Below are 44,728 nucleotides of genomic sequence, written 5' to 3' on the forward strand. Positions count from 1 at the left end.
CTCGACCAGCGCCGGAAGCCTTGGTCCGAACCGCGCCAGAACCCGCGCCGTCTTGACCAGATCCCGCAGCATGGCCTTTGGCCCAATGGTTTCCTTGATGTAACGCTCTACGATCGGCTGCGCGACTTCCCAGATGTTGATATGCGGATCAAGTGATCGCGCCACGCCTTCGACCACGACCATGGTGCGTTGCAGCAAGATCAGCTCGGTCCGCGTTTCCATCCCGAAACGTTCGGTCACCTCGAACAGATAGGACAAAAGCCGCGCCATGCTGATCCGGCTGGCGTCCATCCCGAAGATCGGCTCGCCAACGGCGCGAAGGGCGCGGGCAAACTCGTCGATATCCCGGTCTGCCGGCACATACCCCGCCTCGAAATGCACCTCGGCCACCCGGCGATAATCCTTGCGGATGAAGCCCATAAGGATCTCGGCGTAGACGCGGCGGGTATATTCGTCGATCCGACCCATGATCCCGAAATCATAGGCGATGATGTCGCCATTCGCCGCGATCTTCAGGTTGCCCTGATGCATGTCGGCGTGGAAGAATCCGTCGCGCAGCGCGTGGTTTAAAAACAGTTGCAGAACCCGCGCACCCAGCACCCGGCGGTCATGGCCCTGCGCGTCGATCAGCCCGTTTTCGTTCAGGCCAATCCCTTCGGCCCAACCCAGTGTCATCACGTTGCGTGACGACAGGAACCAGTGCGTCTTTGGCACCTGAAAACCTTCGTCCTTCGCCGTGTTCGCTGCAAATTCGGCAGCGGCCGAGGATTCCAGCCGCAGGTCCAACTCCCCCATGACCACGCCCTCGAAATGGGTGATCACGTCGACCGGGCGCAGACGGCGAGAGAACGGCGCCAGCAATTCGATCCCGCGGGCGGCAAGATAGAAGGCGTCGATATCCTTCCTGAAGGCGCGTTCAATGCCGGGGCGCAGAACCTTGACCGCCACTTCCTCGCCTGTATCAGCCAGTCGCGCGCGATGGACCTGCGCGATGGAGGCGGCGGCGACGGGCTCGGAGAACTCGGAAAAGATTGAGGAAACCGGCATCTCAAGCTCGGCCTCGATCATCTTTTTCGCGGTGGCGGTCGGGAAGGGGGGCAACTTGTCCTGAAGATATTTCAGTTGCTGCGCCAGTTCTTCACCAACGATGTCGGGCCGGGTGGACAGGATCTGGCCGAACTTGATGTAGGCCGGGCCAAGGGCCGTCAGCGCACGGGTGGCTGGCGGCAGCTCCGGATCACCCTTCAGGCCCAGCCATTTGAACGGCCAGCCCAGCATCCGGGCGGCAAAGCGCAGGCGGGCGGGGGCGCGGAACGCCTCCAGCACCACATCCATTGCCCCGGTGCGCTCCAGCGTGGCCCCGGTGCGGATCAGCCGGATGATGTTATGCGGGCCTCTCACAGTTTCCAGCCAGAATGGAGGGCCGCAATGCCCATGCTCAGGTTGCGATACTTGACCTGACCAAAGCCCGCGTCGCGGATCATGGTGGCAAAACTTTCCTGATCGGGGAACTTGCGGATCGATTCGACCAGATACTGATAGCTTTCCCGGTCACCTGCCACGATCTGCCCCATCACCGGGATCACGTTGAAGGAATAGAGGTCATAGGCCTTTTGCATCATGTCATTGGGGATGTGGGAAAATTCCAGCACCATCAGCCGCCCGCCGGGGCGCAGCACCCGGTAAGCTTCACGCAAGGCGTCGGGAATCCTGGTCACGTTCCTGATCCCGAAGGAAATCGTATAGGTGTCGAAGCTGGCGTTCGGGAACGGCAGCGCCATCGCGTCGCCCACCACCCAATCAAGGCTTGCGGCCATCTTTTCGGCTTCGGCGCGCTTGCGGCCCTCGATCAGCATCGGTTCGGTCATGTCGCAGACCACCGCCGATGCCCCCGGCGCGCGTTTCAGGAAGCGAAAAGCCACATCACCCGTGCCGCCCGCCACATCCAGAAGGCGCTGGCCGGGCCGGGGCGCAAGCCAATCCATCATCGCGTCCTTCCAGACGCGATGGATGCCCATCGACATCAGGTCGTTCATCACATCGTATTTCGAGGCGACCCGGGAAAAGACGCCATGCACCATTCCGGCCTTTTCAGCCTCTGGCACGTCCTGAAAGCCGAAGTGGGTCGTGCGGTCGTCAATCATCGGGGATGCGGTCCTTGGGGGCTTGCGATCCGTGTCTCTTGCCCCTCCTTATAGTCCGCCAACCCGCGCCCGCAATGCGCCGAACTGTCCATGAGGGGGTTATGCCCGAACTGCCCGAAGTTGAAACCGTCCGCAGGGGCCTGCTGCCGGTGCTGGAAGGCGCGGTGATTCTGCGGGCCGAGGTCAACCGGCCTGATCTGCGCTGGCCTCTGCCGGACCGGATGGCGGACCGCCTGACCGGGCGGCGCATCACGGCCCTGCGCAGGCGGTCGAAATACATCCTCGCCGACCTCGACAGTGGCGAGACGCTTCTGGTGCATCTGGGCATGTCGGGCAGGATGCTGATTTCCGGGGTGATGCTGGGCCAGTTTCACCACGACCACCCCGCGCCGCAAAAGCATGATCATGTGGTTCTGCACATGGACAATGGTGCGCGCATCACCTTCAACGACGCCCGCCGTTTTGGCGCGATGGATCTGATGCCGACGGGTGGCTCGCATCCGCTTCTTGCCGCGCTTGGTCCTGAACCTTTCGGCAATGATTTCAACGAGCCCTACCTTGCCGCCCGGCTGGCAGGCCGCCGAACGCCGATAAAATCCGCGCTGCTGGATCAGCGGATCGTGGCCGGCCTTGGCAATATCTATGTCTGCGAAACCCTGTATCGCGCCCGGATCAGCCCGCTTCGACTGGCGGGTGACCTTGGGGAAGGTGCCGTCCGCGCCCTTGTCCCCCTGATCCGCGAGGTTCTGGCCGAGGCAATCGAAGCGGGGGGGTCTTCCTTGCGCGATTTCCGGCAGGCCAATGGCGAACTTGGCTATTTTGCCAAGCATTTCCAAGTCTATGACCGCGAGGGTGAGCCTTGTGAGACCCCCGGCTGCACCGGGACGATCACCCGCACCGTTCAGTCAGGCCGGTCGTCCTTCTGGTGTCCTGATTGCCAGAGGTGACTTGCCATCCTGCTGTTTGGTGCTAGGAGTCTGCGCCACTGCAACAGCGGGAGCCTGCCATGGCCTATGAAACGCTGATCGTCGAGATCGAGGACTATGTCACCCTGATCCGGCTCAATCGCCCTGACGCCATGAACGCGCTGAATTCCACGCTGATGCGGGAACTGGCCGCTGCCGTTACTGCGGCAGAAGCCAATGACAAGGTGCGCTGCATCGTTGTCACGGGGTCGGAAAAGGCCTTTGCTGCCGGTGCCGATGTGCGCGAGATGGCGGAAAAATCCTTCATCGATGTGTACTTCGATGATCTTTTCGCCCCCGAGGTGACCGCTATTGCCAAGGCCCGCAAGCCGATCATCGCTGCGGTTTCAGGCTATTGCCTTGGCGGCGGGTGCGAGCTTGCGATGCTGTGCGATTTCATCATCGCCGCCGATACCGCCAAGTTCGGCCAGCCAGAGATCAACCTTGGCATCGTGGCCGGAATGGGCGGCACCCAGCGTCTGACGCGTGCGGTGGGCAAGTCGAAATCGATGGACATGCACCTGACTGGCCGGTTCATGGACGCCGCCGAGGCCGAACGTTGCGGCCTTGTTTCCCGAGTCGTACCTGCGAAGTCGCTGATCGAAGAGGCGCTGAAGGCCGCGCAGAAGGTGGTCGAAAAATCGACCGTCACCGCGATGGTGGTCAAGGAATGTGTGAGCCGCGCGCAGGAAACCAGCCTTGCAGAGGGGCTTTTGTTCGAGCGCCGGATGTTTCACGCCCTGTTTGCGACCGAGGATCAGAAAGAAGGCATGGCCGCCTTCCTTGAAAAGCGCCAACCGCAGTTTCGAGACAAGTAGCCCTTTCCTTTTCATCCGCCTTGGCCTATAGGCCGCCCCACATGCGCGTGGGCCCGCTTAGGCAAGAATCAATCCTGACCATCGGTCGGGGCCTTTGGTCTTTCGTGCAAACTGTTTGAAACACTGAAAGACCCATAGGAAGCCCATGGCCAATACAGCCCAGTCCAAGAAGCGCGCTCGTCAGTCCGAAGCGCGTTATGCCATCAACAAGGCCCGCCGTTCGCGGATCCGCACCTTCCTGCGCAAGGTTGAAGAGGCAATCGCTTCGGGCGACGCCGATTCCGCCGCTGCCGCTCTGAAGGCCGCTCAGCCGGAGCTTGCGCGTGGCGTGTCGAAAGGCGTGCTGCACAAGAACACCGTGTCGCGCAAGATCTCGCGCCTCGCGTCCCGCGTGAAGGCCGTTGTCAAGGCCTGACGCTTTACCGATTCTCCGATGATGCACAGGGCGTGGCCGCAAGGGCTGCGCCCTGTCGCATTTCCGGGCTGTCTGACACAAGGTTTCGCGCACTCCGTTGCCGATTTGCACGACCCTCGGATTCGATTTCAGGGAATCCCTGTCAAGCGAGATGTTCGGTTGCAGACCCCGCGAACGGCTTGTTAGCGTGACCCTGCGATTCACTTCGTCTTGGGGGACAAGACTTGGTCGCAGGTAGAAAACTGCTGCACGGATCAGACGCAACCATTCTGCGCGTTATCTGAGTTTTCTGTTTGCGAACAATGATTTGGAGGCGGCATTCAAGCTGCCCCTGTCACAAATGGTCTGGCTGCCGCAAATTTGGCAACAGGCCCTCTGTGTTCTGTCCCCTGCAAGAACCGCGTTGCCCGATTGCCTGTTGCTCAGGCAGCGGCGGCTCTTGGTCGGGGTGGTTCGTCCGGTGGATAGGCAGTGGACGGTCCGCGGCGTTTCCGCAGGCTCAGGGATATTGGCAGGTCAGGAAGAATGACGAACGAAACTTGGGGTCAGGTCCGGGAAGAGCTGATCAAACGCGTTGGCAAGAACAATTATGTCACCTGGATCGAGCCTCTGAAGCTGTCGCTGTTCAAGAATGGCGTCGCCCAGTTCGAGGTTCCGACGATATTTTTCGGCGATTGGGTCCAGCGCAACTATGCCGACCACATCCGCGCCCAACTGGCGAGCGCCGGTGCGCAGGTTGATCGTGTCGAGTTTGCCGTGGGCGCACCTTCGCAAATGGCTGCTCCGGCAGTGAAGAAGGCCACTTCCAGACCGGTGCGGACCCGCGCGACTACGGACGAAGATCTGCCGGGCGCACCCTTGGACACCCGTTTCACCTTTGACAGCTTCATCGTCGGCAAGCCGAATGAACTGGCCCACGCCGCCGCCCGGCGGGTGGCTGAAGGCGGGCCGGTCACGTTCAACCCGCTTTTCCTTTATGGCGGGGTTGGGCTTGGCAAGACCCACCTGATGCACGCCATCGCGCATGAATTGCACATGCGCCGCCCCGAGCTGCGGGTGCTCTATCTGTCTGCCGAGCAATTCATGTATCGTTTCGTGCAGGCGCTGCGCGAACGACAGGTCATGGATTTCAAGGAGCTTTTCCGGTCGGTCGATGTGCTGATGGTAGATGACGTGCAGTTCATCGCGGGAAAGGACTCCACGCAAGAGGAATTCTTCCATACTTTCAATGCCCTGGTAGACCAGAACAAGCAGATTGTCATTTCCGCCGACCGCGCCCCCGGCGAGATCAAGGATCTTGAGGAACGCATCAAGTCGCGTCTGCAATGTGGCCTTGTCGTCGATCTGCATCCGACGGATTACGAACTTCGGCTGGGAATCCTTCAGCAGAAGGTGGAGTATTACCGCTCGCAATATCGGGGGCTGGTGCTGGCCGATGGCGTGCTGGAGTTTCTGGCACATCGCATCACTTCCAACGTTCGTATTCTGGAAGGTGCGCTGACCCGGCTTTTTGCCTTTGCGTCGCTGGTCGGGCGGGAAATCACCCTGGATTTGGCCCAGGACTGCCTAGCAGACATTCTTCGGTCTTCTGACCGCAAGCTGTCAATCGAGGAAATCCAGCGGAAAGTGGCAGAACACTACAACATCCGCCTGTCTGACATGATCGGCCCGAAGCGCCTGCGCAACATCGCGCGGCCGCGCCAAGTTGCGATGTATCTTGCCAAGCAACTGACCCCGCGCAGCCTGCCAGAGATCGGTCGGCGCTTTGGTGGTCGCGATCACACAACCATCATGCATGGCGTGCGCAAGATCGAGGAACTGATGTCCACCGACAGCCAGCTTTCCGACGATCTGCAACTTCTGCGCCGTCTCTTGCAGGGCTAAGGGCCGGGGTGGCCTTGACGGCCCCCGGAAACCTCCGCACAGTCGCTTGAAATGCTTGTGATCCGGCGGAAACCGGGTAAATTCGGCGTCCCTTCAGGGGGTCTGCAGAGGGAAGTCAGATGAAGCTCAGCATCGAACGCGCGGTCTTGCTCAAGGCACTGGCGCAGGCACAATCGGTGGTGGAACGCCGCAATACCATTCCGATCCTCGCCAATGTGCTGATCGAGGCGGAAGGATCGATGGTGTCCTTCCGGGCGACCGACCTGGATATCGAGGTTGTGGACCGCGCTCATGCGATGGTCGAGCGCCCCGGGGCAACCACGGTGTCAGCCGTGATGCTGCATGAAATCATTCGCAAACTGCCGGATGGCGCGCTGGTAAACCTGACGGAAGACGCCGCCGCTGGCCGCCTGACCATCGCGGCCGGCCGGTCGACCTTCAGCCTTGCCACATTGCCGAAGGAAGATTTTCCGGTCATGGCGACCAGTGAGTATTCGTCAAACTTTTCGGCCAAGGCGGCAGAGTTGCGGCGGCTGTTCGACAAGGCCAAATTCGCGATCTCGACTGAGGAAACCCGCTATTACCTGAACGGCGTCTATATGCACGTCTCTCAGGGTGAAAGCGGCAAGGTCTTGCGCTGCGTTGCCACCGATGGCCACCGCCTAGCCCGCATTGACGCGCCTCTGCCCGAAGGGGCCGACGGCATGCCCGGAGTGATCGTGCCGCGCAAGACCGTAGGGGAGCTGCGTAAACTGCTGGATGACGATGACGCCACGATTGCAGTTTCGGTTTCCGAAACGAAAGTTCGCTTTGCGACACCGGCGATCACACTGACTTCAAAGGTCATCGACGGGACATTCCCGGATTACACCCGCGTTATCCCCACCGGCAACACAAAGCGGCTGGAAGTGGACGCGTCAGAATTTGCCAAAGCCGTGGACCGTGTGGCAACCGTGTCTTCGGAACGGTCCCGCGCGGTGAAACTGTCGCTGGACGAGGATCGGCTGATCCTGTCGGTCAACTCCCCGGATTCCGGCGCAGCCGAGGAAGAACTTGCCGTCGCCTATGCCGACGAACGGCTGGAAATTGGCTTCAACGCGAAATACCTGCTGGAAATCGCCAGCCAGGTGGACCGGGAGAATGCCGTTTTCCTGTTCAACTCCTCGGCTGATCCCACATTGATGCGCGAAGGAAATGATACCTCTGCGGTCTATGTGGTCATGCCGATGCGGGTCTGACCGGCCACAAGCACCCGAACCGAAAGGGAAATCTTGTGGGCGGTCTGGTGATCGAAACCCTCGCCCTGTCGCATTTCCGCAGCCACCGGGCCGCGCGGCTTGTGCTTGATGGCCGGCCTGTTGCCTTGGTTGGCCCGAATGGTGCGGGAAAGACCAATGTGCTTGAGGCGGTGTCGCTGCTGTCTCCCGGCCGTGGTTTGCGCCGGGCCGCTGCGGATGATCTTGCCCGGCGGCCTGAAGCGCTGGGCTGGAAGATTTCCGCTGCGGTTCAGGGCTTGTCGGCAGCGCATGAGATCGAGACATGGGCGGAACCGGGCGAGTCCCGGCAGGTTCGCATTGACGGCAAGGCCGCTACGCAGGCAAGCCTTGGCCGGGTGCTGCGCATTCTCTGGCTGGTTCCCGCCATGGACCGGCTGTGGATCGAGGCCGCCGAGGGCCGGCGCCGGTTCCTTGATCGCATGACGCTGTCCTTCGCGCCGGATCAAGCTGAACTATCGCTCACATACGAAAAGGCGATGCGCGACCGCAACCGGTTGATCCGGGATCAGGTGACCGATCCGCACTGGTATGCCGCGCTGGAAACGCAGATGGCCGAGGCCGGGCAACAGATTACCGCCAACCGCCGCGCAGCACTTGCCCGCATTGCCGAGGCCGTTAATCCCGATAGCGCCTTTCCTTCGACCGATCTTGCGCTTATCGGCCCCGACGGCGCGGACGAGCCCGAGAACCTTGCCGCAGCGCTGGCCGAGGGCAGGCGCCGTGACATTGCCGCCGGGCGCACGCTGGTTGGCCCACACCGCGCCGATCTGGCCGCCCGTTACGCTGCCAAGGGTGTGGCGGCGGACCAGTGTTCGACCGGTGAACAGAAGGCGCTGCTCATCAGCCTGATCCTTGCAAACGCTCGCGCCCTTGCACAGGATCTTGGTCGCGCGCCCATTCTGCTGCTGGATGAAGTGGCTGCCCACCTTGACGCTGCCCGCCGCGCCGCCCTCTATGACGAAATCTGCGCGCTTGGGGCGCAAGCCTTGATGACCGGAACCGATCTGGACCTGTTTGACGCACTCGGCCAACGTGGCCAGCGGCTTGCCGTGCGGGACGATGGAGCCGGGACAGCCATCCGTGCAGTCGAATGAATATCCGCTGGAATATATGAATGACCGTTTCTTTATATCAGCTCGCACTTTACGCTTGGGGCATGGCCGCACTCTGGGCGGTTCCGGGGCCGGTCTGGGTGGCGCTGACTGCGCGTTCCCTTGCCTTTGGTTTCCGGGGCGCATGGCCGCTGGCCATCGGCGTCGCGCTTGGGGATCTGATCTGGCCGCTAACGGCCATTTTCGGACTGACCTGGATCCTGTCGCTTTATGGCGACTTCCTGTCTTTGCTGCGCTGGGTTGCGGCTGCGGTGTTCCTGCTTATGGGCATGCTGCTGATCCGCAAGCCGACCGAAAAGCTTGACAGCGACAGCCGGATGACCCGGCCAGGGGCCTTGGCTGGATTCGGCGTAGGTGTGGCCGCCGTGATCGGCAACCCGAAGGCGATCCTGTTCTACATGGGCGTCTTGCCCGGTTTCTTCGACCTGTCGCGCGTAACCGTGCCGGATATTTCTGTCATCCTGCTGATCTCGGCGCTTGTTCCAATGCTTGGGAACCTCGGTCTTGCATGGTTCCTTGACCGCGCCCGCAGGCTGCTTTCCAGTCCCGAGGCGATGCGGCGGCTGAACATAGTCTCGGGTATCCTGCTCATCGGCGTTGCCTTGGCCATTCCCTTCGTCTGACCACCAAATCTTGTGGCCAAGGGGTGACATTCCCGGCCCAAACCGCTATAAATCGCGGGCAACGATTAGGGTTCCCCGCGCATGGCTGACCAGCCCAAGAACATGGCCGAATACGGCGCTGATTCCATCAAGGTTCTCAAAGGGTTGGAGGCGGTTCGCAAGCGCCCCGGCATGTATATCGGCGATACCGATGACGGCTCTGGCCTGCATCACATGGTCTATGAGGTCGTGGATAACGGGATCGACGAAGCGCTGGCTGGTCACGCCACCGCCGTGACAGTGAAGATTCACGCCGATGACTCGGTTTCGGTGCGCGACAATGGTCGTGGTATCCCGGTCGACATTCATCAGGAAGAAGGCGTGTCGGCGGCCGAGGTCATCATGACCCAGCTGCACGCGGGCGGGAAATTCAACAACACGGATGAGGGTGGCAACGCCTACAAGGTCTCAGGCGGTCTGCACGGTGTTGGCGTTTCCGTGGTGAACGCCCTGTCGGAATGGCTGGAGCTGACCGTCTGGCGCAACGATACCGAATATCGCGCCCGGTTCGAACATGGCGAATGCGTAGAACATGTCCACCCCGTTGGCCCTGCGCCAGGGATGCGCGGGACTGAAGTGCGCTTCCTTGCCTCGGCCAAGACGAACATTCCCGAAGGAACGTTCAGCAATCTCGATTACAGCTTCAAGACGCTGGAACACCGGCTGCGGGAACTGGCTTTCCTGAACTCGGGCGTCCGCATCATCATCGAAGACGAACGCCATGCGGAACCGGAGCGGGTGGAGCTGTTCTACGAAGGCGGTGTGCGCGAATTCGTGAAATATATCGACCGGTCAAAGTCCGGCGTGATGCCAGAGCCGATCTACATGATCGGTGAGCGGAACGGGATTGGCGTTGAAGTGGCGATGTGGTGGAACGACAGCTACCACGAAACCGTACTTCCGTTCACAAACAACATTCCGCAGCGGGATGGCGGCACCCATATGGCCGGTTTCCGGGGCGCTTTGACCCGGACGATCACCAACTACGCCCAGACGTCGGGCATCGCAAAGCGCGAAAAGATTGATTTCACCGGCGATGACGCGCGCGAAGGTCTGACCTGCGTTCTGTCTGTGAAGGTGCCGGATCCAAAATTTTCCAGCCAGACCAAGGACAAGCTGGTATCGTCCGAAGTCCGCCCTGCGGTTGAGAACCTTGTGGCCGAAAAGCTGGCGGAATGGTTTGAGGAAAACCCCGCCCACGCCCGGTCCATCGTCGGCAAGATCATCGAAGCTGCGATGGCCCGCGAGGCCGCTCGCAAGGCGCGTGAACTGACCCGCCGCAAGACTGCGCTGGACGTGGCAAGCCTTCCCGGCAAGCTGGCTGATTGTCAGGAGCGCGACCCGGCAAAGTCGGAAATCTTCCTTGTCGAGGGTGACAGCGCGGGCGGGTCCGCCAAACAGGGCCGCAGCCGGTCCAATCAGGCGGTGCTGCCCCTGCGCGGCAAGATTCTGAACGTGGAACGCGCCCGTTTCGACCGGATGCTGGGCAGCCAGGAGATCGGCACGCTGATTACCGCGCTTGGCACCGGGATCGGTCGGGATGAATTCGACATCAAGAAACTGCGCTACCACAAGGTTGTCATCATGACGGATGCCGACGTGGACGGCGCGCATATCCGCACGCTTTTGCTGACCTTCTTCTTCCGCCAGATGCCGCAACTGATTGAAGGCGGCTATCTCTACATCGCCCAGCCGCCACTCTACAAAGTCGCGCGAGGCAAGTCCGAGGTCTACCTGAAGGATCAGGCGGCGCTGGAAGATTACCTTGTCGAGATGGGCCTGGAAGGCGCGGTCTTGCGCCTTGCCGACGGCACCGAGATTGCCGGGAACGACCTTGCCCGCGTGATCGAAGGTGCACGGCAGTTCCGCCGGGTGCTGGATGCGTTCCCGACCCATTACCCCCGCGCAATCCTTGAACAGGCCGCGCTTGCCGGGGCTTTTGATCCGGGCAACGCCGATGCCGACCTGCAACTGGTTGCCGATACGGTGGCCAAGCGGCTGAACCTTGTGGCCGCCGAATACGAACGCGGCTGGACCGGGCGTATCACGCAAGATCACGGCATCCGCCTGTCGCGTGTTCTGCGCGGCGTGGAAGAACTGCGCACCCTTGATGGTGCCGTCCTGCGGTCCGGCGAGGCGCGCAAGCTGTCACAAACCGCAGCCCAGACCCGCGACATCTACCGCGACACCGCCCGCCTTGTCCGCAAGGAACGTGAACAGCTGATCCATGGCCCTATCGACCTGCTCAAATCCATTCTGGCCGAGGGCGAGAAGGGGCTTTCCCTGCAACGCTACAAGGGCTTGGGCGAAATGAACCCCAGCCAGCTTTGGGAAACCACGCTCGACCCCGAGGCGCGCACGTTGTTGCAGGTCAAGGTCGATGATCTGGCCGAAGCTGACGACATCTTCTCGAAACTGATGGGTGATGTTGTGGAGCCGCGGCGGGAATTCATTCAGGCCAACGCATTGAGCGTGGAGAACCTCGACTTCTAAAGCGGCAGAAACCACAGCGCCAGAAATGGCCCCACGCCGGACCTCATGGCGTGGGCAATGCCCGGCGGGTTGTAGATGGCGCCCGTGGGGCCGGGGTCGGACCAGTCCATTTCGGCATTCCACCATTCGCCCGGGGTCAGGGACAGGTAAACCTCTTCTGGCGCGTGGTGGTGGTCCACATACTGCACGCCGGGCGCCATCACGGTGACGCCGACCCACAGGTCATCGCGCGCCTCAAGCCCGCCCGGCCCAAGGATCACGGCATTGGCGTGTCCGTTCCAGAACGTTTGTTCATTAATGTCTGCCGACCCACGCCGGGTCCAGCGCAGATGCCTTTCAATCCGCCCAAAGGTAGCCGCCAGACCCGACCTCGGTCCATCGGCCGCAAGCTTCAGTGCAGGGGCAATCCAGTCGCACACCGGCAAACGCGCGGCCTCTACGCCCGAACCGCCTGCCACAGCCCAGCGGTCGATAACTGTCTCTGCCGCTTGTGCTGCCGCACCAGTGGTTGACGCCCGCAGCGCAAGGCCCGAGGCATCCAGAAACGCTTGAACTTCAGGCTTTCGGATCATGTCGCACCAGATCAGGCTGGTGACCCCGGATGGATTCGAACCATCGACCTGCCGCTTAGGAGGCGGCCGCTCTATCCCCTGAGCTACGGAGCCCCAAAAAGAACCTTGGCCCCTTCAATGCGTCGAAATGCGTCGCATGGCAACAGCCGGAAACTCAAGGAACAAAAGAAAAGGGGGAGCAAGTTTTGGCCCACTACTCCCCCTCCGGTCCGTCGCGTCCGGGTTGAGAGCTTGGAGGACACGCAGGATATGGCCAGCTTCGGGCAAGCGCCCAGCGGCTGTTAGCGGTAACAGTAGCAGATGAATGCACCTTGGACAAGCACGACCTTTGGCGCTAACAAAGGGTATTCCCAGACCGCGCCGGAACTGTCCATTGACCAAACCGATCCCTGACCCGCGCCACACCCTGACTCTTCGCGATGTCTCCGAAGCCTCGGGCGTCTCGGAAATGACGGTCTCTCGCGTCCTGCGCAATCGGGGCGATGTTGCCGCCCCGACCCGTGAAAAGGTGTTGGAGGCGGCCCGGACGCTGGGCTACGTCCCAAACAAGATCGCTGGAGCCCTCGCGTCACAACGCGTCAACCTTGTGGGCGTCGTGATCCCGTCACTCTCGAACATGGTTTTCCCCGAAGTCATGACCGGTATCTCGTCGGTTCTTGACGGCACCGGCCTGCAACCGGTTGTCGGTGTCACGAATTACCTGCCCGACCGCGAAGAATCGGTCATCTATGAAATGCTGTCTTGGCGGCCCTCGGGGATGATCATCGCCGGGCTGGAACACACCGAAGCTGCGCGCGCAATGTTGGGCCGCGCCGGGATCCCGATTGTCGAGATCATGGATATCGACGGTGATCCGATCGACCACGCGGTCGGCATCTCTCATCGCCGCGCAGGCCGCCAGATGGCCGAGGCGATAATCACAGCCGGCTACCGCCGCATTGCGTTTCTTGGCACGCAAATGCCCAATGACCACCGGGCGCGAAAGCGGCTCCAGGGGTTTGAAGAGGCGTTGGGCAAAGCCGGGCTGACGCTGGTTGACCGGGAATTCTATTCTGGCGGGTCAGCACTTCTTAAGGGGCGCGAGATGACCGCCGCCGTCCTCGCCCGGTCCCCTGATGTCGATTTTCTGTATTATTCCAATGATATGATCGGTGCCGGTGGCCTGCTTTGGTGCCTTGCCCAAGGTCTTGACGTCCCCGGTCGGATTGGCCTTGCAGGGTTCAACGGGGTAGAGTTGTTGGACGGCCTGCCCCGGAAGCTTGCTACGATGGATGCCTGCCGGTTGGAAATCGGGAAGAAGGCCGCTGAAATCATCGCCGGCAAGGCGATGCCGGGCGAGAAAGTGGAACTGTTTCCGACACTTCAGGCTGGTGATACAATCCGGGGCAGGTGACGCCCGCAAGATTGCGGTCCTGCGGGCGCTTTGATCATTGCTGGATCGATTGAATATAGGTTGCAAGAGAAAGCAGCCGGCCGCGCACTTCCAGTACGCCGCCATAGGGGCCGGCGGAATCACCGATCTGGTCCGAAAACACCCGGCCCCAGACTGGCATGGCCCCACCATGCGCCCGCACCCCGGTTCGCCCATCAATGATCTGCAACACCTCCAGCATCGGGAACACGCCGTCATTGTTGCGGGCCAGCAGCGTCAGATTGGGTGACGGAATGTTCACCACATCGGCCATGTCGCCATCCCCAAGACCTGCCGCCCCGTGGCAGGCCGAACAATAGTCAGTGTAAAGCTGTGCGCCAATATCGGCTTGCTGCGCCGCAGCCGAAACGGCTGATAATGAGCTTGCAAGCAGGACGGACGTCAGAACCTTGCTCAACTGCATCATGAATGCTCCCTGATTTGCGGATCCGTCGAATCAGGCTAGGGCATTGGAAGGCGGCGATCATTGATTGTCGTCATCAGGAAGGGCGCGCGGTCAGACCAACAGCTGCGCGCCGCCCTGACCAAGGATGGTGACCTCCAGAATGGTCCCTTCGGGCTGATCGGTGCCAAAGGCAACCTCGACGAATCCTTCGGTCCGACCGACCCTGGGGCCTTCGGTCAAGACGCGATGCACCCGCCCGACCTGGGACGCCAGATGTGCCTGCAGGGCGGCATCACCAACGGCGCGCAATCGTGCCGCGCGATCCTTGATCTCTGGTCCGCGAACCTGAGGCATCCGGGCGGCGGGGGTTCCCTTGCGCGGCGAATAGGGGAAGACATGCAGGAAGGTCAGGCCGCAATCCTGCACCAGTTGCAGCGACTGCTGGAACATCGCCTCGGTTTCGGTCGGAAAGCCAGCTATGATGTCGGCCCCGAACACCATGTCGGGCCGCAAACGGCGGGCGTCCTCGCAAAAACGGATGGCATCATCGCGCAGATGGCGGCGTTTCATCCGTTTCAGAATGAGGTCATCCCCGGCCTGCAAGGACAGGTGCAGGTGCGGCATCAGGCGTGGCTCGTTCGCTATCGCCTCCATCAAGGCCGGGTCCGCTTCGATGCTGTCGATGGAACTGATCCGCAGGCGCGGGATCGACGTCAGCTTCAGGATGCGGCGCACAAGGTCGCCAAGGCGCGGGGTGGCAGGCAGGTCGGCCCCCCATGAGGTAAGGTCCACCCCGGTCAGCACCACCTCGTTGAAGCCACGGTCGGCAAGGCGCTGGATCTGTTCGATCACGACCCCGGCGGGGACAGACCGCGAATTGCCCCGCCCGTAGGGGATGATGCAGAAGGTGCAGCGATGGTCGCAGCCATTCTGGATCTGCACATAGGCCCGGTGCCGCCCGAATCCGTCGATCAGGTGGCCCGCGGTTTCCCGGACCGACATGATGTCATCCACCTGCACCCGTTCGGTCACGCCGATCAGGTCTGGTGTGGCAATGCCAGCCCAGGTTTCGGCCTGCATCTTTTCGTGGTTACCCACGACGCGGGCCACTTCGGGCATGGCGGCAAAGGTTTCGGGCTCGGTCTGCGCGGCGCAGCCTGTCACGATGATCGCCGACCCGGGGTTTTCGCGCGACAGGCGGCGGATTTCCTGCTTGGCCTTCCTGACCGCCTCGGCGGTCACGGCGCAGGTGTTCACGATCACCGCATCCGAAAGGCCAGCGGCGGCGGCCAGTTCTTTCATCGCCTCCGTCTCATAAGCATTCAGACGGCAGCCAAGCGTGGCAAAAACCGGGGCGTTCATCTGTGCGCCGCGACATAGTCGGGCGACAGAACCCCGTCGAAGACCCGCGCAACGGGGCCGGTCAGCCAGACGCCATCATCGCGCCAGTCCACCTCCAGGAGCCCGCCATCAACCTCGATCGCGACGCGGGTGCCGATCATCCCGCGCAGGTGGGCAGCGACAGCGGTAGCGCAGGCACCCGACCCGCAGGCAAGCGTGATGCCGGTGCCACGTTCCCAGACCCGCATGCGCAGGCGGCAGGGCGATATCAGCGAGGCAAATTCAACATTGGTGCGCTGCGGAAACAGCGGGTCATTCTCGATTCGGGGGCCGAGGGTCGCAAGGTCCATGGCCTCGGCGTCCGGCACGAAATGCACGCAATGGGGGTTGCCCATGCCCACGGCCACCGGATCGCCCGGCAGCGGCAGATGCAGGGTATCCACCGCCTCCGCCAGCGGGATCGACTGCCAGTCAAGCTGCGGCTGCCCCATGTTCACCGCCACCCGGCCATCGGCAAGCCGCTCGGCCCGCAGACCCCCGCGCGCGGTGGTCAGGCTGACCCGATCCGCCGCCAGACCCTGCATCACATAATCCGCCACGCAGCGGGTGGCATTGCCGCAAGCGCCTGCCTGCGTGCCGTCGCTGTTCCAGAACACCAGCCCGAAATCGGCCCCTTCGGCGTCGGTAATTTCGGCCAGCTGGTCAAAGCCCACGCCGCGGTTCCGGTCACCAAGGGCGCGCGCCAGCCCAGCCGTCATAACCGCCCCGCCCCCGCGCGAGTCGATTACCACGAAGTCATTGCCTGCGCCGTGCATTTTCATGAACGGCAGGCCGATTGGCGCTGCGCTGTCCTTCATGAAGCGGCATATACGCCCAGCCGACCGGTTTTGCCAGAGCTGCACGTTTTTGCCCTTGACCCCCGGGGCGGGCTTGCCTAATCACGCGCCTCGTGGGGCCGGTAGCTCAGTTGGTAGAGCAGCTGACTTTTAATCAGCGGGTCACAGGTTCGAATCCTGTCCGGCTCACCACCACAACAGAATGCCCGGGCCGCAAGGTCCGGGCATTCTGCGTTTCATATCATCCGGATCGTGTCTTTGCCCACGGCCAGCACATAGCCGCGCCGGGCAATGGTCTTGACCAGAAGTTCCGACACCAGCTGGTTGCCCAATGTGTCGCGCAGGCGCTTGACGCGGGTGGCACCGGCGGCCTCGTCGCAATCGGCCTCGTTGCGGCCAGAGATCACGGCTTCGATCTGCGCGCCGGTCAACACTTCATCGTCCATTCGCGCTTCGGCAAGGACGGAAAGCGTTTCCAGCGCCGCTTCGGTCAGGGCGAACTCCAGATCGTTGATATAGACCGCCCGCGCCTCGCGGCTGATCATCAGGCTGGCCACCTGAATACCTGACCGCTGGATGGCCGAGATGCGACGGTTCAAGGCGATGATGGTCACCAGAAACACCAGCGTCGCGATCAGGAGGGCGGTGGAAAAGATGAGAAGCACGAAGATCACGGAACGATAGCTTGTCAGCACCTCAGAGAATGAAGTGCCTGACTGGGCAAGAATTTCCAGCAGCTTGATCTCGGCCCCGGTGTTCAGATTGTCGTTCTCTACGAAAATCCGTTCGACCTTGGCGTTGAAAGCGTTGGCGTCAGGCAGGTTCAGGAACAGGAACAAGGCCGCGCCCAAGAGGATCAGGACGATAGCGGCGATACCGAAGGCAACCACGCGGTTGCCGGCCTTGAGGCTTTCAGTAACGGAGGAAATAGGCTCCGGCACTCGCTTTCCTTTCTTCAAGGCCTTCGGGGCCGAATGTGGACAGAACGTTCAGCAACGTCCAGCCATCGGCCGCCAGCCTTGGCGACAATTCGCTTTCGGCAGCACCTGCGGAACAGTTCGCGTCCGACACCTGCGCCACACCGTAATGCAGCTTGAGTGGTTCGTCACGCTTGGCCTTGTAGTCCGCATAGCATTCCGCAGCGGCCGGCCCGGCCAGCATCAGGGAAAGCGCGGTGGTGGCAAGAATTCTTTTCATTGTCCGTCTCCGGATGGGAGGCTGCTCGATTACCACAGAAGAATGCGCGCGGGCAGTATGATATTCAATATCAAGGCGGTTTTCCCGGGGATGTTATCCGATAGCAAGGCATCGGCGGGGCGCGGTTATGGCCTAACGGGGTGGCGTTATTGCTTACGTCCAGAACCGGGGAGCAAGGTTGGCTATCGGCACCGCAGGCAACAATGCAGCGGGTAGTCAGGACCAACCTTGCAGGAGGCAGCCATGTCCACCGGATACAAGAGCACATCAGTCCGTATCGCATCCCGCGGAATCGCCGAAAGCGGCACTTCGGGACGCAGCTTTGCAGCGGCCCTCACCGGCGGAGCGCTGGTGCTGGCGCTGGTCCTTGGGGCGGCTATGCCCGCCAAGGCCGACAAAAAGGACGATCTGGCCAAGGCCGTGATCGCAGCGCTGGTCGTCGGCACGATTATCCACGAACTCAAGGACAAGCCGAAAGCGGTTCCGCTGAAGCCTGAACCGGTCAAGCAAAAGCGTGTGCCAGCGGTTTGCGCCATCTCGATCGATGGGGCGCAGCGCTCGGTCAGCCTGTATTCGGAAAGTTGTCTGCGCCGCGAAGGCTTCAATCATCGCCTGCCGCGCGGCTGCGCCAGCAATGCGCGCATCTTTGGCCGCGATGACCGGGTTTATTCGGCGCAATGTCTGCGAGACGCGGGCTTCCGTCTTTACGGGCGCTAGGATTCTTGAGCCGCCGAGGTGGCCCAGGCTTGGGCGGGGAAGCCCTTGAGCCCCGCTCATTCCGGGGGACGGAAGGGTGAGCAGCTTCCGTCCCCCTTTTTCAACTCTTCATTCCGGGTTAACCCGGTCTCATGGTCAGGATCATCCCCGATTTCAGCTTCGAGACCTCTGCCCTCGCCGCAGGCGCCAGCTTTGTCGTTGGCGTCGATGAGGTGGGCCGCGGGCCACTTGCCGGGCCGGTAACCGCCTGCGCCGTTCGTCTGGACCCCCACCGTATTCCCGAAGGCCTGCGCGATTCAAAGGCCCTGACTGCCGCACGGCGGGAAATACTGTGCGCCGAGATCACCGCCATGGCCAAGGTGAGCATCGCCCACGCCAGTGTCGAGGAAATCGATACTCTGAATATCCTGCGCGCCAGCCATCTGGCGATGGAACGGGCGGTGGCCGGGCTTCGGGCAGATCACGCACTGATCGACGGCAACCTGATCCCACGCGGCCTTGCCTGCGCGGCGACCGCCATCGTCAAGGGCGACGCGAGATGCCTGTCCATTGCGGCGGCCTCGATCGTGGCGAAGGTGACACGCGACCGGATCATGGTGGATTTGGCGCAACAGCACCCCGGCTATGGCTGGGAGGTCAATGCCGGATACCCGACAAAGGCGCATCTGGCGGCGCTGCAAAATCTAGGCGTAACCCCTTGGCATAGGCGTTCGTTCAAGCCCGTCCACAACATATTGTATCAAGAGAATTCTATAACCTACTGATTCAAAAAAGAATTTGACGGCGAATCGCCAGTGACTCATGCTTTGGCACAAGATCGGCACACAAACGATGCCGACGCAGAGGCAGAATATGGCGACGAAAACGGCTCCGGTGGCGGCAACGCTGCCGCTCAATCAGATCATGGCAGGCGACTGCGTCGAGGTGATGAACAGCCTTCCGGCGGGCAGCGTTGACCTGATTTTCGCTGACCCTCCCTACAACCTTCAGCTTCGGGGTGATCTGCATCGTCCCGACAATTCCAAGGTTGACGCGGTGGATGACCACTGGGACCAGTTTTCCAGCTTCGCGGCCTATGACAGCTTTACCCGCGACTGGCTGGCAGCGGCGAAGCGCCTGCTGAAGCCGAATGGGGCGATCTGGGTGATCGGCAGCTATCACAACATCTTCCGGCTTGGGTCGGTGTTGCAGGATCAGGGCTTCTGGCTTTTGAACGACGTCGTCTGGCGCAAATCGAACCCGATGCCGAACTTCAAGGGCAAGCGGCTGACCAACGCGCATGAAACGCTGATCTGGGCCAGCCGGGATGAATCGTCGAAATACACCTTCAACTACGAGGCGCTGAAGGCCTTGAACGACGGTATCCAGATGCGTTCGGACTGGGTGCTGCCGATCTGCACCGGGCATGAGCGTCTGAAGGACGAAAACGGCGACAAGGCGCACCCGACGCAAAAGCCGGAAAGCCTGCTGCACCGGATCATGGTGGCGACGACAAATGCCGGCGATGTGGTGCTGGACCCGTTCTTCGGCACCGGCACCACGGGGGCCGTGGCCAAGATGCTGGGCCGTGATTTCATCGGGATCGAACGCGAAGAGGCTTACCGCCGCGCCGCCACCGCCCGGATCGACCGTGTGCGCCGCTTTGATGCCAGCGCGCTGGAAATCACCGGGTCGAAACGTGCCGAACCCCGCGTTCCCTTCGGTCAGGTCGTCGAACGCGGCATGCTGCGCCCGGGTGAGGAACTGTTCAGCCTTGGCAACCGCTACAAGGCCAAGGTCCGCGCCGATGGCACGCTGATTGGCAATGATGTGAAGGGCTCGATCCATCAGGTCGGCGCCGCTCTGGAAGGTGCGCCAAGCTGCAACGGGTGGACCTACTGGCACTTCAAGCGTGACGGCAAGATGGTGCCGATCGACATTCTGCGCCAGCAGATCCGCGCCGAGATGGAGGCTGACAACAGCCGCGCCCACTGACCCCACGGAATTGATCACGCCTGTCCCCGGGACCGCCCCGGGGACAACTGCCCCGCCGTGACATCACGGCGGGGTTTTTTCGATCTGCCTACCCGGATCAGGGGTTTCGCAGAAAGTAGATGTATCGCTTGCTTGAGCCGAATTCCTGATAGTCTTCGAAAACCCCAGCCCAAGCAGGATCTTCCGACATGAATCCAAGCCAGTCGAACCTTGGTTCATCAAAGTACTCAGAGTCGCGATCAATGATCAGAAGCTCAGGTTCGAAGGCGATCATGTCGGCAATGTTTTCCGACCGGTTACGGTCGGCGATCGCACGGAGTGTTGCGCAGGTCGCAGCTTCTTTCGTGCAGTCAGTGCGCGCAAGGCGGTTGAGAGCGCCGGGGACAAGCCAGTTTGCCGGATAGCGGCTGATCCATTTGGCACCGGTTTCAAGCGCGACCGGGGGGCCAGCAAAAATGTGTGGCGTCAATACCATGAGGCTTTTGAATCCGCCCAGACTCTCGCCCACTCGTGAGATTTGATCGACCGAGTAGTTGCGATGAAAGCCTTGGCTGATCGACAGACCCATGACCCCGGCGGCCGCCACAGCGGCGGCAGCAGCAAGCGGTCCCAGTTGTTTGCTGTTCAACAAGATCCAGAAACAGCCCATGAGGCCGAAGGACAGGAACGGGATCATGTGATAGTCGAAACCCTTGGTTTGCAGCACATACGTCAGCAGACCGGCCAGCGAGAGGGTCGCGAACGGGGTTGGTTCGATGCGGCCCTTGCGATTCATCAGTGCGATCAGCACGGGCAACAGCAGGAAGATGGTCTCATGAAGAGCGATGCCCAGTACTGTGGGCAGGTCAGCGTCATAGGCACCATAGACCATCCGTGCGATCGGGACGATTTCCGACAGATAGGCAGGATGCGCAATCGCGACAAAGCCGACATATGCCAATCCGATTACCAGAAACGTCAGGTTCGCAGTGGACAGGATCGGTCGGAGCGACCGGCTCTTGATCGATCGGGCTACCGTCAGGGCAAGTGGAAACAGCACAAAATGGGGCTTGAGGCAAACCCCCAGCGCGGCAATCGCGGCCGCTGCAATTTCCTGCCGTGGCGCTGCGACCCGCTCCGGGATCTGCCTTAGCAGCCATGGCATCATCAACACCACGAGAAGATATTCACGCTGACCGATGCTGTCCAACGAAGGCACGATGATGGCGGTGGCGATCGCAACAAGCAGAAGCGACTGGCGCAAAGGTGACAGTCCGAACTCTGCCCGGATGATACAGGCGCACCAGATCAGGCAAAGAAATAGCACTACCCAGATAACAGCATATTGCCCATTCGGGTCACTGAGACCGAAAAGATCGGCGACCACTATGGCAGGTGCCGTGAAGTAAAAGTTCAAGGGTGGATTGATCTCCATGATGACCTCATAGAGCGCCGCGCCACCCAGCCAATCGCGGGTGGCAACCAGATACCAGGCGACGTCGTTGGTAAGCGGGCGCTCCCAGAACAGGACACCCATCGCCAATACCACTGCTGCCGAGATCGCAATCCCCCGCCAGTGCAAGTGGACGTCGGCGAAAGCGCTCGGGTAAACCCGAAGCCGCATCGCACGGTAGATGGCGACCGGCAGCAATAGCGCCACCGCAAGGATCGCGACCCAGAAGCCAGGGCCAAGAGTTGAGGTTGCGAACCAGCCGGTCATGCGCGGGGCGCCAGAGCCATCGGGGTCAGTCGCCGCACTGGCAACTGGCCGAGGATATTCTGAAAGTCGATCTCAAGCCGAGCAATTCCCGCCTCAAGGGTCATGAACCATACTCCGACGCTGCCGCATGTCTAAGCTGGCATGAGAGCGTTTCCAGAAAGGCAAGAATATGACCTTTCGACGAAGATTGGGAGGAATTCGAAGCCACGCGGTCAAGCCCGCAATCGTGGTACAGCGGGATGGCTGGCCCGATCTGCGTTGTTCTGGCTGACACGTCCCGTTCTGATCCGGCTGCCGCCCTTTTCCTGCCGATCATCTGCTGGCCTGCTGCGGCAGGGCGCGGGTCATGTGCCGGAACTGCATCACCAAGGCTTTCACCCCCAATACGCCCCGCCTCTTGTTGATCCGGGGCAGGATGTTTCCTATCCATGACGTTCCTTGAACCGGAGAAGAGATGGTCTTTCGGCGTCGCAAGAAGTTGGGCCTGTCGCAAAGGCTGCGGGCGGCGCTGCTTCCGCAGGGTGGCTGGCGGCGCGCCTTTTCCTACATGCGTCACCGGGTGACCCGAATTCCCGATGCGCCGCACCGGATTGCCCGAGGTGTGGCCTGCGGCATCCTTGCGTCTTTCACGCCGCTGTTCGGGCTGCATTTCTTTCTTGCGGTCTTTCTGGCATGGATGGTGCGCGGCAATGTGATTGCTGCCCTGATCGGCACGGCGGCGGGCAATCCGCTGACCTTTCCCTTCATTGCGCTTCTGTCGCTGGACCTTGGCCACAGCCTCCTTGGCACAAGGGCCGATGCGGTGCCTATCACCCAGATCATGACCACCTTCGGGCAGGCCGGGGATGAGATCTTCCGCAATGTCCGCGCCATCTTCAACACTGACGAATTCCGCTGGGAGCGGCTGGAGAGGTTCTTTCAGAGGGTCTTTCTGCCCTATCTCGTGGGCGGGCTCGGCCCCGGTCTGGTGGCAGCTTTCGTCGGATACTGGCTTAGCCTGCCTGCCTTGCATGGCTATCAAAAGCTGCGTGCTGCCCGACGCGAGGCGCGCACGCGCCGCAAGACGGAAGGCAAGGCGGACCGCAAGGCCAAGTCTCAGGCGCTGGTCGCAGAAAAGGAAGAACACGAATGAATGGTGCGGAAACTCTGGTCAAAACCCTGCTTGCAAGCGGCGTGCGGGTCTGTTTCGCCAATCCCGGCACGTCCGAGATGCATTTCGTGGCAGCACTGGACCGCCACCCTGACATGCGCTGCATCCTCAGCCTGTTCGAAGGTGGCGTGTCGGGCGCGGCGGACGGCTACTTCCGCATGAGCGGTGAGCTCGCGGCCACGCTTCTGCATCTGGCCCCCGGCTTCGGCAACGCCTTCGCCAACCTGCACAACGCCCGCAAGGCGCAAAGCGGGGTGGTCAATATCATGGGCGACCACGCCGATTATCACCTGCGCTTCGAGGCGCCCTTGAAGGGGGATACGGTCGGGATCAGCCAGTCGGTTTCGCACTGGACCCGGGTCTGTTCCGAACCGGGGCGGGTGGCAAGCGACGGGGCCGATGCGGTGCAGGCGGCTAGGGCGAAGAATGGCCAGATTGCCACGCTGATCCTGCCGGCCAACATGGCCTGGGACGCGGCTGAAGGCCATGCGACCGCCCCGCCCCCGCCACCCTTGCAGCGCCCCTCGGACGCCGAGATTGCGGCAGCCGCCCGCGCGCTGCGCTTGCCCGGTGCCGTTTTTCTGGTCGATGGGCCGGTGCTGTGGTCCGACCTTGGGCTTCTGGCCAGACGGATGACCAAGGCGGCTGGGGCGCGGCTGATGCAGCCCTTCTTTGCCGCGCGCTTTCGGCGTGGCGCGGGGGCGGTGAAGATCGAACGCATGGCTTACCGGATCGAGGACAACCTGACGCTTCTGCAAGGCGCCCCGGCGCTTGTCCTGTGCGGCACGACGCGGCCTGCGGGGTTCTTTGCCTATCCCGGCAAGCCCTCGACCCCCGATGATCCTGACACGCGGCTGATTGATCTTTGCACCCGCGAGATGGACATCGAGTGGACCCTGCGCGCCCTTGCGGCGGAACTGGGAGAGTCGGAACTGGACGAAGGCGATTTCGTTCCCCTCGATCTGCCCGCCTTGCCCGAAGGCGCATTGACCGTGGCCAAGGTGGGCGAGGCGGTCGCGACCCTGATGCCGGAGAATGCGGTGGTCGTGGATGAGGGGATCTCGGCCAGCTATCACCTTGCCCCCGGCCTGAAACGGGCGCGCGGGCATGATGTGCTGACGATAACCGGGGGCTCCATCGGCTTTGGCCTGCCGAACGCGGTGGGCGCTGCGGTGGCCTGCCCGGACCGCAAGGTCGTGGTGCTGGAAGGTGACGGGTCGGGGATGTACACGCTGCAATCGCTGTGGACCATGGCGCGCGAAGGGCTGGACGTGACCGTCGTGATCTTCGCCAACCGGGGCTATCAGATCCTGCGCGATGAACTCGCGGCCGTAGGGGTCCGCGATGTTGGCCGCAACATTGCCCGCATGTTCGATGTCGAACAGCCGACGCTGGACTGGGTGGCGCTGGCGCGTGGGCATGGGGTTGATGCGGTGCGGGTGGCCGATATGGCCGGCTTCATCGCGGCCTTTGCCGAGGCAATGGCGCAGAAAGGACCAAGATTGATCGAGGTGGTGTGCTGACGCCTCAACTGCCCCGCGGGGGCAGGTTCAGCCCCTTGTTATAGGGGTGCCAGTCGGTGATGTCGGGATAATGGAACTTGCGCCAGGCCCGTACGCGCGGGTTCATCACCCGCCGCCAGACCGGCGGGTTCATGGCAATGAAGACCATCAGCGGATAGCCCAGCGGCAGTTGCGGCGCTTCGTCCGGCGCATAGGTCTGAAGCAGGGGAAAGCGCCGGTCGGGCTTGTAGTGATGGTCGGAATGGCGCTGAAGGTTGATCAAAAGCCAGTTTGATGCCGTTTGCGACCCGTTCCAGCTGTGATGCGGGTGGACATGTTCATATTTCCCGTCCCCCAGGTGCCGGCGCGTCAGGCCATAGTGTTCAACGTAATTGACCGCCTCAAGCTGCCAGATCGCAACGGCGGCCTGATAAAGGAACAGCCCCAGTCCCAGCCACCCCCCCAACGCAAGGGCCAGCGCAAGCATCCCGGATTGCAGGATGGCATAGCGCCAGAACGGATTGGACCGGTGCCACCACGGCAGGCCGCGCCGGGCGAGCATGGCAACCTCGGCTTTCCAAGCCGATTGCGGGCAAGACCAGAGGACACGCGGGAAAAAGCGGTGAAAGCCCTCATTATATCGTGCGGTCACCGGATCACGGCTGGTGCCGACATGAAGGTGATGCACCCGCAGATGTTCCGACCGGAAATGCGAATAGAGGACCGAAGCCAGCAATAGGTCAGCCAGCCACCTTTCCACCCGGTTTTTCTGGTGCATCAGCTCATGGCTGTAATTGATGCCGACCGTGCCGGTGATGATGCCGGTCCCGAAAAACAACACCGCCAGTTCAAGCCCGGAAAGGTGGTCAGCGCGGGTGGCATACCAGATCGTGCCGAACAGGATCGCCATCTGGATCGGGAACCAGACAAGGGTCAGCAGGCGGTACCAAAACAGCATGCCGTCCGGGGTCTCGGTATCGGCGTTGCGGTCGTTCCGCCCGGTCAGCGCATCCAGCGAGGAATAAACCAGAACCGACCAGGCCGGGACAATGGCCGTATACCAGCCGCCCTTCGTGGCCCCAAGGACGGCCAAAGGCACCATGGCGAGTGTCAGCCAGAACGGCAGCGACTGCGCGAAACCGATTTTCTGAAAGGGGGTGGCGGGCATGGGAACCTGTAAGACTTTACCCCGGCAATATGCGCAACTTCGCTTGCGCGCTCAACCATCCACGCTGTCGCGGGCAAGGTCAAAGGCCTTGCGCATGACGGTCGGCAGGTCTGCCGGACGAAAGACTGTGCGCGACGCCCATTCCCCGCGCAAGGGTTCGGTGCAGATCCTGGCCAGCCTGATGCTTAGAATGAGGTGGAAGTGGGTAAAGGTGTGGCGCACCTCGCCCACATCCTGCCAGTCGGCCTCGGCCGGGGCTGGCCCTCCGGCCCCGTCCCAGCCGTCTCCGGGAAAGCCCAGCATCCCACCCAGAAGGCCACGCTCGGGCCGCCGTTCAACCAGCCAGCCGCCATCCTGATGGCCCAGCCAAAGGACGCCCCGCCGCACCGGCTTTGCCACTTTCGGGGATTTGCGCGGCAGATCCGCCTGCATGCCTTCGGCGCGGGCAAGGCAGGCGTCGTTCCACGGGCAGATGCCGCAGGCCGGGTTGCGGGGGGTGCAGATCGTGGCACCAAGGTCCATCACGGCCTGAGCATAGTCTCCGGGGCGCTGGGCGGGGGTCAACTGACCGGCCAACGCGGTCAGCTCCGGTTTGGCGGCGGGCAGGGCCGTTTCCACCCGGTAAAGCCGCGACATCACCCGCTCGACATTGCCATCGACCACGGTTGCCGCTTCGTCAAAGGCAATCGCAGCAATGGCGCTTGCGGTATAGGGTCCGATGCCGGGCAAGGTCAGCAGCCCGGCGCGGGTCTTGGGAAACTGGCCGCCATGATCCGCCGCCACCGCGCGGGCGCATTTCAACAGGTTGCGGGCGCGGGCGTAATAGCCAAGACCCGCCCATTCCCCCATCACCTCGGCGTCTGCTGCGCTTGCAAGCGCCGCCACATCCGGCCAGCGCGCGGTGAAGCGGTGGAAGTAATCCTTCACGGCGGCCACAGTGGTTTGCTGCAACATCACCTCGGACAGCCAGACCCGGTAAGGATCCGGCTGTACGCCCGCCGCCCGGTCCGCAGGCGAGGTGCGCCACGGCATCGTGCGCGCGTGCCGGTCATACCAGCGCAGCAAGGTATCGCTCAGGCTATCGGTCACCAGTGGCCTCGCAGGGTTATGCCTGCAACATAGCGGCACCTTTCGCCGGGGCCAGAGGTTGCAGTGTCAGGCGGGACGTTCACCCCTGCGTAACGCAATCTTTATGCCTGATCCGTGTCGCCAGCACTGGCGGGGCGGCGCGGGTGCTATAAACTGCGCTCAAGACAAGAAGGACGCCATGGCCCGCAAGCCCCTGCCAAACCCAAGTGCAGACCGCCGCCAGCGGGGGTTTGAGCCTGCCTTCGGGCTGGTCAAGGCCCCGATCCGCGCGGCCGGCGAGGCGCGCGGTTTTGCCGTCGCCCGGCTGCTGACCCACTGGGCCGAGGTTGCAGGCGAAGATCTGGCCCGCAAGACCCGGCCTGTGAAGATCGGCTACGGCAAGGGCGGCATGGGGGCGACGCTGACGCTTCTGGTCAAGGCGGCCGAAGCACCGATGGTGCAGATGGCGTTGCCGCACCTCAAGGATCGGGTGAACGCGGTCTATGGCTACGCCGCCGTGTCCCATATCCACCTGACCCAGACCGCAGCCACCGGATTTGCCGAAGGTCAGGCCGACTTTGCACCCGCCGCGCCAAAGCCAGCGCCGCAACCCGACCCGCTTACAGTGGCTCAGGCCGCCAAGGTGGCGGAAGGGGTTGGCGACCCTACCTTGCGCGCTGCGCTTGAAGTGCTGGCGCAAAACATCTTAACTCGCCCCCGATCCTGACTATCCGCATGACAAAGGACGCCAATAGATGCTGAAACTGAACCGCCGTGCGATGATCGCCCTTGCCGCCGCGATGGCCGCTTCGCCCGCCTTCGCGCAGGAAGCTGGCACCGCCGTGACCGAGCCGGGTGATTTCTCGCTTGGGTCGCCCGATGCGCCGGTGAAGATCGTCGAGTACGCAAGCTACACCTGCCCGCATTGTGCGACCTTCCATGCCAATGTCTTCAAGGACTTGAAGCGTGACTACATCGACACCGGCAAGGTTCACTTCACCCTGCGCGAAGTGTATTTCGACCGTTACGGACTTTGGGCAGCGATGGTGGCGCGGTGTGGCGGTGACCTGCGCTATTTCGGGATCAGCGACATGCTGTTTGCCAAGCAGGCCGAATGGGCCGGGTCGCAAGATCCGATGCAGGTGGTGCAAAGCCTCAAGACCATCGGCATCACGGCAGGGTTGGACGGCGCGGCGATTGATGCCTGCCTGAACGATCAGGCGCAGGCGGAGGCGTTGATTGCCCGGTTCCAGGTCAACATGGAGGCCGACGGGGTGCAGGGAACGCCGACGATCTTCGTCAACGGGTCCAAACATTCCAACATGACCTATGCCGATCTGAAGGCGATCATTGACGCCGAACTGGCCGGGTAAGATGACAGCGCCGCTTGAGGGTATCCGCGTCATCGAACTGGCGCGGATTCTTGCAGGCCCGTGGGCCGGACAAACCTTGGCAGACCTTGGTGCGGATGTGATCAAGGTCGAGGCGCCAGAGGGAGATGACACCCGCCGCTGGGGTCCGCCCTTCATTGAAGCGGGGGGCGAAAGGACGGCCGCCTATTTCCACGCGACGAACCGCGGAAAGCGGTCGATCACCTGTGACTTCCGCACGCCGGAGGGGCAGGAAACTGTCCGCCGTCTGGTGGCGGACGCCGATGTGGTGATCGAGAACTTCAAGGTCGGTGGGCTGGCGAAATACGGGCTGGACTGGCCCGCATTGCGCAAGGTGAACCCCCGGTTGATCTATTGTTCGATCACCGGCTTTGGGCAGGACGGCCCCTATGCCCACCGCGCGGGCTATGATTTCATCATTCAGGGCATGTCCGGGATGATGAGCGTGACCGGCCCCGCAGACGGCCAGCCACAGAAGGTGGGCGTTGCCGTTACCGACGTCTTCACCGGGGTCTATGCGGCGACGGCGATCCTTGCGGCGCTGGTGCAGCGCGGCCGGACGGGTGAAGGCCAGCAGATCGACATGGCGCTTCTGGATGTGGCGACATCGGTCATGGCCAATCAGGCGATGAATTATCTGGCCTCGGGCAAGGCGCCTGGCTTGATGGGCAACGCCCACCCGAACCTTGCGCCCTATGCGGTGTTTGATTGCGCCGATGGCTGGCTGATTCTGGCGACCGGCAATGATGGGCAGTATCAGCGGCTGTGCCGGATCCTCGGGCTTGAGGATATGGCCAACGATCCGGCCTATCTGACCAACGCCGACCGCGTGGCAAACCGCGCCGCGATGACCGACCGGATCACCGCGGCGACAAGGCGCTGGGCCAAGGCCGACCTTCTGGCCGCCTGCGAGGCGGAAGGCGTTCCCGCCGGGCCGATCAACGACATGGCCGAGGTATTTGCCGATCCGCAGGTGATTGCGCGCGGAATGCAGATTGCCCCCGAAGGCCTGCCGGGGGTGCGCAGCCCGATGCGGTTTTCAGCTGCCGATCTGGCGCTGGACCGCCCGGCCCCCCGGCTTGGCCAGCATCAGGATGAGGTGCTGGGGAAGTGAACTTTGCCTAAAGCCCCAGCCTTGCAAGGGCGGCGTCCAGCGGCTTCCAGTCCTTGACCTGAAGCCGCACCACCAGCGTCAGCACCCGCATCCGCCACTGCATCGGCAAGCGGGCAGCGTCCTTTTCTGTGGTTACCAGTTGCGCGGCTGAAGCTGCCGCCTCTGCCTCCAGCCGTTTCAGCAGGGTCTCGGACAGCGGGGCGTGATCGGCCAGCGCCTCACCCCGAAGGACCGTAGCGCCAAGCCCGCGCAGGGCGGTGAAGAAGCGTTCGGGGTCGGCAATTCCGGCAAAGGCCAGAACGCGCTGGCCTTGCCAGTCCATCCCGGTTTGCAGGGGATGCAGTTCCCCCGTCACCAGTGGCACGGTGACGGCCGGTCCCCAGACCGCCACAAACCGCGCCTGTGCATCCGCCCCGCCGATGGCAAGCACCAGATCGGCCCGAGCCAAACCCACCGCCACCGGTTCGCGCAAGGGGCCGGCGGGGATACAGCGCCCATTGCCAAAGCCGCGCGCGGCATCGACGACGACCAGCGCCAGTGATGGCTTGACCGCCGGGTTCTGGAACCCATCGTCCAGCAGGATCACCTGCGCGCCCGCGGCCTCGGCTGCCTGAACGCCTGCCGCCCGGTCCTTGGCCACCCACACCGGACTGAAGGCCGACAGCAGCAGCGGTTCATCCCCGACCTCCGCTGCCGTGTGGAGGGTGGCATCCACCCGCAGCGGGCCGGAAAGGCTGCCGCCAAAGCCCCGACTGACGATATGCACCGCATGGCCACGCGCCAATAGCCGCTCGGTCAGGGCCAGGGTCGTGGGGGTCTTGCCCGCGCCGCCTGCCACCAGATTGCCGACGCAGATCACCGGCACGCGCGCGGTATAACCGGGTTGGCGCAAGCGCCGCGCCGTGGCTGCGGCGTAAACCCAGCCAAGCGGGGCCAGCAGACGTGCAGCAAGGCTCGGCCTGTCTGGTGGTGTGAACCAGAAGCGCGGCGCCCGCGTCATGATCCACCATCCATCAGGGTGCGGACCTCTGCCAGCAACCGCTCCGTAACCTCGGCACCTTCACTTGCTACAGCCCAGGCCGACTGCGCGAGCCGGGCCGCACGGTCCGGGGCCAGCAGATCCCCAAGCGCTTCGCCCAGTTCACGGCCCGAGGCAACAGCCCGCGTCGCCCGCGCTGCCCCAAGTCGATCGAAGATCGGCCCATGGCGACCGGTGCGCGGGCCGTGCAGGATCGCGGACCCCAGCGCGGCCGCCTCCATCGGGTTGCGGGTTGGTCCGTTGCCGGAAAGGCTGCCGCCAAGGTAGGTCACCGGCGCAAGCCGATACCAAAGCCCATATTCCGCCGGACTGTCGACGACGAAGATCTCCACTTCGGCATCCGGCTCTTCTTCGCGCATGCGCTGGGCGACCACCCAGTCGCCGTCGCTTTCAAGCCGTCGGGCAAGTGGCCCGGCCTGCGCCGGGTCTTCGGGCATCAGGATCAGCAGCAGCCTATGCGAATGCTGCATCGCGGTCCGGTGCGCTTGCAGGATGGCCGCTTCTTCGTTCACGGGCAGACCTGCGGCAAACCACACCGGCCGCGCTGCCAGCAGCCGGGCAAGAGCGGCGCGTTCAGCCTCGAGGCAGGCAAGAGCGGCGCTTTCGTCTTCCATTCGTCCGGTCACGGCGACTGCCGACAAAGCCGCCCCCGCCTTGCGGAATTGACGAGCCGCCGCTTCATCCACCGTGAAGATCCTTGCCAGACGTGACAAGGCTGACCGCATCAGGCCGGGATACCAACCATCGCGTTCGCGCAGGAAGTTTGGCGTCCGGCCATTGACAAGCAGCATCGGGATTCGCCGTTCCGCTGCCTCGTGCAGAAGGGCGGGTCGCAATTCGCCCCCGGAGAAGATCACGATCTCGGGCCGCCAATGGTCAAGAAACGCCCGCGTCTCGGTCGGGGTATCCGTTGGCGGCGGCTGGTGGATCATCCCGTCTCGTCCCGGCAGTTCCAGCGGGCAGGTCATCACAACCGCGATGCCGTCTTCCTCGATCAGGCGACGCGCCAGCGCAAGCATCGGGCTTACCTGATCTTCTGATGGCGCATGCAGCCAGGCCAGCCCGCCCGAAGGACGCTGCGGACGAAGCGAGCCCTTTCCCGCTTCGCGCCGGTTCCCAAGGTTGTAGAGCTTCAGGCCAAGCGAAGCGGCCATGGATCAGACGCCAAGTTCCTCGGTCGGGGAGCCGGACTTGCCTTCGTCCCTCAGCCGGTGAATGTGGGCGATGAAGTACCGCATGTGGGCATTGTCGACCGTGCGCTGCGCTTCGGCCTTCCACGACTGAAACGCGGTCTCATAGTTCGGAAACATCCCGACGATGTGGATCTTCGAGACATCGCGGAAAACGTTGGTCTGTGGGTCCACCAATTCGCCGCCAAAGACGAGATGCAGGCGCTGGGTCATCATGAACTCCGTGTCTTGTAAGTCGGCCTGACCCTAGCCGTTTCCGGCGACGGGGGAAAGAAGCCAAGCGCAGGGCGGGTTTTCCGGGACTTGCGCAAGGCGAAAGTTGCAGCGAGACTGCGCGCGGGGCCGGAATTGGCCCGGATTTCAGGGGGTATTGAAAACCATGAACGAAATTCTGGGCGGCAACGCAGTATTCCTTGCGATTGCGGCATTTGTCATCATCTGCATCTTTCTTGGGGTTCGCATCGTTCCCCAAAGCGAAAAGCATGTGGTCGAACGCTTTGGCCGCCTGCGTGTGGTGCTTGGACCGGGGATCAATTTTCTTGTGCCATTCCTTGACCGTATCGCCCACAAGGTTTCGGTCCTTGAACGCCAGCTTCCCACCGCCAGCCAGGATGCCATCACCGCCGACAACGTGCTGGTGAAGGTTGAAACCAGCGTTTTCTACCGGGTTACGGAACCGGAAAAGACTGTCTACCGCATCCGCGATGTTGATGGCGCGATTGCCACCACGGTTGCCGGGATCGTGCGCAGCGAGATTGGCAAGCTGGAGCTGGATCAGGTGCAGTCCAACCGCGCCCAACTGATTGAACGGGTGCGCGAACAGGTGACGGCCATGGTCGACGATTGGGGGGTCGAGGTCACCCGGGCGGAAATCCTTGACGTCAACCTTGACGAACAGACCCGCGCCGCGATGCTGCAACAGCTGAATGCCGAACGCGCCCGCCGCGCCCAGGTGATGGAAGCCGAGGGCAAGAAGCGGTCGGTCGAACTTGGTGCCGACGCCGATCTTTACGCCGCCGAACAGGCCGCCAAGGCCCGCCGCGTGACAGCGGACGCCGAAGCCTATGCAACCGGCGTCATCGCCGTGGCGATCAAGGAGAACGGGCTGGAGGCGGCGCAGTTTCAGGTGGCGCTGAAGCAGGTGGAGGCGTTGCAGGCCGTGGCCATGGGGCAGGGCAAGCAGACGATCCTGATCCCCGCCAATGCGCTGGAAGCCTTTGGGGATGCGTTCAAGATGCTGAAGGGACGGGCCTGAGATGTGGCATTCAATCGCTGCAACGTGGTGGGCCTGGGTAGTTCTTGGCTTTGCGCTGGGGGTGCTGGAAGTTCTTGCCCCCGGATACATTTTCCTTGGCTTCGCCATCGGGGCGGTGCTGACCGGGGTGCTGGTGGGTTTCGGCATTGCGCCGGTCGGGCTTCCGGCGCTGATCCTGATCTTCGCCGTGGCCTCGCTGGTGGCATGGCTTGCCTTGCGCCGCACTGTCGGAGTGCGCAAGGGGCAGGTAAAGCTTTGGGATCGTGATATCAACGACCAGTAGGGCGCGTCCGGCCTGCGCTTAGCGCGGCAGTTCGGCCGCGACTGCACGGGCGGCGGCGGCAGGGTCTTTTGCTTGCCAGATCGGGCGGCCAACGACGATGTGGTCGGCCCCGTCACTGATCGCCCGGTGCGGGGTGGCGATGCGCTTCTGATCGCCGCTTGCCGCGCCCGCCGGACGGACACCGGGGGTCACGATCAGCCGCCCCTGCGCCTGCGGCAGCGCACGGATCATCGCCGCCTCTTGCGGGCTGGCGATAACGCCATCGGCCCCCGCCTCCAGCGCGCGGGCGGCGCGTTCAAGGGTGATTTCGTGGATGTCACCCGGCTTGATCAGGTTGGCGTCAAGGTCGGCCCGGTCAAGCGAGGTCAGAACCGTCACGGCCATGATCTTCAGCCCCGTGCCACGCTTGCCTTCGGCCGCAGCGCGCACGACCTGCGGGTCGCCGTGGACGGTCAGAAAATCAAGGTCATACTGCGCCAACCCGCGCACCGCTGCCTCGATCGTGGCGCCGATGTCAAAAAGCTTGAGGTCCAGAAACACGCGCTTGCCCTGTTCGTGCTTCAGCTCATTGGCCAAGGCCAGACCGCCACCGGTCAGCATGCCAAGGCCGATCTTGTAAAAGCTGGCCGCGTCACCGATGCGGGCAACAAGCTCCAGCCCCTGCACCACGTTCGGCACGTCAAGCGCCACGATCAGGCGGTCATCTGCGGGCATGGGGGCCTCCTGTCGGTGGGGTTGGCTTGCGTCGGGCGGTTTGACGGGGCGGGGAAGGGCTGTCAAGACTGCCGGATTGGCAAATGGGGCGGCGATGATCCTGGCGTTTGACATTGGCGGCAGCCGGATCCGGGCGGCTGCATGGGACGGCATCCGGCTGGGGCCGCTGGGCGAGGTGGCAACGCCCGTGGGTGACAGGGCAGGATTTGCCGCGGCGATCCGCAACTTTGCCGAAGGGCGAGGGGTGAAAGGGATTGCCATTTCCATCGCCGGGGTGGTGGACCCGGCAACCGGTGTCGGCAAGGTCGCCAATATCCCCGCCATCGACGGGCTGGCGCTGGGGCCGGAACTGGAGGCCGCGACCGGTTTGCCGGTGCTTGTGCTGAACGACGCCGATTGTTTTGCCCTGGCCGAGGCGACCCACGGCGCGGGCCGGGGGCATGGCACGGTGTTCGGCGTTATCCTTGGGACCGGCGTTGGCGGTGGTCTGGTCATTGGTGGCCTCGCGGTGACCGGGGCAGGCGGCTATGCCGGGGAGTGGGGCCACGGGCCAGTGATCCGGGGTGAGTTCGCCTTTCCCTGCGGCTGCGGGCAAACCGGCTGTATCGACACGATTGGCGGCGCGCGGGGGCTGGAACGGTTGCACCATGCGCTGACCGGCATTGCGCTGGGGTCCGAGGCGATCATTTCCGGCTGGCAGGCCGGGGACCGGTTGGCCCTTGCGACGCTGGATCTGTGGCGCGATCTGGTGGCGGGGCCGCTTGCAATGGTGGTCAACGTGGTCGGGGCCGACGTGCTGCCGGTCGGTGGCGGGCTGAGCCGAGCGCCGGGCCTGGTCGGATGGCTGGACGAGGCGGTGCGCGCGCGGATCTTGCGGGCCACGGCAGGGCCGCTGCTGGTTCCTGCGGCCTGCGGGCCGGATGCTGGCCTTCTTGGCGCGGCGATGGCGGGTCAGGCCGCATGGGGACAGGCCGCATGGGGACAGGCCGCATGGGAATAGATGCCGCGCGCGTCACGATCGAGGTCTGCGTCGATTGCTCGGCCGGGCTTGCGGCGGCAATCTCCGGTGGGGCGGACCGGATCGAGCTTTGTTCGGCCCTTGCGCTGGGCGGTCTGACGCCCTCACCCGGGCTGATGGCCGAGGCGGCAGGCTGTGGCGTTCCGGTTCTGGCGATGATCCGGCCCCGGGCCGGGGGTTTCGTCTGGTCCGAAGCAGAGGTGCGCGGAATGCTGGCTGACATCACAGCCGCCCGCGCCACAGGTCTTGCGGGGGTGGTCCTTGGGGCCAGCCTGCCTGACGGGCAGCTTGATCAGGCGGTCTTGCGGCGTCTGGTTACGGCGGCAGCCGGACTGGACCTGACGTTGCACCGCTGCTTTGATCTGACGCCTGACATGGGAGCGGCGCTGGAAGTGGCGGTTTCCCTTGGCTTCCGCCGCATCCTGACCTCGGGCGGGGAAGCGACGGCGGCTGCCGGAGCGTCCCGCATTGCTGCACTGGTGGCGCAAGCGCAGGGGAGGATTTCGGTCATGCCGGGGGCCGGAGTTTCGCCAGCCAATGCGGCGATGCTGATGGCGCTTGGCGTGTCAGAGCTGCACGGGTCATGTTCGGTTGCGGTGCAGACGCAGGGCCGGGCGGTTGACCTTGGCTTCGGGCCGGCCGAGCAGCGTCGCACCGATGCGGATCGGGTGCGCGCGTTGCGGCACGCGTTGGAATGAACTGGCGGAAAGGAATGCAGGATGGATGTCACCTTTACCTATGACCGCCCTGAAGAAGGGCCGGGTTCCGGCCCGCTAAGCGTGGGCTGGTTTCTGGCGCAGGACAAGGGTGCGGTGCTTTACGACGCGCCCGAACGGGTGTCGATCCGGCCGCCAAACCGGGGGCATGCGAAAAGCGCCGCGCGCTGCCCTGCGGTGGTGCAGCTGGAAAGCCGGTATTTCATGGTGAAATGCCCCTACGATCTGCATATCGGTTTTGCCCGCGATGCCAAAGGCAAGGCGGTGCTGGTCAACCGCGCGGGGGCGGCAAGCCCGGTCCGGTCGAACAAGCTGGGGGAGCTTCTGACTCTGGTCAACGAGGCGGAATGGCGGTTCCCCGATCGGCCAACGGTGCAATTGCACTTGCCTTACTGCTTTATCGCCGATGAGCCGGTCTACATGGCACAGATTTCTGCCTTTGCGCATTACCGGGCCGACCCCCTGCCCGGCACGATCTTTGGCGGGCGGTTCCCGATCTCGATCTGGCCGCGCCCGCTGATGTGGGCCTTTGAGTGGCATGAACCGCAGAAGGATCTGATCCTGAAACGTGGGGAGCCGTTGTTCTATGTGCAGTTCGAGGGGATGGATCCGTCCCGTCCGGTGCAGCTTGTAGAAGCGGAGCGGACGGCAGAGCTGGCGGCCTATCTGGAAAAGCTGTCCGGGGTGGTGAACTACGTCAACCAGACCTTTGCGCTATTCAAGGCGGCTGAAGCGGTGCGGCCGAAGCGGTTGCTGGTTCCCAAGACCCGGGAGTAGGCGCCCCCGGCCGGCCGCCGGGGGTTTCACCCCCCCGGACCCCCGTGGAGTATTTGTCAAAAGAGCAAGCGCAATTTGAATTGAATTGGAGAAGTCCCTGCGCAGCATCATCGAGACCTATGAGCTGTCGACCGGCCGGGTGCGCGAGGTTCTGGCAGTTGACGGCCGGATCGAAGCCCCGAACTGGGCGCCTTCGGGGGATTGGCTTTTGATCAATGGCGAGGGCCGGTTGTTCCGGGTTCCGCTGGACAGGCCGGAGCTGTTGCCCGTCGATTCCGGGCCGGCGATCCGCTGCAACAATGACCATGGGCTGAGCCCCGATGGCGCGACGATCGCCCTGTCGTCCCATCACGATGGCGAAGGTTCCGAGATCTACCTGATGCCGGCCTCAGGGGGTGGGCCTAGGAAGGTCTCGCCCAAGGCACCAAGCTGGTGGCATGGCTGGTCGCCGGATGGCAGGCGGCTGGCCTATGTCGCGGCGCGGGGCGGCAGCCGGGTGATCGATGTCTATACCATCGGGGCTGAGGGCGGTGATGAGCTGCGACTGACGCAAGGCGAGGGGCATTGCGACGGGCCGGATTACAGCGCGGATGGCAGCCGGATCTATTACAATTGTGATCGGGGCGGCCATGCGCAGATCTGGGTGATGGCGGCGGACGGGGCTGACCAGCGGCTGCTCTTCGCGGATGACTGCGTGAACTGGTTCCCGCACCCGTCGCCCGATGGGCGGCATCTGGTCTACCTTGCCTATCCGCCGGGGACATTGGGGCATCCGGCTGACCTGCCGGTGGCACTGGTCCTGTGCGACCCTGATGGCGGCCACCGTCGCCGGATCCGGGAATTTACCGGCGGTCAGGGGACGATCAACGTCCCAAGCTGGGCGCCGGATGCCAGCGCCTTCGCCTATGTGCGTTACGAGCCGTGAAGCGGTTTGAGACCATCGAAGGGCCGCGGAGGCGCGGCCTTCGGCGCCTTTTCCGGCTGCGGCGCCGGGTCTGATAGCAGGCCGGTTGCCTCCAGCACCGGATGCAAATGCCGCGGATCGCCCCAGACCGAGATATAGACCTCGGGCGGGAAGCCGTTTGCCAGATGTTCAGGCACAAGGTCGATGATGCGGACACGAAGCGCATCGCCGTTGGCCAGCGATGGGGTGACGATCTCCTCGGCGATCGGGCCAAGATGGCCAAGTAGCCCCGGCCTTTGTCTGGGAATCAGCCCGAAGATCGGCTGGCGCAGGCGCGCAAAGACGCCGATGCGACCGTCGGTCAGCCGTTCCAGCCATGCGGTGTCGCCGATACTGATCCCGGTGCGGGCGACGTGGATCTGCAACTGCTCGACAGGGGCCTTGTGGATCAACGGAAGTTTTGCATCAGACATGAGGGGCCTTTCGGTGGCGAGGATGCAGGATGGCTACCAGTCGCGTCCGATGACAAGGCCTGGCGGTGGCCCGGGTCAGGCTTGCGCCCGATCTTGCCGAAAGCGGCCCCGGGTCTCGGCGGAGATCGGCCAAGCCCAAGGACAGGGCAGGGGCGGATTTTGCGGGGTTGGGGGATTGCAAACGGCAGGCCCCGCGCCCAGATCACGGTCAAGGCCCTTTGTGGTGTGCTGGATGTCCGGGCATCGCGGGAGGGGCGCTTCAGAAAAGGAGATGACCGATGAATTTGGAGAAATTCACGGAGCGGTCGCGCGGGTTCCTTCAGGCCGCCCAGACCATTGCAATGCGGGAAAGCCACCAGCGCGTGCTGCCCGACCATTTGCTGAAGGCGCTTATGGATGATGATCAGGGCCTGGCTGCCAACCTGATCCGCAAGGCGGGTGGTGCGCCCGAGCAGGTGATCGCCGCCGTGAATGCCGCGCTTGCCAAGCTGCCGAAAGTTTCTGGCGGGGATGGGCAGACCTATATCGACCCGTCCCTGGTGCGGGTGCTGGACGAGGCGGAAACCGTTGCCAAGAAGGCAGGGGACTCGTTTGTTCCGGTCGAGCGGCTCTTGACGGCGCTGGCGCTGGTGAACACCCGCGCCAAGGATGCGCTGACGGCGGGGGCTGTGACAGCGCAAGGCTTGAACGCCGCCATCAACGAGGTGCGCAAGGGGCGGACGGCGGATTCGGCTTCGTCGGAAGACACGATGGAGGCGTTGAAGAAATACGCCCGCGACCTGACCGAGGCGGCGCGGGACGGCAAGATTGACCCGATCATCGGCCGGGATGAAGAAATCCGTCGCGCGATGCAGGTGCTTTCCCGGCGCACGAAGAACAACCCGGTGCTGATCGGTGAACCCGGTGTGGGCAAGACGGCGATTGCCGAGGGCCTTGCGCTGCGGATCGTGGATGGCGACGTGCCGGAATCCCTGCGCAACAAGCGGCTGATGGCGCTGGACATGGGGTCGCTGATCGCTGGCGCGAAGTATCGCGGTGAATTTGAGGAACGGCTGAAGGCGATCCTCAAGGAAATCGAGTCGGCTGCCGGTGAAGTGATCCTGTTCATCGACGAGATGCATACGCTGGTCGGCGCGGGCAAATCCGAAGGCGCGATGGATGCGGCCAACCTGATCAAGCCGGCGCTTGCTCGGGGTGAGTTGCACTGCATCGGCGCGACCACGCTGGATGAATACCGCAAGCATGTGGAAAAGGACGCCGCCTTGGCGCGGCGGTTCCAGCCGGTGTTCGTGTCTGAACCGACGGTGGAAGACACGATCAGCATCCTGCGCGGGATCAAGGAAAAGTATGAACTGCACCACGGGGTGCGCATCGCGGATGCCGCGCTGGTGGCGGCGGCAACCCTGTCGCACCGCTATATCACCGACCGGTTCCTGCCGGACAAGGCGATTGATCTGGTGGATGAAGCCGCCAGCCGACTGCGGATGGAGGTGGATTCAAAGCCCGAGGAACTGGATGCGCTGGACCGGCAGATCCTGCAATTCCAGATCGAGTCGGAGGCCTTGAAGAAGGAAGACGACGCGGCCTCGAAGGACCGGCTGGAGAAGCTGGAAAGGGAACTGGCCGACCTGCAACAGAAGTCGTCGGAACTTACGGCGAAGTGGCAGGCAGAGCGTGACAGTCTGGATGCGGCGCGCGGGCTGAAAGAAGAACTGGACGTGGCCCGGGCCGAACTGGAAGGCGCCAAGCGTGAAGGCAACTTTGCCAAGGCTGGCGAGCTTCAATACGGGCGTATTCCGGAGCTGGAGAAGAAGCTCGCCGATGCCGAGGGCCGCGAGGGCGAGGCGCTGGTGGCTGAGGCCGTGCGCCCCGAGCAGATTGCCGAGGTGGTGGAGCGCTGGACCGGTATTCCCACGACCAAGATGCTGGAAGGCGAGAAGGAAAAGCTGCTCAAGATGGAGGAAGAGCTTGGCCGCCGCGTCATCGGTCAGCGGACGGCTGTCGAGGCGGTTTCCCGCGCTGTGCGCCGGTCTCGGGCTGGTCTGTCGGATGAAAACCGGCCTTTGGGCAGCTTCCTCTTCCTCGGGCCGACCGGTGTGGGCAAGACCGAACTGACCAAGACGCTGGCCGAATACCTGTTCGACGATGACTCTGCGATGGTCCGCATCGACATGTCCGAGTTCATGGAGAAACACTCGGTCAGCCGCCTGATCGGCGCGCCTCCCGGCTATGTCGGCTATGACGAGGGTGGGGTTCTGACCGAAGCCGTGCGTCGCAGGCCCTATCAGGTGGTGCTGTTTGACGAGGTCGAAAAGGCGCATCCGGACGTGTTCAACGTGCTGTTGCAGGTCTTGGACGATGGCCGCCTGACCGATGGTCAGGGCCGCACGGTGGACTTCAAGCAGACGCTGATCATCCTGACGTCAAACCTTGGGGCGCGGGCCTTGAGCGAGTTGCCGGAAGGCGCGGATGCCAGCGCCGCGAAGGCCGAAGTGATGGAAGCGGTGCGGGCGCATTTCCGGCCGGAATTCCTGAACCGTCTGGATGAGCAGATCATCTTCGACCGGCTGAACCGGGCGGATATGAGCGGGATCGTCGAAATTCAGCTGAAGCGCCTTGAAGAACGGCTGGCAGCGCGGAAAATCACGCTGGATCTGGAGTCGGATGCCAAGGCGTGGCTGGCGGATGAAGGCTATGACCCGGTGTTCGGTGCGCGGCCACTGAAGCGGGTGATCCAGCGCCAGTTGCAGGATCCCTTGGCGGAAATGCTGTTGGCGGGCGATGTGCTGGATGGCACGACGATCCGGGTGACAGCGGGGCCGGAGGGTCTGATCATCGGGGATCGCGTGGTTTCCAGCCGCCGCGAACGCCCTAGCGAGGCCGTCGTTCACTAAGTGCAGCAGGGGTGGGCAGCGATGCCCACCCTTTTCATCAGGTGCGCAGGGCGGGCAAGCCAATGCCTGTCGCTTCAAACCCGCCGTCCACCGCGATGGTCTGCCCGGTCACATAGGACGCGCGGGGCGAGCAGAGGAAGTGGATGACCTCGGCGATTTCATCCTCGGACCCGTAGCGGTTCAGCGGGATAGCGTCGTGGTAGGCGGCGATGATCTCGGGCGAATGAACCGCCATTGCCAGTTTGGTGCGCACTGGTCCGGGGGCCACGCAATTGGCGCGGATCCCGTGTTCGCCAAGCTCCACGGCCTGTTGCAGGGTCAACTGGATGACGGCGGCCTTCGAGGTGCCGTAAGCCACGCGCAGGGTCGAGGCCCGCAGGCCGGAAATCGAAGCGATGTTCACGATTGCGCCGCGTGACGTTTTCAGCGCGGGGGTGGCCGCCTGGGTGACCAGAAACACTCCGTCAAGGTTCGTCTCCATCACCCGGCGCCAGCGGTCAAAGCTGGTGTCTGCTACCGGGCCGAAATCGGCGACACCGGCATTGTTGACCAAGGCATCAACCCGGCCAAACCGCGCAAGGGTTTCTTCGATGAGACGGGCCACTTGATCGGGAACCGAGACATCGGCAAGCACGGGATGTGCGGCTTCAAGGCCTTCGGCGGCGGCGAAAAGGGCATCGCCATCGCGGTCGATCATTGCAACGGACCAGCCATCGGCCAGAAATCGGCGGGTCGTTGCAAGGCCGATGCCGCGGGCGGCCCCGGTGACAAGGGCGGTTTTCTTGGTCATGCGGCACCTCCGGTTTCACGCGAAGGTGCCGTGCCATCCTTGCCAGTGCAATGGCAAAGCAGCGGGGGGGCGTCCTGCCCCGCCCACCAGTCAGGCTTAGTTCGGGAGCAACACGCGGTCGATCACATGGATCACGCCGTTCGACGCCATGATGTCGGCCGTGGTTACGCGCGACTTGTTCACGCGCACGCCTTTGCGACCATCGACATGCACGTTCTGGCCCTGCACAGTTGCCACGTTCAGGCGCTTGCCCGCCAACTGGTCCGAGGTCACAGCACCCGGAACGACGTGGTAGGTCAGAACCTTGATAAGCTGATCCTTGTTTTCCGGCTTCAGCAGGCTTTCGACGGTGCCGGCCGGCAGGGCGGCGAAGGCGTCGTTGGTCGGTGCAAAGACGGTGAACGGGCCGTCTCCCTTCAGGGTCTCGACAAGTCCCGCTGCGGTCACGGCAGCGACGAGGGTAGAGAATTGGTCATCCGATGCGGCAATGTCGATGATGTCCGGTTCAGAAGCCATGGGAACGCAGGCAGAGATCAGCGCGGCAACGGAGACGGCGCCTGCGACACGGAAAAGCGTACGACGGTTCATGGGTCAAATCCTGATGAATAGGGGTTGAGAAGGACCGGGATGGTCCGAAAAGGTTGGGGGCGCCAATGGCGCCCCCGGCATGGATCAGGATTCCGGCGGCAGGATCACCGAGTCGATGACGTGGATCACGCCATTCGAAGCCTCGACGTCGGCAGCCGAGATGACCGCGCCGTTCACTTTGGCGCCGCCTTCCAGCGTGATGGTGATTTCAGCGCCTTGAACGGTCGCTGCGGTCAGGCCTTCCGACAGGTCGGTCGACATGACTTTGCCCGGAACGACGTGGTAGGTCAGGATCGCGATAAGCTGATCCTTGTTCTCCGGCAGGAGCAGCGTTTCAACGGTGCCTTCGGGCAGCGCGGCGAAAGCGGCGTCAGTCGGTGCGAAGACGGTGAACGGGCCTTCGCCCTTGAGCGTATCCACCAGACCAGCGGCGGTCAGCGCGGCGGCAAGCGTGTTGAACGAGCCTGCGGCAACGGCGGTATCAACGATGTCTTTCGAATGGCCACCCGCGAAGGCGGGCAAGGTCAGAGCGGTGGCGGCGGTCAGCGCCAGAAAGGTTCTGCGGATCATTGGTGTCACTCCCGTAATGATCGGTATGCCGTCATTGGCAGGGGGTAATAGGCGCGGGACGCGACTTCGGATCACTGCGACATTTCCGTGAGGTGGGCTTGACTGAGCGGGTTGCGGCGCTAAGCCAAGGCCTGCCCGCTAGACAAGTAAACTCACTGTGAGCAAAGTTCATCCGGCGTGAGCGGTCCGTGCGATGTTTCAGGCGATTGCCGCAGTCGTGAGTCGGTTTGTTTTGCCTTTCACGGGGAAAGTCTCATCTTGAATGAAACCTGACAGGATTCCGATATGCCCCGCAACAATGATACCACGCTGCGCTGGTCCGATGTGACACCAAGGCCGCTCTGGCTGAACCGTCGGCAGCTTGTTACGGGTGCTGCGGCGCTTGCAGCAACTGCGACCGTTGCTCTGCCGGCATCTGCGCGGATCGAGGCGACAGCCAGCCGCTACTCGACTGACGCGGAACCGAACAGCCTGTCGGACATCACCGCCTACAACAACTTCTACGAGTTCGGCACCGGGAAGGAAGACCCCGCCCGTTACGCATCCGGGTTGACCATCGACCCGTGGTCGGTCGTCGTTGACGGGCTGGTCGAAAAGCCCGGCACCTATGACCTGGCCGACCTGGTCAAGGACCAGCCGCTGGAAGAACGCATCTACCGGTTTCGCTGTGTCGAGGCCTGGAGCATGGTGATCCCCTGGATCGGGTTCGAGCTGGCGGGGCTTCTGAACCGTGTTGGCGTGCAGTCGGGCGCGAAGTTCGTCGCGTTTGAAACGCTGGTCCGCCCGGAAGAGATGCCGGGCCAGTCCAGTCGCTTCATCGAATGGCCCTACCGCGAGGGACTGCGGCTGGACGAGGCGATGCACCCGCTGACGATCATGGCGACCGGACTTTATGGTGAGCCGATGCCAAACCAGAACGGCGCGCCGATGCGGCTGGTGGTGCCATGGAAGTACGGCTTCAAGTCGATCAAGTCGATCGTGCGGATCAGCCTTGTGGCCGAGATGCCGCCAACAACATGGAACATGCTGCAACCGTCGGAGTATGGCTTTTATGCCAATGTGAACCCGACCGTGGATCACCCCCGCTGGAGCCAGGCCAGCGAACGCCGTGTCGGCTCGGGCCTGTTCGCAGGGCGAGAGGATACGCTGATGTTCAACGGCTACGAGGCCGAGGTCGCCAGTCTTTATGCCGGTCAGGATCTGGCGGTGGATTATTGATGGACCGTCTGAACGGGCTGGCCCGGCGCGTACCGGCCTGGGTGGTCTATGGCCTTGGTCTGGTTCCCCTCGCGTGGCTTGTGGCGGGCGCCGTTCAGAACAGCCTTGGCGTTGATCCCGTCAAGGCCATCGAACACCGGCTTGGGGAGTTGGGCTTGCAGTTCCTGCTTGCCTCGCTGGCCGTCACGCCGCTGCGGCGTCTTGAGCTGAACCTCCTGCGCTTTCGCCGCGCGCTTGGGCTTCTGGCCTTCCTCTATATAGCGCTGCATCTTCTGGCTTGGGTCTGGCTGGACATGGGCCTGCGCTGGTCAGAGGTGGTGGCTGACCTGTGGAAGCGCCCCTATGTGATTCTGGGGATGCTGGGGTTTCTTGCCTTGCTGCCCTTGGCGCTGACCTCCAGCAATGCCGCGATTCGATGGCTGGGCGCGGCAGGCTGGAGACGGCTCCACCGGCTTGCCTATGTCGCCCTGATCGCTGGAATCCTGCATCTGGTGTTGCTGTCGAAGGTCTGGGACACCGATGTTCTGGCCTATGCGGGGTTAGCGATCCTGCTTCTTGCGGCGCGATTGTTGCCCCGGTCGGTGCCGCGGAGCCGCGCCGCGGCATGACAGAAGAAGAAAGGTCGCGAGGCAGGGCATACTCGGGCAACAAAGTTGCGCGCGATGCGCCTCTCTTGTGGCACCTCTTGCGTCAAACCCCAGATTTTGCGGTCTTTTCCTGTTGATGCAAAAATTTTGTGAAGATCGTGTTTTTCCCTCTTGCGGCTTCCGGCACCTCTCCGTAAATACCGCCTCACCGAAGCGGAAACGTCACGGTGACGGGAAGGAACGGCGGCGGAAGCCACAGGGAAAGCCCGGAAAATCTGAAGACAAGGCGCGAAGGGATACGCCAAGAAATTGGCGGATCGCACGTTTTTTGTCTGAAGATGGCTCTTTGAGACTGATTGGAATTGAAGGGATATGCGGGCGGTTTGGGCGCATCGG

General features: G+C 63.0%; 45 protein-coding genes and 2 tRNA genes (1 of these 47 running past the window's edge). 27 read left to right on the forward strand and 20 right to left on the reverse strand.

Annotated features, from left to right (window positions below; all coding sequences use genetic code 11):
* Positions 1 to 1,401, reverse strand: partial view of a 2-polyprenylphenol 6-hydroxylase gene (ubiB, locus tag QUV21_RS08010; RefSeq protein ID WP_300854103.1) — the 5' portion only. It extends 132 nt beyond the left edge of the window; only the first 1,401 of its 1,533 coding nucleotides appear in the window; its start codon is at positions 1,399 to 1,401; its stop codon lies off the left edge, out of view.
* Positions 1,398 to 2,144: a bifunctional demethylmenaquinone methyltransferase/2-methoxy-6-polyprenyl-1,4-benzoquinol methylase UbiE gene (gene ubiE / locus QUV21_RS08015; RefSeq protein ID WP_300854104.1), complete on the reverse strand. Its 747-nt coding sequence runs from the start codon at positions 2,142 to 2,144 to the stop codon at positions 1,398 to 1,400. The genes ubiB and ubiE overlap by 4 nt, the downstream gene beginning before the upstream one ends.
* 101 nt (positions 2,145 to 2,245) lie before the next feature.
* Between ubiE and mutM the strand changes: the two genes are divergently transcribed.
* The 8 genes from mutM to gyrB all read left to right on the forward strand — a co-directional run bounded on the left by mutM (position 2,246) and on the right by gyrB (position 11,770).
* Complete coding sequence (gene mutM / locus QUV21_RS08020; RefSeq protein WP_300854105.1) at positions 2,246 to 3,091, forward strand: bifunctional DNA-formamidopyrimidine glycosylase/DNA-(apurinic or apyrimidinic site) lyase; 846 nt, start codon at positions 2,246 to 2,248, stop codon at positions 3,089 to 3,091.
* Positions 3,092 to 3,150: 59 nt separating this feature from the next.
* On the forward strand, positions 3,151 to 3,927 hold the full coding sequence (locus tag QUV21_RS08025) for an enoyl-CoA hydratase (protein WP_300854107.1): 777 nt from the start codon (positions 3,151 to 3,153) through the stop codon (positions 3,925 to 3,927).
* A 145-nt stretch (positions 3,928 to 4,072) separates the two neighbouring features.
* A complete protein-coding gene (rpsT, locus tag QUV21_RS08030) occupies positions 4,073 to 4,342 on the forward strand; it encodes a 30S ribosomal protein S20 (RefSeq protein ID WP_300854108.1) in 270 nt (89 codons plus the stop codon).
* 525 nt (positions 4,343 to 4,867) lie between these two features.
* Positions 4,868 to 6,226, forward strand: coding sequence for a chromosomal replication initiator protein DnaA (gene dnaA / locus QUV21_RS08035; RefSeq protein ID WP_300854110.1), 1,359 nt, complete (start codon positions 4,868 to 4,870; stop codon positions 6,224 to 6,226).
* A gap of 119 nt (positions 6,227 to 6,345) precedes the next feature.
* Positions 6,346 to 7,464, forward strand: a complete 1,119-nt coding sequence (dnaN, locus tag QUV21_RS08040) for a DNA polymerase III subunit beta (RefSeq protein WP_300854111.1) — start codon at positions 6,346 to 6,348, stop codon at positions 7,462 to 7,464.
* A gap of 35 nt (positions 7,465 to 7,499) precedes the next feature.
* Entirely contained in the window at positions 7,500 to 8,597 is a 1,098-nt protein-coding gene (recF, locus tag QUV21_RS08045) for a DNA replication/repair protein RecF (protein WP_300854113.1), read from the forward strand.
* Positions 8,598 to 8,617: 20 nt separating this feature from the next.
* Positions 8,618 to 9,238 (forward strand): LysE family translocator, encoded by a 621-nt coding sequence (locus tag QUV21_RS08050; RefSeq protein WP_300854114.1) that lies wholly within the window; start codon positions 8,618 to 8,620, stop codon positions 9,236 to 9,238.
* Positions 9,239 to 9,319: 81 nt separating this feature from the next.
* Positions 9,320 to 11,770 (forward strand): DNA topoisomerase (ATP-hydrolyzing) subunit B, encoded by a 2,451-nt coding sequence (gyrB, locus tag QUV21_RS08055; protein ID WP_300854115.1) that lies wholly within the window; start codon positions 9,320 to 9,322, stop codon positions 11,768 to 11,770.
* Here the strand turns inward: gyrB and QUV21_RS08060 are convergent.
* Positions 11,767 to 12,342, reverse strand: coding sequence for a dimethylsulfonioproprionate lyase family protein (locus QUV21_RS08060; protein ID WP_300854116.1), 576 nt, complete (start codon positions 12,340 to 12,342; stop codon positions 11,767 to 11,769). The genes gyrB and QUV21_RS08060 overlap by 4 nt on opposite strands.
* A 17-nt stretch (positions 12,343 to 12,359) precedes the next feature.
* Positions 12,360 to 12,435, reverse strand: a tRNA-Arg gene (locus QUV21_RS08065).
* A 280-nt stretch (positions 12,436 to 12,715) separates the two neighbouring features.
* Here QUV21_RS08065 and QUV21_RS08070 point away from each other — a divergent pair.
* Positions 12,716 to 13,735: a LacI family DNA-binding transcriptional regulator gene (locus QUV21_RS08070; protein ID WP_300854117.1), complete on the forward strand. Its 1,020-nt coding sequence runs from the start codon at positions 12,716 to 12,718 to the stop codon at positions 13,733 to 13,735.
* Positions 13,736 to 13,769: 34 nt separating this feature from the next.
* Here QUV21_RS08070 and QUV21_RS08075 read toward each other — a convergent pair whose 3' ends face one another.
* The 3 genes from QUV21_RS08075 to dapF all read right to left on the reverse strand — a co-directional run bounded on the left by QUV21_RS08075 (position 13,770) and on the right by dapF (position 16,357).
* Positions 13,770 to 14,180: a c-type cytochrome gene (locus tag QUV21_RS08075; protein ID WP_300854118.1), complete on the reverse strand. Its 411-nt coding sequence runs from the start codon at positions 14,178 to 14,180 to the stop codon at positions 13,770 to 13,772.
* Between the two features lie 90 nt (positions 14,181 to 14,270).
* Positions 14,271 to 15,521 carry a tRNA (N(6)-L-threonylcarbamoyladenosine(37)-C(2))-methylthiotransferase MtaB gene (gene mtaB / locus QUV21_RS08080; RefSeq protein WP_300854120.1) on the reverse strand — a complete coding sequence of 417 codons (1,251 nt, stop codon included), beginning with the start codon at positions 15,519 to 15,521 and terminating at the stop codon, positions 14,271 to 14,273.
* Positions 15,518 to 16,357 carry a diaminopimelate epimerase gene (gene dapF, locus QUV21_RS08085; RefSeq protein ID WP_300854121.1) on the reverse strand — a complete coding sequence of 280 codons (840 nt, stop codon included), beginning with the start codon at positions 16,355 to 16,357 and terminating at the stop codon, positions 15,518 to 15,520. The genes mtaB and dapF overlap by 4 nt, the downstream gene beginning before the upstream one ends.
* 95 nt (positions 16,358 to 16,452) lie before the next feature.
* On the opposite strand from dapF, the gene QUV21_RS08090 reads away from it, so the two are divergent.
* Positions 16,453 to 16,528, forward strand: a tRNA-Lys gene (locus QUV21_RS08090).
* A gap of 44 nt (positions 16,529 to 16,572) precedes the next feature.
* On the opposite strand, the gene QUV21_RS08095 is transcribed toward QUV21_RS08090, so the two are convergent.
* The gene (locus tag QUV21_RS08095) at positions 16,573 to 17,277 is read right to left on the reverse strand and encodes a hypothetical protein (protein WP_300854122.1); all 705 of its coding nucleotides are present in this window, start codon (positions 17,275 to 17,277) and stop codon (positions 16,573 to 16,575) included.
* Positions 17,249 to 17,533, reverse strand: a complete 285-nt coding sequence (locus QUV21_RS08100; RefSeq protein ID WP_300854123.1) for a hypothetical protein — start codon at positions 17,531 to 17,533, stop codon at positions 17,249 to 17,251. The genes QUV21_RS08095 and QUV21_RS08100 overlap by 29 nt, the downstream gene beginning before the upstream one ends.
* Positions 17,534 to 17,776: 243 nt before the next feature.
* Between QUV21_RS08100 and QUV21_RS08105 the strand changes: the two genes are divergently transcribed.
* The 3 genes from QUV21_RS08105 to QUV21_RS08115 all read left to right on the forward strand — a co-directional run bounded on the left by QUV21_RS08105 (position 17,777) and on the right by QUV21_RS08115 (position 20,224).
* Complete coding sequence (locus tag QUV21_RS08105) at positions 17,777 to 18,250, forward strand: hypothetical protein (RefSeq protein ID WP_300854124.1); 474 nt, start codon at positions 17,777 to 17,779, stop codon at positions 18,248 to 18,250.
* A 131-nt stretch (positions 18,251 to 18,381) separates the two neighbouring features.
* Positions 18,382 to 19,014 (forward strand): ribonuclease HII, encoded by a 633-nt coding sequence (locus tag QUV21_RS08110; RefSeq protein ID WP_300854125.1) that lies wholly within the window; start codon positions 18,382 to 18,384, stop codon positions 19,012 to 19,014.
* 88 nt (positions 19,015 to 19,102) lie between these two features.
* Positions 19,103 to 20,224, forward strand: a complete 1,122-nt coding sequence (locus QUV21_RS08115; RefSeq protein ID WP_300854126.1) for a site-specific DNA-methyltransferase — start codon at positions 19,103 to 19,105, stop codon at positions 20,222 to 20,224.
* Between the two features lie 97 nt (positions 20,225 to 20,321).
* On the opposite strand, the gene QUV21_RS08120 is transcribed toward QUV21_RS08115, so the two are convergent.
* Complete coding sequence (locus QUV21_RS08120; RefSeq protein ID WP_300854127.1) at positions 20,322 to 21,923, reverse strand: hypothetical protein; 1,602 nt, start codon at positions 21,921 to 21,923, stop codon at positions 20,322 to 20,324.
* A gap of 454 nt (positions 21,924 to 22,377) precedes the next feature.
* Here QUV21_RS08120 and QUV21_RS08125 point away from each other — a divergent pair, with 454 nt between their 5' ends.
* Both QUV21_RS08125 and QUV21_RS08130 read left to right on the forward strand, forming a co-directional pair.
* Positions 22,378 to 23,055 (forward strand): DUF2062 domain-containing protein, encoded by a 678-nt coding sequence (locus tag QUV21_RS08125; protein WP_300854128.1) that lies wholly within the window; start codon positions 22,378 to 22,380, stop codon positions 23,053 to 23,055.
* Entirely contained in the window at positions 23,052 to 24,596 is a 1,545-nt protein-coding gene (locus QUV21_RS08130; RefSeq protein WP_300854129.1) for an acetolactate synthase large subunit, read from the forward strand. The genes QUV21_RS08125 and QUV21_RS08130 overlap by 4 nt, the downstream gene beginning before the upstream one ends.
* Before the next feature lie 4 nt (positions 24,597 to 24,600).
* Here the strand turns inward: QUV21_RS08130 and QUV21_RS08135 are convergent, their stop codons facing one another.
* The gene (locus QUV21_RS08135) at positions 24,601 to 25,743 is read right to left on the reverse strand and encodes an alkane 1-monooxygenase (RefSeq protein ID WP_300854130.1); all 1,143 of its coding nucleotides are present in this window, start codon (positions 25,741 to 25,743) and stop codon (positions 24,601 to 24,603) included.
* Positions 25,744 to 25,794: 51 nt separating this feature from the next.
* Positions 25,795 to 26,832 (reverse strand): A/G-specific adenine glycosylase, encoded by a 1,038-nt coding sequence (gene mutY, locus QUV21_RS08140; protein ID WP_300854131.1) that lies wholly within the window; start codon positions 26,830 to 26,832, stop codon positions 25,795 to 25,797.
* 178 nt (positions 26,833 to 27,010) lie between these two features.
* On the opposite strand from mutY, the gene QUV21_RS08145 reads away from it, so the two are divergent.
* From QUV21_RS08145 to QUV21_RS08155, 3 genes are all read left to right on the forward strand, one after another.
* On the forward strand, positions 27,011 to 27,538 hold the full coding sequence (locus QUV21_RS08145) for a DciA family protein (RefSeq protein WP_300854132.1): 528 nt from the start codon (positions 27,011 to 27,013) through the stop codon (positions 27,536 to 27,538).
* A gap of 73 nt (positions 27,539 to 27,611) precedes the next feature.
* Positions 27,612 to 28,184 carry a DsbA family protein gene (locus QUV21_RS08150; RefSeq protein ID WP_300854174.1) on the forward strand — a complete coding sequence of 191 codons (573 nt, stop codon included), beginning with the start codon at positions 27,612 to 27,614 and terminating at the stop codon, positions 28,182 to 28,184.
* A gap of 1 nt (position 28,185) precedes the next feature.
* Positions 28,186 to 29,316 (forward strand): CaiB/BaiF CoA-transferase family protein, encoded by a 1,131-nt coding sequence (locus tag QUV21_RS08155; RefSeq protein ID WP_300854133.1) that lies wholly within the window; start codon positions 28,186 to 28,188, stop codon positions 29,314 to 29,316.
* A 7-nt stretch (positions 29,317 to 29,323) separates the two neighbouring features.
* Here QUV21_RS08155 and lpxK read toward each other — a convergent pair whose 3' ends face one another.
* From lpxK to QUV21_RS08170, 3 genes are read right to left on the reverse strand one after another with little or no spacing between them, the layout of a single operon-like run.
* Positions 29,324 to 30,316, reverse strand: coding sequence for a tetraacyldisaccharide 4'-kinase (gene lpxK / locus QUV21_RS08160; protein ID WP_300854134.1), 993 nt, complete (start codon positions 30,314 to 30,316; stop codon positions 29,324 to 29,326).
* On the reverse strand, positions 30,313 to 31,509 hold the full coding sequence (locus QUV21_RS08165; protein WP_300854135.1) for a glycosyltransferase N-terminal domain-containing protein: 1,197 nt from the start codon (positions 31,507 to 31,509) through the stop codon (positions 30,313 to 30,315). The genes lpxK and QUV21_RS08165 overlap by 4 nt, the downstream gene beginning before the upstream one ends.
* 3 nt (positions 31,510 to 31,512) lie before the next feature.
* On the reverse strand, positions 31,513 to 31,758 hold the full coding sequence (locus QUV21_RS08170; protein ID WP_300854136.1) for a DUF4170 domain-containing protein: 246 nt from the start codon (positions 31,756 to 31,758) through the stop codon (positions 31,513 to 31,515).
* A gap of 166 nt (positions 31,759 to 31,924) precedes the next feature.
* On the opposite strand from QUV21_RS08170, the gene QUV21_RS08175 reads away from it, so the two are divergent.
* Both QUV21_RS08175 and QUV21_RS08180 read left to right on the forward strand, forming a co-directional pair.
* Complete coding sequence (locus QUV21_RS08175) at positions 31,925 to 32,800, forward strand: SPFH domain-containing protein (protein WP_300854137.1); 876 nt, start codon at positions 31,925 to 31,927, stop codon at positions 32,798 to 32,800.
* A 1-nt stretch (position 32,801) separates the two neighbouring features.
* Positions 32,802 to 33,083, forward strand: a complete 282-nt coding sequence (locus QUV21_RS08180; RefSeq protein WP_300854138.1) for a hypothetical protein — start codon at positions 32,802 to 32,804, stop codon at positions 33,081 to 33,083.
* Between the two features lie 18 nt (positions 33,084 to 33,101).
* Here the strand turns inward: QUV21_RS08180 and pyrF are convergent, their stop codons facing one another.
* A complete protein-coding gene (gene pyrF / locus QUV21_RS08185; RefSeq protein ID WP_300854139.1) occupies positions 33,102 to 33,797 on the reverse strand; it encodes an orotidine-5'-phosphate decarboxylase in 696 nt (231 codons plus the stop codon).
* A gap of 94 nt (positions 33,798 to 33,891) precedes the next feature.
* Between pyrF and QUV21_RS08190 the strand changes: the two genes are divergently transcribed.
* The 4 genes from QUV21_RS08190 (at position 33,892) to QUV21_RS08205 (ending at position 37,233) form a co-directional block, all read left to right on the forward strand.
* Complete coding sequence (locus tag QUV21_RS08190) at positions 33,892 to 34,797, forward strand: ROK family protein (RefSeq protein ID WP_300854140.1); 906 nt, start codon at positions 33,892 to 33,894, stop codon at positions 34,795 to 34,797.
* A complete protein-coding gene (locus QUV21_RS08195) occupies positions 34,788 to 35,513 on the forward strand; it encodes a copper homeostasis protein CutC (protein ID WP_300854142.1) in 726 nt (241 codons plus the stop codon). The genes QUV21_RS08190 and QUV21_RS08195 overlap by 10 nt, the downstream gene beginning before the upstream one ends.
* A 21-nt stretch (positions 35,514 to 35,534) precedes the next feature.
* On the forward strand, positions 35,535 to 36,308 hold the full coding sequence (locus QUV21_RS08200; RefSeq protein WP_300854143.1) for a hypothetical protein: 774 nt from the start codon (positions 35,535 to 35,537) through the stop codon (positions 36,306 to 36,308).
* Positions 36,309 to 36,393: 85 nt separating this feature from the next.
* Complete coding sequence (locus QUV21_RS08205) at positions 36,394 to 37,233, forward strand: hypothetical protein (RefSeq protein WP_300854144.1); 840 nt, start codon at positions 36,394 to 36,396, stop codon at positions 37,231 to 37,233.
* On the opposite strand, the gene QUV21_RS08210 is transcribed toward QUV21_RS08205, so the two are convergent.
* On the reverse strand, positions 37,221 to 37,685 hold the full coding sequence (locus QUV21_RS08210) for a hypothetical protein (protein ID WP_300854145.1): 465 nt from the start codon (positions 37,683 to 37,685) through the stop codon (positions 37,221 to 37,223). The genes QUV21_RS08205 and QUV21_RS08210 overlap by 13 nt on opposite strands.
* 278 nt (positions 37,686 to 37,963) lie before the next feature.
* Here QUV21_RS08210 and clpB point away from each other — a divergent pair, with 278 nt between their 5' ends.
* On the forward strand, positions 37,964 to 40,579 hold the full coding sequence (clpB, locus tag QUV21_RS08215; RefSeq protein ID WP_300854146.1) for an ATP-dependent chaperone ClpB: 2,616 nt from the start codon (positions 37,964 to 37,966) through the stop codon (positions 40,577 to 40,579).
* Positions 40,580 to 40,616: 37 nt separating this feature from the next.
* Here clpB and QUV21_RS08220 read toward each other — a convergent pair whose 3' ends face one another.
* The 3 genes from QUV21_RS08220 to QUV21_RS08230 all read right to left on the reverse strand — a co-directional run bounded on the left by QUV21_RS08220 (position 40,617) and on the right by QUV21_RS08230 (position 42,527).
* On the reverse strand, positions 40,617 to 41,369 hold the full coding sequence (locus QUV21_RS08220) for an SDR family oxidoreductase (protein ID WP_300854147.1): 753 nt from the start codon (positions 41,367 to 41,369) through the stop codon (positions 40,617 to 40,619).
* Positions 41,370 to 41,465: 96 nt separating this feature from the next.
* The gene (locus QUV21_RS08225) at positions 41,466 to 41,957 is read right to left on the reverse strand and encodes a fasciclin domain-containing protein (RefSeq protein ID WP_300854149.1); all 492 of its coding nucleotides are present in this window, start codon (positions 41,955 to 41,957) and stop codon (positions 41,466 to 41,468) included.
* Positions 41,958 to 42,041: 84 nt separating this feature from the next.
* On the reverse strand, positions 42,042 to 42,527 hold the full coding sequence (locus QUV21_RS08230) for a fasciclin domain-containing protein (RefSeq protein ID WP_300854150.1): 486 nt from the start codon (positions 42,525 to 42,527) through the stop codon (positions 42,042 to 42,044).
* A gap of 285 nt (positions 42,528 to 42,812) precedes the next feature.
* Between QUV21_RS08230 and msrP the strand changes: the two genes are divergently transcribed.
* Both msrP and msrQ read left to right on the forward strand, forming a co-directional pair.
* Complete coding sequence (msrP, locus tag QUV21_RS08235) at positions 42,813 to 43,745, forward strand: protein-methionine-sulfoxide reductase catalytic subunit MsrP (RefSeq protein ID WP_300854152.1); 933 nt, start codon at positions 42,813 to 42,815, stop codon at positions 43,743 to 43,745.
* Complete coding sequence (msrQ, locus tag QUV21_RS08240; protein ID WP_366907721.1) at positions 43,745 to 44,353, forward strand: protein-methionine-sulfoxide reductase heme-binding subunit MsrQ; 609 nt, start codon at positions 43,745 to 43,747, stop codon at positions 44,351 to 44,353. Before msrP ends, msrQ begins: the two co-directional genes overlap by 1 nt.
* The last annotated feature ends 375 nt before the right edge of the window (positions 44,354 to 44,728 follow it).

It is taken from the genome of Tabrizicola sp., from assembly GCF_030373185.1.
In the GTDB taxonomy this organism is placed as follows: Bacteria; Pseudomonadota; Alphaproteobacteria; order Rhodobacterales; family Rhodobacteraceae; genus Tabrizicola.

Bases quoted from the DNA above. Each gene is read 5' to 3' on its own strand.
- QUV21_RS08155 (WP_300854133.1), top strand. From the start codon at position 28,186: ATGACAGCGCCGCTTGAGGGTATCCGCGTCATCGAACTGGCGCGGATT.
- pyrF (WP_300854139.1), bottom strand. From the start codon at position 33,797: ATGCCCGCAGATGACCGCCTGATCGTGGCGCTTGACGTGCCGAACGTG.
- QUV21_RS08115 (WP_300854126.1), top strand. From the start codon at position 19,103: ATGGCGACGAAAACGGCTCCGGTGGCGGCAACGCTGCCGCTCAATCAG.
- QUV21_RS08210 (WP_300854145.1), bottom strand. From the start codon at position 37,685: ATGTCTGATGCAAAACTTCCGTTGATCCACAAGGCCCCTGTCGAGCAG.
- mtaB (WP_300854120.1), bottom strand. From the start codon at position 15,521: ATGAACGCCCCGGTTTTTGCCACGCTTGGCTGCCGTCTGAATGCTTAT.
- rpsT (WP_300854108.1), top strand. From the start codon at position 4,073: ATGGCCAATACAGCCCAGTCCAAGAAGCGCGCTCGTCAGTCCGAAGCG.
- QUV21_RS08105 (WP_300854124.1), top strand. From the start codon at position 17,777: ATGTCCACCGGATACAAGAGCACATCAGTCCGTATCGCATCCCGCGGA.
- QUV21_RS08190 (WP_300854140.1), top strand. From the start codon at position 33,892: ATGATCCTGGCGTTTGACATTGGCGGCAGCCGGATCCGGGCGGCTGCA.
- QUV21_RS08075 (WP_300854118.1), bottom strand. From the start codon at position 14,180: ATGATGCAGTTGAGCAAGGTTCTGACGTCCGTCCTGCTTGCAAGCTCA.
- QUV21_RS08170 (WP_300854136.1), bottom strand. From the start codon at position 31,758: ATGACCCAGCGCCTGCATCTCGTCTTTGGCGGCGAATTGGTGGACCCA.
- dapF (WP_300854121.1), bottom strand. From the start codon at position 16,357: ATGAAGGACAGCGCAGCGCCAATCGGCCTGCCGTTCATGAAAATGCAC.
- clpB (WP_300854146.1), top strand. From the start codon at position 37,964: ATGAATTTGGAGAAATTCACGGAGCGGTCGCGCGGGTTCCTTCAGGCC.
- QUV21_RS08165 (WP_300854135.1), bottom strand. From the start codon at position 31,509: ATGGCCGCTTCGCTTGGCCTGAAGCTCTACAACCTTGGGAACCGGCGC.
- dnaN (WP_300854111.1), top strand. From the start codon at position 6,346: ATGAAGCTCAGCATCGAACGCGCGGTCTTGCTCAAGGCACTGGCGCAG.
- msrP (WP_300854152.1), top strand. From the start codon at position 42,813: ATGCCCCGCAACAATGATACCACGCTGCGCTGGTCCGATGTGACACCA.
- QUV21_RS08220 (WP_300854147.1), bottom strand. From the start codon at position 41,369: ATGACCAAGAAAACCGCCCTTGTCACCGGGGCCGCCCGCGGCATCGGC.
- QUV21_RS08225 (WP_300854149.1), bottom strand. From the start codon at position 41,957: ATGAACCGTCGTACGCTTTTCCGTGTCGCAGGCGCCGTCTCCGTTGCC.
- QUV21_RS08135 (WP_300854130.1), bottom strand. From the start codon at position 25,743: ATGCCCGCCACCCCCTTTCAGAAAATCGGTTTCGCGCAGTCGCTGCCG.
- QUV21_RS08195 (WP_300854142.1), top strand. From the start codon at position 34,788: ATGGGAATAGATGCCGCGCGCGTCACGATCGAGGTCTGCGTCGATTGC.
- QUV21_RS08110 (WP_300854125.1), top strand. From the start codon at position 18,382: ATGGTCAGGATCATCCCCGATTTCAGCTTCGAGACCTCTGCCCTCGCC.
- QUV21_RS08125 (WP_300854128.1), top strand. From the start codon at position 22,378: ATGGTCTTTCGGCGTCGCAAGAAGTTGGGCCTGTCGCAAAGGCTGCGG.
- QUV21_RS08120 (WP_300854127.1), bottom strand. From the start codon at position 21,923: ATGACCGGCTGGTTCGCAACCTCAACTCTTGGCCCTGGCTTCTGGGTC.
- QUV21_RS08145 (WP_300854132.1), top strand. From the start codon at position 27,011: ATGGCCCGCAAGCCCCTGCCAAACCCAAGTGCAGACCGCCGCCAGCGG.
- lpxK (WP_300854134.1), bottom strand. From the start codon at position 30,316: ATGACGCGGGCGCCGCGCTTCTGGTTCACACCACCAGACAGGCCGAGC.
- QUV21_RS08130 (WP_300854129.1), top strand. From the start codon at position 23,052: ATGAATGGTGCGGAAACTCTGGTCAAAACCCTGCTTGCAAGCGGCGTG.
- gyrB (WP_300854115.1), top strand. From the start codon at position 9,320: ATGGCTGACCAGCCCAAGAACATGGCCGAATACGGCGCTGATTCCATC.
- QUV21_RS08025 (WP_300854107.1), top strand. From the start codon at position 3,151: ATGGCCTATGAAACGCTGATCGTCGAGATCGAGGACTATGTCACCCTG.
- QUV21_RS08150 (WP_300854174.1), top strand. From the start codon at position 27,612: ATGGCCGCTTCGCCCGCCTTCGCGCAGGAAGCTGGCACCGCCGTGACC.
- QUV21_RS08100 (WP_300854123.1), bottom strand. From the start codon at position 17,533: ATGAAAAGAATTCTTGCCACCACCGCGCTTTCCCTGATGCTGGCCGGG.
- QUV21_RS08180 (WP_300854138.1), top strand. From the start codon at position 32,802: ATGTGGCATTCAATCGCTGCAACGTGGTGGGCCTGGGTAGTTCTTGGC.
- ubiE (WP_300854104.1), bottom strand. From the start codon at position 2,144: ATGATTGACGACCGCACGACCCACTTCGGCTTTCAGGACGTGCCAGAG.
- QUV21_RS08175 (WP_300854137.1), top strand. From the start codon at position 31,925: ATGAACGAAATTCTGGGCGGCAACGCAGTATTCCTTGCGATTGCGGCA.
- QUV21_RS08230 (WP_300854150.1), bottom strand. From the start codon at position 42,527: ATGATCCGCAGAACCTTTCTGGCGCTGACCGCCGCCACCGCTCTGACC.
- dnaA (WP_300854110.1), top strand. From the start codon at position 4,868: ATGACGAACGAAACTTGGGGTCAGGTCCGGGAAGAGCTGATCAAACGC.
- QUV21_RS08050 (WP_300854114.1), top strand. From the start codon at position 8,618: ATGACCGTTTCTTTATATCAGCTCGCACTTTACGCTTGGGGCATGGCC.
- msrQ (WP_366907721.1), top strand. From the start codon at position 43,745: ATGGACCGTCTGAACGGGCTGGCCCGGCGCGTACCGGCCTGGGTGGTC.
- mutM (WP_300854105.1), top strand. From the start codon at position 2,246: ATGCCCGAACTGCCCGAAGTTGAAACCGTCCGCAGGGGCCTGCTGCCG.
- QUV21_RS08060 (WP_300854116.1), bottom strand. From the start codon at position 12,342: ATGATCCGAAAGCCTGAAGTTCAAGCGTTTCTGGATGCCTCGGGCCTT.
- QUV21_RS08200 (WP_300854143.1), top strand. From the start codon at position 35,535: ATGGATGTCACCTTTACCTATGACCGCCCTGAAGAAGGGCCGGGTTCC.